This is a genomic window from Nostoc foliaceum FACHB-393 (assembly GCF_014698505.1).
Taxonomy (GTDB): domain Bacteria; phylum Cyanobacteriota; class Cyanobacteriia; order Cyanobacteriales; family Nostocaceae; genus Nostoc; species Nostoc foliaceum_A.
Window position 1 is genome coordinate 115,343 of the sequence record NZ_JACJTD010000012.1, and the last position, 56,091, is coordinate 171,433.

Here is a 56,091-nt window from a genome sequence, read left to right on the forward strand (position 1 = left end):
TTTGTGTATTTTGTCAAGTCATACACTGCAAGTTTGACAAGTTAGGGCATAGGTTGAATCATTCGCTGGTGCGAATCTTAGGCATCTTGAGGATTGAGACTAATCATCTGCCAAGTGGTATAAGTACCAATGGGACTCCACAGGAAATAAGGAACTAGTAGCAATGCTGCCCAACCAGAAATGCTTAAGACTGCAAGTATTAAGAAAGCACAAATGATAAAACCTGTGCCACCAAGAATTGTTCCCACTTTCAGACTGCGAAGCCTAAACATTACAGGCGTATAGGCAATGGTAATAATTTCTAACAGCAGATATAAACCCATGATTAACCAGGTTGAGGTGCTTCCTGGATCTTTTTCCCAGATAATATAAGCCGACCAAGCACCGCAAATAAATATTACAGTCCAGATAATTGGAATCGCACCCTCAAAAGTTAGCCATCTCGGTCGTTGTAAGCGCTTGAACCATTGGCGATCGCTAGGCGTAATCACGTTAGCTGCTAAAGCAACTAAGAAAGCCACACCCCCAATCACCATCCAAGATTTAATCATGCCCGTTAGTCCTTTACAAGCGCTATCTCTCGCTTAATATCACTCTTTATAGTGTGATTTTGTCAATTTAGTTGCTAATTCCTCATCGTCCCTGAGTTTGAAAACTTTTCATCGTTTGGCAGGATTTTAAATTATGGGCATTGGGGACTAGGAACTGGGGACTGGAAAACAACTCTTATCCTAATCCCCAATGCCCATTAAGATTTTATTCCCCAACATTTTGAAGTGATTATGTCTAGGGGTGGGGGTATGAGGCGAACTGAGGAAATATTCTTGGCAATAGGGGCATAAGGCAATTAAATTTAATGGTAATTTATATGCAAACTGAATCAGAAGCGCGATCGCTAGCACCAGAAACACGAGGAATTGGTAATACTATTCGCCTTACAGGCTGGATTACTTTCTGGATACAATTGGCAATTGGAGTGGTTTCTGTTTTAGCTTTGTTATTTGCCTTGACTGGTCGTGGATTTGTTCAGCAACAGAATGCTGGTCTTGGGATTGGCATATTTTGGGCTGTATGCGGAATTGTACTATTGTTATTCAGTCTCTATTGGGATTTTCGTTACACTCGCATAGGCAAAGCTTTAGAAAATTCCAATCCAGCTTTGCATCCTAGTAAGCCAGATACAACTAGAATCCTCCGTCTGGGGATAGTTGTGGGTTTAGTGGGTATATTATTAACTCTCTTAGGTGCTAGTTCAACCGTATTAGTGCTAGTGGCAAAATCTATATCCCAACCTCCAGGAGTGGCAATCACCAACCCCTATAACATTATTCGAGCGATGGATGTTTTTGTGGCGGTGGCAGACATCACTGGGATTGCTGCTCACTTTGTGGGTACTGTTGCTTCGTTATGGTTACTGGAGCGAGTGCATCAACACTAGTGCAAGAAGGGAAGAAAGCTAAGGGACTTCCAACTAAAAAAATATCCCATCGCTTTCTTGGCTGGGGAGCAGGGAGCAGGGGGGAGCAACAGTCGTGTTGAGTCCAGAATTTTTGGAGTTCCCTAATCTCAGTAACGACTATGGTAATGGGCTATGCGTGGGTATAATCTAAGCTGCTGACACGCAAGAAATAGCGATCGCATTTAGCACTAAGGTCGCTAAACAGTTGTTTTTCTGCCGCCATTAGGTCAGTTTTAAGTATTCTAACTTTTACCTAAAGATTCAGTTTCAAGGTAGATTCTTATTACTTATGACAGTTTCTTTGAATCATCCTGGTGAGTGAAAGTATATATACTTACATAATAATTGAGGTTCAAAGCATGGACTCAACAGGTAAGGTTCAAACTGTGGACTCGTCCTGGTCTCTTCCACTGCCGTTGAAAGAGTATGCAATGAGCCGAGTAACTGTCTACTTTTATAGCGACAGATGGGTTCCAATTAAATATTGTTATTTGGAAAAGGCAATTTTGCTTTACCAAAAGGCAAACTTAGAAGGTAAGGAAATTTTATTATTTCCTGATAATCTAGACCCGAATCAATTCACAAACTCTTTTAACTAAAATGCATTGAGGTAGACTATTTTTCAAAATTCTTGGCAACAAATGAATCGGCTAGAAAGGCGTACATAAGTACGCCTTTACTTGTAAATGGGATTGAAATATTCACTCATAAATCCTACACTTTCTAAGTTTGGATACAGCAGTAATCTGACTTTTGCTGAGGTTTGTCTCTGTATTTTGCTGCATTTGTTTGCTAAACCAATCCAGAACGTAGTGCCACAACTGCTGCTTGCACGCGATCGTCTACTGCTAATTTATTCATAATCCCTCGGACGTGAGTTTTGATGGTGTTGGGACTGAGATAAAGTTTTTCGGCAATCTCTGGGTTACTCAAACCGTCTACCATGAGTTTCAGTACTTCTAACTCGCGCCCAGATAAGTTGGCGTTGTTGCTGGTGGGTGTAGGCGGTTTGAGATTGTCAATCACTCGCCGCGCAATTTGGGGATCGAGATAAGCTGCACCATCAACTGCGGCTGCGATCGCACTTAACAATCGTTCCACACTTGCACCTTTGATGCAATATGCATCTGCACCGCTAGATAGTGCCGCAATAATTTCTGTCTCTGTTTGATGAGATGTCAGCATCACCACATGAGTTGCTGGCAACGCCGCCTTAATTTGCTGTGTCGCGGCAATGCCATCTAATCGCGGCAATCCAATATCCATCACCACCAAGTCAGGTTTCAGTTGCAGTGCTGCTTGAACTCCCAAATAACCATCTTCGGCTTGTCCAACAATCTCTAATTGAGGATGAGCCATTAACGATTGCTCTAATCCTAGTTGCATCATCGGATCGTCTTCGACAATTAACACGCGCAACGGCGGAGCATTGGCTGGTAAATTTAAGGGATAGCGAATATCTAAAGACATTTTTATTATTTAGGAGTTAAGAGTCATTCAATTTTAGATTTTGAATTTTGAATTTTGGATTATAGCGGTTCTCATTTAGGTGAGGTGCACCCGTAGGGGCACGGCAGTGCCGTGCCCCTACACCTGGCGATATAATGTTGTACCGCATCTGAGTGGGAACCGTTATAAAGGAAAAATCTAAAATTGCCCTAGTTAAGAGTTAAAAGTTATCATAAGTTTTTAGTTTAAAACTACTAACTTTCAACTCCTAACTTTTCTATTCTTCCACGCGATAGCCTAACTCTGCTAAACTGATCCGCGACTGTCGCCATTTTGGCTGGACTTTGACAAACAATTCGAGGTAAACTTTACCAGAAATTAACTTTTGGATTTGTTCGCGGGCTTCGCTACCAATCGCTTTGAGCATTGCTCCGCCTTTGCCAATAAGTATGCCTTTTTGGGAATCGCGCTCAACATTGATGGTAGCAAGTACACGAGTAATGCTGGGAGTTTCTTCTACTAAATCAATAGCGATCGCTACTGAATGGGGTACTTCTTCACGAGTCAATAATAAAATTTGTTCTCGGATTAATTCACCCATAATAAAGCGTTCTGGCTGGTCAGTTACCAAGTCTGGCGGATAGTATAACGGCCCAATTTCTAAATGTTCAATTAATAATTCTTGAAGTTGCGGTAATCCTGCACTAGTCTTAGCAGAAAATTTCACGATTTCCCATTCATGTGACTGGGCCATCTGAGCGTAACTATCATCTAGAAACTGAGAATCAGCCGGTTGTTGGTCGGTTTTATTCACGCCCAGAATCACCGGGGTTTTACTGCGACTGAGCAATTCGGCAATATAGCGATCACCTGAACCACAAGCCACGGCTCCATCTACCACAAATAGGACTACATCTACCGATTCAATGGCAATTTTGGCATTTTGCACCAGTACTTCACCCAATTGATGATGGGGCTTATGAATTCCTGGTGTATCTACAAATATTAACTGCGCCTCTGGTGTAGTCAAAATGCCGCGCAAACGGTTACGTGTTGTTTGTGCTACTGGTGATGTAATGGCAATTTTCTGTCCTACCAATTGATTCATCAAAGTAGATTTACCGACATTTGGACGACCAACAATGCCGATGAAACCTGATTTAAATTCAGGAGGAGCTTGTGGGATGCTTACTTCTCCTGAAAAAGAGAAGTTGTAATTTTCAATACTAGTCACCTTTGGCTCCACCCTCATATTTTACAGCTGGGATAACTTGGTTTTTTCTTAGACACAAAACAAGCATAAAATTACCCTGGCATTTTTAGGGATTGCTTTTGCCGAGGTTTAATCTACTACTGGCTCTACACCTATATTTTACAGCTGAGATAACTTTGTTTTGTTTTTAGATACAAAACAAACATAAAATTACTTTGGCATTTATAAGGAGTGCATTTGCTTAGATTTAATTTGCTGCTAACTTTGGCTTAAGTTTCATCGACTACTCAATATATTTGAATCAAAATGTCAATAAAAGAGATGGGAGAACGCAAACGCATAGGAATTCTTACCAGTGGAGGTGATTGTTCTGGTTTAAATGCTGTGATTAGGGCTGTAGTAAATTGTGCTGTGGATACTTACGGCTGGGAGGTTTTAGGAATTCGTCAAGCGACTTTAGGATTAATGGCGCGTCCGCCACAATTCACAAAGTTGGAAGTTGATCAAGTTGACTCGCTGTTAACTGCGGGTGGCACAATGTTAGGGACAACCAATAAAGGCGACCCTTTCGCTTTTCCAATGGCGGATGGAAGTTTATGCGATCGCTCCGAAGAAATCATTGCAGGTTATCATGAGCTAGGTTTAGATGCTTTGATTGGTATCGGCGGTGATGGTAGCTTGGCAATTCTCCGTCGCCTCGCCCAACAAGGCGGAATTAACCTAGTTGGTATTCCCAAAACAATTGATAACGATATCGGCGTTACTGAACACGCCATCGGTTTTGATACAGCAGTAAATATTGCCACAGAAGCACTAGATCGATTACATTTTACTGCTGCAAGTCATAGCCGAGTCATGATTTTGGAAGTAATGGGGCGTGACGCAGGACACATAGCAATAGCTGCGGGGATTGCGGGGGGAGCAAATGTAATTTTAATTCCCGAAATTCCTTACACAGTTGAGCACATTTGCCACAAAATCAAAGAACGCCAAGAGAAAGGCAAAAACTATTGTTTGATTATTGTTTCCGAAGCGGTTCGTACCCACGATGGGGAGAATGTGACGGTTACAAATCGCTTAGGTCAATCTCGATACGGTGGAATTGGCGAATATTTAGCAGATAAAATTATTGAGCACATTGGTGTAGAAACGCGAGTCACTGTTTTAGGACACATTCAACGGGGTGGAACTGCTTCACCACTAGATAGATTAGTTGCAACAGCCTTTGGCGTAGCGGCGGTTAATCTAATTGCCGAAGGTAAATACGATCGCATGGTGACATGGCAAAATCGCCAAGTTTTAAGTGTACCAATTACCGAAGCGATCGCTCAATATAGTGCCGTCGATCCGAATGGTACTTTAGTTAAAACCGCTCGTGGTATGGGTATTTATTTAGGCGACTAAACTCAATACTGTTCGGTTAAAGCAAGAGACGCGATGAATCGCCGTCTCTACAATAATTAGTCTTTTGTAGAGACGGCGATTTATTGCGTCTTTGTGATGACAATTACATGAATATCTATGCCCAATGCCCCATGCTCTAACTCACAATTCCCAATACAAATTCGCCTTCATTCACAGCTTGATTGGTTGCGACATCATAAACCAATCCATCATGTTGAGCGCAGACATCAATTACAGTAGGTAGTTGACCTTCTTTATTAAAACTGAGAATTTGATACAGCTTTTCTCCAGTTTTGACTTTGCTACCTAATTCAATTCTCGATTGAATCATACCACCTGCGATCGCATAATATTTTTTCCGGTTGCTACTAGATGCGAAAGTCATGTCATGGGTTTTTGTGTCATCCAATAAATCAGGAATTTGCAGTACACCTTTTTGTACTAAATAATTTTTTACACCCCGTACACCTTTAGCGACTGACTCAGGGTTCATTTGCATTCCTGTTCCTAATTCCAGTGTCCAAGCTTCCACATCAAACTTTATTTCTCTACCCAAATCTTTAAAACAAGCTTCCAGTGCTAACCAAGGTTTGATAAAAGCTTCATCAAAAGCATCACCATCGTATTTATCAAGTAAAACTCCGAAATCAAACCCGAAGTATTTTGCACTGTCTTCTCGATTTTGGAAGTAATAAACGTAGTCTAAAGCTTGATTTGTAGAACTATGTAAATCAATTAAGTAGTCTGCATCTAAACTGATATTTTGTAGTTTGCTGCTAAAAACTTCAGTGTAAGGAACACCACTAGGAGAATTAATTTTTTCTAAAATTTTCGCAAATTTTTGCCTAATTATAGTTAAATAATTTTGTCGAACGACCTCTAGATCAATATGAAGTTGAGATTTAGTAAAAGCTACTAAATCATCAGCTTCTTTCTCGTAATCCCAAAAGATGCGATTCCAGTCTTTAGCTTCATAAATACAGTAACGCCCAGGAGAAAAATGATGAGCGCGTTCATTCATTCCCATTGGATTACAAATGGGAACCAGCCAAATTTCTCCAGTTAAATCTGTATCATTTACTGTTAATAAAAACTCAATTAGCTGGTGAATAACGGCATTACCAGCAATTTCTGCACCGTGAAGATTAGATTGAATATAAACCTTTTTACCAGGTTGAGCGCCGATGAATTTGTATAGTTGTAAATAGAGGCGATCGCCTGAAGCCATTTGACGTAATACAATGCTTTCAATAAATGGCAGCATGAAATAACTCGGTGATGATTTGAGTAAATTATCGCTGTATCTGTACTGTATTAAAAGCTTAGTTCAATAGAATTTGCTGATTAACCAGAGTTTTACCCCACCCAACCCTCCCCTTGGAAAGGGGAGGGAACTAGATTTTCCGGTTTCCCCCCTTTATAAGGGGGGATTAAGGGGGGTACTTCGACACACGGCTTGCGTGGCGAATTAGTCAGGGGAGAGTGTATTGCCACAGCAGTTGCAGCTGGGCGTAAGTCCATGTCTATTGACAAAATGCGCCCCAGTCCCAAAGGAAATTTACCTTTACAAGATTGGCTTGTGCCGGTGTTGTATCAGCAGGAACCCTATACGCCTTTTGTTCCTCAAAAGACAGCACCCAGTTTTGCTGATTTGATGGCGCAAGCAGACAACACCCCATAAAACAGTAAAGCTGTAGGTTTACCTGATGAAAGCGCTTATGGTTTTATTGGGCGAGATTATGAGATTTTGCGTTTAGAAAGAGCATTTCGGCAAAATCATCTGGTTTTGGTGCAGGGAATGGGCGGTGCGGGTGGTGTTGCCGCATTTAAAGATGCAGTCACCTGTGCAGTTAATTGAGGCGTTGCGGCGGGGGTTAGATACTTTTAAGGGACAAGAGGAAGAAGGGAGAGAAAAATCTCTTACTGTATCGTTGGATTATTCTTTTGCCAAGCTGTCGGAACGAACACGGCAGCATTTACCATTTTTAGCGCTGTTTTCGGAACGGGTGGATGCACATTGGCTGCATAATTTTTCAGAAAGTCTTGATGATAGCTATGGACAAGCTTATCAAGCAGTATTTGGAGAGAACTTGCAAAAACCAGATTGGTTGCAGATTCTCAATGAAGCCGCCGCCGCAGGTATTGTGAAATATTTATTGGGTGATAGTATCTACAAAATTCACCCAGCACTACCTTGGTATTTGCGCCAGCAGTTAAACACAATTACTTCCCAGGAGGTGATTAACGAACTCGAAAAAAAGTTGCTGATTTTCTACGCAGCGTTGGCGGCTAAATACGATAGAGAACTCATCATTAACGCAGAACTAGCAACTTTTGTGCTGCAAGTCGAAGAACCAAATTTGTTGCAAAATCTGCGCCTTGCTGAACATCAGCAGGAATGGGCTTATGCACAATGCATTCTGCAAGCCTTGGGAAAAGTGTATGAGCGGATAGGGCGTAAACTTGAATTTAAGTCACTGCGACAACGGACGCTAAAGCACATTGGTATTCATTTGGCAGATGCCAAAGCAAAGGGTAAAGATGCTCAGGATTTCTGGATGTATCTGCGGGGTGTAGATGCCAATGAAGCCGCTCAAAATGCTGACTTGGAAGGTGCAAGGAAAGTCCATCAAGAAATTCTGGATGAACTGATAGCTGTAAATGACTCCTCAGTGAATGACAAAATTGCCGGTGCTAATCATAATCTAGGCTATATTGCCCAAGAGCAACGGCAGTCTGATGTGGCTGTTGATTACTACAACAAGGCGCTGAAGATATATGAAGATGCCGGGGATTTGTACAATGCTGCTACTGACTATCACCAACTGGGCATGGTAGCCGAAGAGCAACGGCAGTTTGATGTGGCTGTTGATTACTATCAAAAAACCTATAAAGTTTGTGAACAATTCCGCGATTGGCGTAAGGCTTCAGCAACATTGGGTAAGTGGGGAAGGGTTTTAGAAGCTCAATAAAATTACGCTGAGGCTTTGCAAGTTCACATTCATGTTTTAGCTATTGACCAACACATTGCTACCGCTTGTGCTATTAATTTAACCCGGTTTTTTGCTTGGTCAAATTATATTCCTAAAGCTCGAACTCGTACTAGTCATTTTGCTAAATTAAATGTTCATTTTGCTTGAATTTTAAAGCGGTTTTCCAGCAACAGTTTTGTCCAGGTAGACTTATTTGTGCTTTGGTCTTTAATTTTCATGCTCAAAAAGGAGCGCTATAATAGCGCTCCTTTTTAGGTTTGTTAACTTATTGCTCTGTTATTCTCAAACTGCATTGCTTTTGAGGGGTAAGACCCCCTATTTGCCAACAGCATCCGTAAAAGTTGTCGGGGATCTGGGCACCAACTTTATATAACTTCTAACTTCTCAAATTGACGCCGAATTTTTCCACCAAAGCTTCGCGGACTTTATTGTGTACTGGTTCAACTTCAGCCTCAGTCAAAGTGCGATCGCTAGCCCGATAAATTAAGCGGAATGCTAAACTCCGCTGTCCTTCGGGGACATTTTCGCCCCGATATTCATCAAATAATTCCACAGATTCGAGCAAATCTTTGCCCGCTTTGGTAATTACTTTTTCAATTTCGGAAACTGAGATTTTCACGGGTGCGAAAAAGGCGATATCGCGATCGCTAGCTGGATAGGTAGAATATGGCTGGAATGTAGGAACGAGAATTTCGTCTTGTCCTAGAGATTCTAAAAGCACATCTAGATCCAACTGGAAAACATAAACGGAATCTGGTAAACCCTTTTCTCGTCGCAGTTGGGGATGGAGTTGTCCAAAAATACCCAGTCTGTTACCCCGAATCCATAGGGAAGCGGTGCGTCCTGGATGTAAGCGCTCGTCGCGGCGATCGGGTTGGAATTCTACCTGCAAGGCAAGTTGCCGAAATACACTTTCTAAAATGCCTTTGGCTTCAAACCAGGTGATGGGTTGTTCGCGTCCACTTTTTGACCATTTACCAACGGTGCGATCGCCTCCCATAATCCCCGCAAGGGCTTCTGTTTCTTGCAAACCGTCTTCTCCTTGCCAGAAAATTTGCCCGATTTCAAAGCCGTTGAGGGCACCATTACCTTGCTCTAAATTGTATTGAAAGGCATCAATCAACCCAGCAATCAAATCGTTTCGCAGCGCTGAATATTCGGCAAATAAGGGATTTGACAGTACTATCTCTCTGTCTTCTCCTGGTTTGACTAAAGAATAGTGAATTAATTCTGTTAACCCTTCAGCCCGCAGGAAAGCTCGTAATTTGCGAATCAATTCCTCGTCTAAAGGCAGATAGCCAGCTTCCGCTTTTTCTGGTAAGGTATCGCAGAATTTGTTGTAGCCATAGAGACGGGCAATTTCTTCAATTAAATCAATTTCTCGCTCTAAGTCACGGTAACGATAGGGTGGGACAGAAACTGACCATGTAGGTTGATGGTTAGTATCTTTTTCTGAAGAAGTCAATTGACATCCCAATGCAGTCAGGATGCGTTCAACATCTTGTTCTTGGAGTTCACCTGTATCCTCTCCCAAATCGATTGGCCCTAATATTTGATTAACTCGGTCTAAACGCAGTGCGATAGAACGACTCCAGGTAGATGGGTCGGGGCGAGTGTCGGCAACTTCCTGCTGGACAAGAATTCCACTAGCTAATTCGCTAATTAAGGATAAGGCACGGCGATTAGCTATTTCCAACTCAGCCCGGTTAACTCCCCGTTCATATCTCCCAGAAGCCTCACTTCTTAAACCTGCACTCCGGGAAGAACGGCGAATTGCTACGGAATCAAATAAAGCTGCTTCTAAAACTAAGCTTTGAGTCCCTTCATGGACTTCTGTTTCTTCTCCACCCATGACTCCCGCCAGTGCAACGGGTCTGTCGTTAGCGGTGATTAACAAATTTTGGGATGCTAGGGTGCGAGTTTGTCCATCAAGAGTTTTGAGGGATTCTCCATTATTGGCGAAACGAACGCCGATGGTTAAATTTTCACTACTTGCAACTGATTTTAAGCGATCGCGGTCAAAGGCGTGCAGTGGTTGTCCCCATTCCAACAAAACGTAGTTAGTAATATCAACAACATTACTTATAGGACGTACCCCAGCAGCGCGCAAACGCTGTTGCAGCCATTCAGGAGATGGAGCAATTTTTACCTGTTCAATTACCGTACCGATGTATGCAGGACAAGCTTGGGTATCGGCAATTTTTAAAGCTAAATTTCCGGCATTTTTGGGAATAGAAACTTCACCAGGTTCAGGAATGCTCAACTTTCCACCAGTTAAAGCTGCTACTTCCCGTGCTACGCCTACCATACTCAGAGCATCAGCGCGATTAGCAGTTGCGGTGAGGTCTAAAATTACATCATCTAGACCCAACAACGGCCGCACATCACTACCCAATGGTAAATTTTCCTGAGAGAAAATATGAATTCCGTCTACATCGGTGGGCAAACCGAGTTCCTTTAAAGAACAAATCATGCCCTGAGATGGGACACCACGCAGTTTTGCAGGTTTAATTTTTAAATCGATGTTGGGTAAGTAAGTACCCGTAGTTGCTACAGGCACATATATATCTGCCTTCACATTGGCAGCGCCACAGACAATATTTAAAGTCTCACCTGCACCAATATCTACTTGGCAAACACTCAATTTATCGGCGTTGGGGTGGGGTTGACGCTCAAGCACTTTCCCTACAACCACGCCATTTGCCCAAGTGCGGCGGTCTTCAATATCTTCTACCTCAAACCCCGCCATTGTCAGGGTTTCGGCTAACTCTTCTGGACTAAGTTTTATCTCTACTAGTTCGCGCAGCCAATTTAGAGAAATACGCATGGAGTGTGCTTGTTTTAGGAATCGTCTTTTGCTCTTATTTTAGGGTGCCTACTAGCGATCGATGGCTACTCGTCCCGCAAGGCGTACCCTTTCACTTGAACAATCCTACTACGTTAGACTGGCAGAACAATATCGGTTTTTTACTTTATCTTTACATTTTTTGCGATCGCCCCTAGTAAGCCGATGTACGTCTAGGCAATCTTAGAAGTTTAAGCGATCTAGATATTTGTGATTGTTGGAAACTTAAAGAACTACCAGAAACTATCGCCAAGTTGAAATATCTTAAAAAACTACAAATTCAGGGTTGTATAAGTAGTCTTGGTTCTTTTGATAAACTTCCTGATACTATTGGACAACTTAAATCTTTGACCACTGGACCATCAGTAATTAATTCTCGCAACACTACAACATGGGATGAGTCGTCAACTTTATAATTATTGCGTCTGAGAGCTAAAGACCAGACTGAAGTATCAACAATGACTTTCATCCACTGCGGCGCTGTTACTTGTAGTCATAATCATCCTCGTATTCAATCGTACCAAATAGCTCCAGAATTTTCAGTTGCTTTCGACGCTGTACATACTCTCGTAATGCCTCTTCAACAACAGCATCCTTGGATGGATGACCACCAAGTTCGAGTAGCTCTTCTTAATTAGGTTGTCGTCAATTTTTAGATTAGTAGTCATGTGTAGATTATTGCATAAAGTAATGTACAGAAAAAACTCATTGGAGTGGTTAATTTAAGTCAAATGCATGAAGACTATTTTCAATAATTCGGCGCGGGTAAACGGTTTAGTGAGATATCCAGATGCCCCAACTAATTTTGCTTTTACTTTGTCTACAATCCCTTTATTACCAGTGACAAAGATGATAGGAGTCTTCTGAAATATAGAATTATTTCGTATAATCCGACACAACTCATAACCATCAATTCCTAGCATGTTTAAATCCAACAAAATTAAGTCTGGTTTGTGCCTTATAATTGACAAAACGGCTTTGACTGGATCGTTAATAGTCACTACAGAAAAATTTTCATTTTCTAAGAAATGGCTAATTTCTTTGAGAATTGTGGGGCTATCATCCACAGAAACGATTTTGTGGACTTTTTGTGGCGTTACAGTAGCAGCCGTTACTTTTTGGGAAGCAGGATTTATGTTATTTGATATTGTTGGTTCCTGAAAGTTCTCTTTTGGAGGAGCAGAAATCTGTGGTAATCGCTGAACAGGAGCTATATTCTCTTCAGAAATATTTGGGTAAGAGTTGACGCTGGTACTTAATTTTTCTTTGGTGTCAACTAACCCCAGAACCAATTTTGAGAAAAGTGTAGGCGTAGCCGGTCGTAGACATCGCTCTTCAAATATCTTTGGTAATCTATCAAATGGTGGATCAGGTTCATGCAAGATAATCGCACCCTTAAGTATGTAAGGGTATAAATTGCGAGCCAGTTGGATTTCATCTTGATTCAAAATGGTAGCCAGATGACACAGGCTGAAACCCTTCATCCAATTAGTTAAATCTGGTTGAAGTTTTGGTAAATCTTCTTCCTCAATTTTGCTGTTAATCAACAGATATGGACGTTGATATTGAGAAGAAATTTGGGGAACAAAAGCCTGCCAATTTTGTAATCTTACTTGGCATCGTTCTAGAATTTTTTCTACATCTAACCGACAAATTTTTGGCATTCTATTAACTGGTTCTGTTAATTCATAAGTACCTTCTCTAATTAGCAAAAATGATTCAATTACCTCTTTAACTAATTCTTGAATCAGCACTGCTGCTTGGGTAGAATGTAGATGTTTTTGGCTAATAAGCCAGGATATAGCCTGATACTCAGGAGGGTGGCTTCTCGAATTGCTGTCATGTTCGATTAATTGACTGTGTGAGTCGGGTTCAAACATCAGACGTACTTGAGCACGAACATCATTGGTAAGCAGCGGTATTTGATGGCTGAGACGACGCAAATGGCGTTCTAATCGATCAAAGGGTTCCACTGAATGGGTAGCGTAAGTTATTTTGCCCTGTTCTAAGTAAATCGACCAAGAAACTGAGTTACTCAATGCTTCTAAACAAGTACTGTCGGAACAATTGGATAACTGTCTTAACAAACTTAGAGGACGTAGTTTTGTGAATGCACCTGAGTTATTCATATTTTTCAAGTTTTTTACGGAATCAACAACCGAACATTTGTAGATTGAAAATATCAGCTATGAGTATTCTTTTTTTTGTAATATTTCTCTACGTACAAATTATTTATTTTAAAATATGTATTTTTATAAAAAATTATAAGTTTTACAAATAATTTGTTACATTTGGCACATTCTACTTAATTTATCTCAAACAAAAAGCAGTTGAGTATGAATAAAGGCAAACACTTATCATAGCTAGATTATCACTAGATGTTGGTTAATTCTGGATTTTACCCACTACTGACAACTATTGGCTAATGACGTTTATTTATGCCCACTCACTTAAAAAGGCAAATTTGATTCTAAGTTCGCGCAATTACACTGGTATACTTCTAGAGCCAATGAGCTTAATTATGGTTAATAACTTTTCTGTAAAGGAACGATTCTCCTACATAAAATCTTTAAAAACTTATCTAGGAAAGTTTACGTATTTATTGTACTGTAGGTTTAATGGATATAAATTTTTGGTAGATACATTACAACAGGTAATACTGGGTTTTGATAAACTCTTTTTTGCTAAACTAAGCTGTACTCAAGTTTTTCTTAAATATATAGAGAACTTCATGAAAATAATTTGTTTAATAAAGATTAGAGCATCTACCAATAGATACTATATTCTATAGTCGTCTCGGCGACTGGAATTATATACTCTGAGAAAAGGGAAATAAAGCTTTGGACTTTAACATAACACAAAAAGTTATGCATGATACATTAAGACTTGATGAAGTAGTAGAATTTGCTGAGAATCCAGAACCACGTTGTCCTTGTGTACTCTTACTAGACACATCTGGCTCGATGCAAGGAGACCCAATTGAGGCTTTAAATCAGGGTTTACTAAGTTTAAAGGATGAATTAGTCAAAAATTCCTTAGCTGCAAGACGAGTGGAAGTGGCGATCGTCACTTTTGATAGTAATATCAATGTAGTGCAAGACTTTGTAACTGCCGATCAATTCAATCCGCCAATTTTGACAGCCCAGGGTTTAACTACAATGGGTGCAGGAATTCATAAAGCTTTAGACATAATTCAAGAGCGGAAATCTCAGTATCGTGCCAATGGGATTGCTTACTATCGTCCTTGGGTATTCATGATTACCGATGGAGAACCGCAAGGCGAGTTAGAACATGTAGTAGAGCAAGCATCCCAGCGCCTACAGGGAGATGAAGCCAATAAGCGGGTAGCATTTTTTACAGTAGGTGTAGAAAATGCGAACATGACGCGTTTAAATCAAATAACTGTGCGTACCCCTCTGAAGCTCAAAGGATTAAATTTTATCGAGATGTTTGTCTGGCTATCAACTAGTATGTCAGCTGTTTCCCATTCGCAGGTGGACGAACAGGTAGCACTACCGCCAATTGGTTGGGGGACTGTTTAATTAAAAATCGCAGCTTGATGTCTACGCAGCTAGCTGCTGGAAAAAAATCTATGAACATATCAAAACAGATTGCTCAATGGCGGATTGTGGCTGCGTCTGTGTGTGGTACAAGTCACTTAAAAAACAATCAATTATGTCAGGATGCTCATCACTGGCAGATATTATCAGATAATGTTTTAGTGGCAGCCGCAGCAGATGGCGCGGGTTCTGCTAGCCTTGGGAAAGTGGGAGCGATGGTTGCTGTAGAGACAGCAATAGAAAACATTTCCACCAAAGGACTTAGCCGAAAAACTTTGACTGATGATGCCTATGTGCGATCGCTCTTAAATGATGCCATACTAGCTGCCAAAAAAGCTGTGGAGGAGGAGGCGGCTACTTGTGACAAACAGCCTCAAGATTTAGCAACTACCTTAATCATGATGGTCGCCACACCAGAAGTTGTAGCTGTGGTGCAAATAGGTGATGGTTTGGCAGTGGCAAAAGATGGCATGGGCAATCTCCTCGCACTTACTATACCTGACAGCGGCGAATACATCAACGAAACCACTTTTTTAACTTCTCCTACTGCCTTAGATACAGCGCAGATGAGAATCTGGCGCACAGACATAGTAAACGTTGGCATCATTACTGACGGATTACAAATGCTGGCTTTGAATATGGTTGTTGGCGAACCTCATAAACCCTTCTTTTTTCCGCTGTTTGAATTTGTAGCTAATGCCGAGGATAAAACAGAAGCAAAGGATCAGTTGGTAAAATTTTTACGCTCAGAGCGGATTACACAACGCACTGATGATGATTTGACACTCATTATAGCTGCATTCAACAACTCATAAGCAAAGAATCTACAGGTTTCACATCTTAAATAACTCCCGTTAGCGGTAATTTCATTATGCAGGTACTACGTTGTTCCCCCAGAAAAGAAATCCTCAGCCTCAATGTCAGTTTGGGGCGTGGCGGTGAAGCTTGTGTTTATGCAGTGCCATCCGATAACAACTTGGTGGCAAAGATTTACCACAAGCCAACCACTGCCCATGCTGATAAACTCCAGGCGATGCTTGCCAACCCGCCAGAAAACCCGACGGCGAGTTTAGGGCATATCTCTATCGCTTGGCCAGAGGATTTATTACGGGCGGCAGATGGCAAAAATAGCATCCTGGGCTTTTTGATGCCACGCATTGAGGGGATGCGTCCAATCATCGACTTTTACAACCCCAGAACCCGTCGCCAACACTGCCCCCTATTCAACTATCAGTACCTGCTCCGCACCGCTCGTAACTTGGCGGCGGCTTTTGCTGCTTTACACACTAGTGGATATTGCATTGGTGATGTGAACGAGTCAAATATCCTCGTCAGTGACACAGCACTGGTGACTTTGATAGACACAGACTCTTTCCAAGTACTTGACCCCAACAGCAATGTTGTTTACCGCTGCCCAGTGGGTAAACCAGAGTTTACTCCACCAGAACTACAGAATAAAACTTTTGCCCAGCACGATCGCGAAATTTCTCACGACTTATTTGGGTTAGCGGTGCTGGTATTTCAACTCCTAATGGAAGGCACTCACCCATTTTCGGGGATTTTTCAAGGCGCTATTGAGCCACCGCCTTATGAAGCCCGCATTGCATCGGGTCATTTCACTTACAGCCAAAAGCGTTACGTACCCTACCTTCCTACACCCATTGCACCCCCTTGGGAAATTCTTCATCCCAGCCTCCAAGAACTATTTGTCCGTTGTTTTGAAGAGGGTCACAACAACCCACAGCTGCGCCCCAGTGCTCAGACTTGGCTCTCAGCAATCGCTGAAGCCGAAGATTCCCTGATTACCTGCACGACAAATCCCCAACATCGCTACAACAACCACATGCGTAGCTGTCCGTGGTGTGAACGGACTGTGCGATTAGGCGGACGCGACCCCTTCCCATCACATCGGGCTATAGAAGCTAGAGAACATCTCCAACCACGAGTCAAAGCGAAAAAGCGCTACAACCAGACACCGCATTTTCCACAGCGAACCATGTCACCGCACTTAACTAATTATTGGCAGCCAACAATTACCCCAAGCGGTGCATCTTATAAACCTTCCAAAAAGTCAAAGTTGTACCCGATTATTTGTTGTTTGTTGGGTTTTGGTTTGTTGGGATATGCGGACGTAATGATTAAATTTACTCAGCCGTTGGTTTCCCAAAATGCTTACACTCAACAAACGCTGAAGTCTCGCCAGACAAATAACAAACTCAGCTTCGCTGATTACTATCAGCAAGGTTATACTGCTTACAAAGACCGAGATTATGAAAAAGCAATTGCCAGCTTTACCGGAGCAATTGAACAAGTACCGACACATGCCAGAGCGATTGTAAATCGTGGCAATGCCCGCTATAACCTCAAAGACTACGAAGGAGCAGTTGCGGATTATAGCCAAGCTCTCAAAATCAAGCCCAATCAAATTAAAGCTCTGGTGAATCGGGGTAATGCCCGCTATATGCTTGCCGAATATAGTAACGATCCCGATCTAGAGTATAACCTAGCGATCGCAGACTATAATCGGGCTATTGGTCTGGATGCTAATGAAATTGAAGCTTATATCAGACGGGGGATTGTCCGCAGCCAAATGGCTAAATATAGCGGTGAATCTCAACAAGCTTACAAAAGAGCGATCGCAGATTTTACTCAAGCCATAAAACGTAATGTATCCAAAGCAGAAGCTTACTTTCAGCGGGGTGTTGTCTATTATCAAATTGCTCAATATAGCAGCAATTATGAGCAAGAATATAAACAAGCGATCGCTGACTTTAACCAAGCATTAACTATCAGCCCTAAGCTAGCAAAAGCATATCTCAAACGAGGTATGGTTCGCTATGAATTAGCACAATATGGCGGTAGTGAATCGAACAAAAACCAGACGAAAGCTGTCGAAGATATACAGGCATCTGCCAAAATCTTTCTTGAGCAAGATGATATGGATAATTATCAGCAAGCACTCAGTAACATGTGTGTAGTAGTAGAAAACAAATGTGACCCTTTATTCCACAGTTCAAGTAATTTGGAAAAAACTAACTAAAAACAAGTAAGTTTTGTCACTTACATAATTATTGGTTTGGATTTCAAAAATCAAGCCTAGCTAGGGTTAGCTGACGCTAACCCTAGTTATTTATTAGGTAACATTTTTATTTAATACAATAATTTATTTTCCTATTTTTAGATATTCATCGAGCTTTTATATAGAAAATATTTTAATTTATATTTCCTTCATAATTTTGCCCAAAATAATAGTTAGATTATTGACGGAGAAAAAGAAAACAGAAATCAATTTTTCTCTATCTAAGTGCATCCTCTTCATGTCGATAAAGTCAAATAATAATATCCCTACAAATCTCCGAGGTAATTGCATGAAAGCGGTGATTTTGGCTGGAGGGCTTGGTACACGCCTCAGTGAAGAAACTAGTATCAGACCCAAGCCGATGGTTGAGATTGGTGGTAAGCCCATTCTCTGGCACATAATGAAAACTTACTCTGCTCACGGAATTAATGACTTCATTATTTGTTGCGGTTACAAAGGTTACATAATTAAGGAGTATTTTGCTAACTACTTCTTACACATGTCAGATGTTACCTTTGACATGCGATTTAACCAGATGAACGTGCATTCTGGTTATGCTGAACCTTGGCGTGTCACCTTAGTAAACACAGGTGATAATACCATGACAGGTGGACGCTTAAAGCGAATCAGCGAACATCTCGGTAATGAAACTTTTTGCTTTACTTATGGTGATGGTGTCAGTAATATTAATATCACCGAGCTAGTTAACTTTCATAAAGAACAAAAGACCTTAGGAACCCTCACAGCCGTTCAACCAGCCGGACGTTTTGGCGCCATTTCCTTAGGATATGAGCAAACTAAAATTACCAGCTTTCGGGAGAAACCTGAAGGTGATGGAGCTTGGATTAATGGTGGTTATTTTGTGCTAGAACCAGAAGTAATCAATTTGATTTCTGATGACTCTACTGTGTGGGAGCAAGGGCCATTAGAAAAGCTAGCTGATATGGAACAGCTATCTGCTTTTAAACATGATGGTTTTTGGCAACCGATGGATACTTTACGCGATAAAAACTACCTAGAGGGGCTATGGAAAAGCACTCAAGCCCCTTGGAAGGTATGGTAGAAAGGGAGTTATGAGTTATGAGTTATGAGTTATGAGTTGAAACTCCTCACTTCTAATTATTAACTCCTGACTTTATAGATTTACTGTAATTTCAAGTACAATAATACTAATGTATGATTTTGCGATTATAGGTGGGGGAATAGTTGGACTCTCTACAGCGTTGGCTTTAGGAAAACGCTATCCCAATGCTCGTATTTTAGTACTAGAAAAAGAGAGTCAATGGGCATTTCACCAAACCGGCAATAATAGCGGGGTGATTCATTCTGGTATTTACTACAAGCCAGGGAGTTTCAAAGCTAAATTTTGTCGTGACGGTTCTCGCTCAATGGTGGAATTCTGCCAAGAGCATGGAATTGAGCACGAAGTTTGTGGAAAAGTAATTGTTGCAACTGAAGAGCAAGAGCTACCACGCCTAGAAAATCTCTACAAACGCGGCTTAGAAAATGGCATAGAAGTTAAGAGAATCAGCCCCGAAGAAGTCAGGGAAATTGAACCTCACGTAAAATGTGTAGGTGGACTTCGGGTATTCTCAACTGGTATTGTTAATTACAAGCAAGTTTGTTTGAAATATGCCCAGCTAATTCAACAGCAGGGTGGAGATTTACACCTCAATACAAAAGTTCTGAAAATCTCTCCAAGTGGTAAAAACCAGGTACTGCAAACAAACAAGGGTAGCTTTGAAACCCGCTTTGTAATTAATTGTACGGGATTGCATAGCGATCGCACCGCCAAACTAGGTCAAGTTGAACCCCAAGCCAAAATCGTCCCATTCCGGGGAGAATACTACGAACTCACCCCAGAAAAACGTTATCTGGTCAAGACACTAATTTACCCAGTACCCAATCCAGATTTTCCCTTCCTGGGTGTTCACTTTACCCGGATGATTGATGGTAGCGTCCATGCAGGGCCAAACGCGGTTCTGTCGCTCAAACGCGAAGGTTACAAAAAAACCGACTTTGACTTACGGGATTTTCTGGAAGTCATCACCTATCCTGGTTTCTGGAAGTTAGCAGCCAAACACGCTGATGAAGGCATACAAGAAATCATTCGTTCCTTGAGTAAAGCAGCCTTCACCAGAAGTTTGCAAAAATTAATTCCCGAAGTCCAAGCAGAAGACTTAGTTCCCACTCATGCAGGAGTCCGTGCTCAAGCCTTAATGAATGATGGCAAGCTTGTAGACGACTTTTTGATCGTTTCCGGTCAAAACTCCATTCATGTTTGCAATGCTCCTTCTCCTGCTGCTACATCTTCTCTAGAAATTGGCAAAGCGCTTGTGGCAGAAATTCCCCAACTTTCGCATCTAGATAATGTAGTCACTGCATAGATATCATAGTTGTTCTTTCCGGGACTGCTGAATTAAGGCATGAATCTTGTATAGTAGGCATCTTTGTCTGCTGGAAATGCAAGGGACGGGTAAGATACCCATTCCACAAGAAAAAAGTGTAATGCATCAATTAAGAACCGCTATAGAGTGCTGCTACCCAATAGGTAAGCCTGCAAAGGTTTTAGTAACTACATAATGACTGCTAGCCAAGTTACTATATGGCGTTTCTCGGTTAAGTCAAATAGAAACCTAACCCCCAACCCCTTCCCTACAAGGGAAAGGGAGTAAGATTCAAAGCCTCTCTCCTAAGAGGAGAGAGGTTTGGAGAGAGGTCAAGTTATTGCATACAAACGAAAAATATAGCGGTTCCCTTCTAGATGCTACACGCTGTAGGGCACATATCTGTGCGCCCCAAATAAACGAAAAATTTAACTCATCAATACAAAGGCATTAACCACAATGAAAATATTAGTAACTGGTACAGAAGGCTATCTAGGTTCGTTATTACCACCTCTGTTAATTGAACGGGGACATGAAGTTATTGGTCTAGATACCGGTTTTTATAAAGTTGGTTGGCTATACAACGCTAATGGGGTGACACCAAAAACCCTCAACAAAGATATCCGCAACATCACCCCTGATGATTTGGAAGGTGTTGAAGCAATAGTTCACATGGCGGAACTCTCCAACGACCCAGCCGGACAATTAGCGCCGAATATTACCTACGAAATTAATCATGTCGGTTCAGTTCGTCTGGCTAGTCTGGCTAAGGCTATGGGTGTGCGCCGTTTTGTATATATGTCTTCGTGCAGCGTTTACGGTGTTGCTACCGCAGGTGATGTCACAGAAGAATCTCCAATTAATCCCCAAACAGCCTACGCAGAATGCAAAACTCTCGTAGAACGAGATGTCAGACCACTCGCTGATGATGACTTCTCTCCCACCTTTATGCGGAATGCCACTGCCTTTGGTGCTTCTCCTAGGATGCGCTTTGATATTGTTTTAAACAACTTAGCAGGGTTGGCATGGACTAGCAAACAAATCAAAATGACTAGTGATGGTACACCCTGGCGGCCATTAGTCCACGCACTGGATATTTGCAAAGCAATAGTCTGCGCTTTGGAAGCACCACGAGACATTGTACATAACCAAATTTTCAATGTGGGAGACACAGCAAACAACTATCGCGTCAAAGAAATCGCGGAAATTATTGCTGATATTTTCCCAGATTGCAAATTGTCCTTTGGTGACAACGGCTCAGATAACCGCAGCTATCGGGTATCCTTCGAGAAAATCAACACAATTCTACCCGGATTTAAATGTGATTGGAATGCCCGACTTGGTGCCCAGCAGTTATTTGATTTATTCAGTCAAATACAAATGGCTGAAGATACTTTCTTGTTTAGAGGATTTACCCGCTTAAAACAACTAGAGTATTTGATTCGTACCGAACAAATTGACAAAGATTTTTTCTGGAATAAAAAGTAGCTAGTTAGCCTAGCAGCAGCGGACAAATAATCTAAGCTTCCGAATCAACACTACTTGATTCGGGCTTATATCATCTCTCAAATTATTTACAATTAGTGAGTTGAAGTTTATGGCGATCGCAAAATGTCGTTTTATAAGAATTTATGCCAAACATGACCATGCTGTTAATCCCAGTATCAGCGACAAAGTTGGACATCGCAAATAAACAGAAATCGCTGCTGGACTACATCGGATAGAGACTTACATTACATTTGTAGAAAAAGTCAAATAAACAAAGCATAAGCTATTAACTTTCCTCATAAATACGAAAGTAGAAGGGAAATCAATCGTTGGTTATGGCGCACCAGCCAAAGGCAACACATTGCTCAATTACTGTGGGATTGGTAAAGATTTTATCGATTACACAGTAGATTGCAATCCCTACAAGCAAGGCTTATTTTTACCTGTGACTCATATTTTCATATTCGAACCAGATGAAATCCGCGAAACCAAACCAGATTATGTTCTAATTTTACTTTGGAATCTCAAGGAAGAAATTATGGAACAAATGGCATTTATTGGCGAGTGGGGTGGACAGTTTTGAGTGCCAATTCCTGAAGTTAAGACTTATCTATCTCCTATTCCGGATCGGGTTTTAATAGTGTCGTAATTACTAACTATAAACAAGAAGTATGCCTGTTATTACTATTTCATTTTTTCATTATAATAACGGGAAATATTGAAGTATCTTACAAATAAAAAACATCCAAAAAATAGCTTATTAATTACTAAGCTGCTGTTAGCACCCTCTTAAATACAAATTAGAACTTAATATGAATAAACTGCTGACAATTGCCATTCCTACATTTAATCGTGCCCAGCTTCTAGATAAACAACTTACTTGGTTAGCTCAAGCTATTAAAGGTTTTGAAGATGACTGTGAAATTTTAGTTTCTGATAATTGTTCAACTGATAATACTCAAGAGGTGATCCAAAAATGGCAATCAACACTTAGCAATATCACATTTAATTCTAATAAAAATCCTAAAAATTTAGGCGTTGTCAAAAATATTATGTATTGCCTAAATTCTGCAACAACAAAATATGTTTGGACAATTGGTGATGATGACCCCATTCAAGATAGAGCCATTGCTTATGTGATTAGCAAACTCAAGCAACATGAAGATTTATCATTATTGTTCCTCAATTTTTCTGGTCGGAACCAAATTACTGGTGAACCAGTTCATCCACCAAAAATTATTGGTAATCGTTGGTTTGATGTTGAAAGTGAAGATGGTAATGGTGATGGTAAAACTATATTTGAGCATTGCTTTTCAAAAAGTGTTGGTGCAGTTATTTTCCTGACTGCTACAATCTACCGCACTGATTTAGTAAAACGCGCTCTACAAAGTTGGCGAGATGCTGAAAATAACTGGATATCTTTAGCATATTTAGCCGGTTATTGTGCTGCTAATGGCAGTGTAATTGTCACTAAAGAAACTTATTTAGAATGTGTTGTTGGTGTGAGTTATTGGCAGAAAGAACCAAAATCTGCACTGTTAATGCAGTACAAACACATACCTGAAGTGATTTTGAAACTGGAAGAGAATGGATATTCTAAGCAGTTTTGTAGACGGATGCTGTTGCAGAACTGTAAAGAAGTGAACTTGAGAGTTTTCTTAGGTGCTTTAAGAAGATGGCCTATGTCTGCCATCAAGACAGTAGTTCCATTTTTGGCTTTAGTCAGCTTGTGTGCTTTTGACGTAATGGTTTCTAAAGAGTTCGGGTTAGCAGAATCAAGTGAAATATCTACTCAAGAAGTGCGGAGTTATAAGCCATAAACTACTAAATTACTGATAAATATATATCGATACTAAAAAGGATGAACAACATGTTTAATGCAGCAATTAAACGCAAAATATTTACACTGTCTTCTGACTTTGAATATTACGTAGCCCGTTGGAAACATAGCAGAAATTTGCCAGCATTGGAAGGATGCGATCGCAACATCCTTAATGCTCTCAAAAAAGACGGCGTTTACGTCACAACACTGGCAGATTTAGGGCTAAACTCTACCTCAGAACTGCTCAAAGCTGCTTACCATCAATTGTCTCAGATGGAAAATCCCAACAACGACCATCTAGATGAAAGGTTGCCACAAATTTACACAGTTACAGGTCTACCAGAATTTTATGCTTGGGGGATAGAGAAAAGGCTGGTCAACATCATCGAAAATTATATCGGTCTTCCTATAGCTTTTCATGGTGTACATTTACGCAAAGATTTCAAGAGCAAACATCAGTTTGGGACGCTACTATGGCATAGCGATGCAGAAGACCGCCGCATTATCAAAATCTTTATTTACTTGAATGATGTAGAACAAAAAACTGGGCCTTTTGAATATATCCCCCGCTCTTTAACTTCCTTATTTAGTTGGAACTATTTTCGACTCTATTACAAACTTTGGAAATCCGGGTATATGGGTATCGATGATGAACAAATAAAATCAATCATCCCGAAATCAGCTTGGAAATCTTGTCCAGGCCCAGCAGGTACAGTCATTATTGTAGATACGAAAAATGCTTTGCATCATGGCACAATCCGCACAGAAGACAGGTCAACACTATTCTTTTGTTACACCGCTAATCCCCCTGAAAGACCAGACCTTTGTACCCAATACTGGGATGATACATATCCCAGAGCAGAGTTCACTTCTTCATCAGATGCAGTTAAAATTCCGACTTAGTGCCCTTTTTTAGGTTATTAAATCTACGTTCATTACTGTTATTTTCTGACCCTAGCGACAAATAGTTAGCAAATATTTTCTTTAGTCAACATTTATCTCAAAGGAATCACATGATTTTCACCGAAACCACACTCAAAGATGCATTCATTATTGACTTGGAAGAAAAGCCCGACCACCGTGGTTTTTTTGCTCGATCTTTCTGCGCTCAAGAATTTGAGGCACACGGATTAAAGCCAACAGTCGCCCAATGTAACCTATCTTTTAACTACAAAAAAGGCACTATCCGGGGAATGCACTATCAAATTCTGCCAGCCGCAGAAACGAAATTAATTCGCTGTACTAAAGGTGCTATTTATGACGTAATTATTGATATGCGTCCTGAATCTCCTACCTTTTTATCACACATTGGTGTAGAACTAACTCCAGAAAACCGCCGTGCTTTGTATGTTCCAGAAATGTTTGCTCACGGCTATCAAGCACTCACAGATGAGACTGAAGTCGTATATCAAGTGGGTGAATTTTACACGCCAGGGTATGAAAGAGGTTTACGTTATGATGACCCATTCTTTGACATTAATTGGCCTCTAGATGTAACTGAGATTTCCGAGAAAGATTTAAATTGGCCTTTGTTGAGAATGATGACTGTTGGAGCAAAATAGCTGTTTTAAGCTGGTAAGTACTCTCTGTTTAACTTCCCAATTACAAGAGGTATCAAATGCCAAATAATACTCTAACCCATCTAAGCAATTCTATCAATTCGTTGTTCAAAAAAGTAGCAACTCGCATTGATTATATCAAAGGCTTAAAAGTTGTTTCACTCAAACCAAATCAGCCTTCTAGAGGTAATGTACTTTTTTCTTACCGGACTGAGCCATTCCTTTTAAAACCTGGTCAGTCCATACCCCATGACCACACTTCCTACTGGGAAGTTTGGCGGATGGTGCAAACATTTTTGGATCTTGGTTATAGCGTTGATGTTATTCAGTTTTACAATGATGAATTCATTCCTGAAAAAGATTATGCATTTTTCATTGATGTCCGTCATCGGATGCAAGAATTAGCACCAAAACTCAATAAAGATTGTGTGAAAATTTTTCACGTTGACATTGCTAATATGGTGTTTCGTAATGTGGCTGAATGCAATAGACATTTAGAACTACAACAACGGCGGGGTATTACTCTTTGTCCACAGCGATATGAAGTGCCTAATTTGGGAATTGAATATGCAGATTATGGCGTAGTTTTAGGCAATGAATTTACCATCAATACCTTTAAATACGCGAATAAACCAATTTATCGTGTGCCGCTTTCTAATCCTACTGTCTATCCTTGGCCAGAACGAAAGGATTTTGAAGCCGTAAGAAAGCATTACTTATGGTTTGGTAGTCACGGGTTTGTTCACAAAGGGCTTGATTTAGTTTTAGAAGCTTTTGCACAAATGCCAGATTTCCATTTAACAGTTTGCGGCCCAATTCATAAGGAACCAGAATTTGAAAAAGCTTTTCATCAAGAGCTTTATGAAACACCAAATATACATACTTATGGTTGGATTGATGTTATCAGCCCTGAGTTTATAGAAGTTACCAATAATTGTATTGGTACTGTGTTTGTTTCAGCAGCAGAAGGTGGAGCCGGCAGCGTTATCACTTGTATGCATACAGGGTTAATCCCGATAGTCAATTACGAATCTAGTGTTGATGTGCATGAGGATTTCGGTGTGCTATTAAAGAATTCTTCGATCGCAGAAATTAAATCGGCAGTGAGAAGAATTTCTAATTTGCCTCTAGAAGACCTCAACAGTATGTCTCGGAAGGCGTGGGAACATGTAAGAGCAAATCATACTAAAGAAAACTTTGCTAAAGTTTACCGAAATACTATAGAGCAAATTATCGAGAACCACAGCCAGAAAAAACAGACATCTAGCAAACAACTGGTTAGTAGCGATCCCTCCGGCGGGCTACGCCTACGCTAACACCAATTAACTATGAAAATGTACTTAATATTTAGTTGTAAAAAATTATTAAGTGCAAGTTTATAGAGGATTTGTATCACAACCAACAGTTCTAAAAAGGAGTTTAGTTCATGATTATTATCGATCGCGCCTTACGAGCTAGGTCAGCAGCAGGAAATCCTATCAAAGTAGGAATGATCGGTGCTGGTTTCATGGGTCGAGGAATTGCCAACCAAATTGTCAATTCAGTGCCAGGAATGGAGTTAGTTGCTATCTCCAATCGCAAGATTGACGCAGCCAAGCAAGCTTATTCGGAAGCAGGAATTGAAGATATTCAAGTTGTTGCAACTGTCAGCGAATTAGAAGATGCGATCGCTAACGGTAAGTATGCAGTCACAGAAGACGCTAAGTTACTGTGTCGGGCAGAGGGCATCGATGCATTAATCGAAGTCACAGGTGCAGTGGAATTTGGCGCTCAGATCGTTATGGAAGCGATCGCCCACCGCAAACATGTGATCATGATGAATGCCGAACTCGACGGCACCATTGGCCCCATCTTGAAAGTGTATGCCGACAAAGCTGGCGTTATTCTCAGCGCTTGCGATGGCGATCAGCCAGGGGTGCAAATGAACCTTTACCGCTTTGTCAAAAGCATTGGTCTAACTCCCTTATTGTGCGGTAACATTAAAGGACTCCAAGACCCCTATCGCAATCCCACCACCCAGGAAGGATTTGCTAAACGTTGGGGTCAAAAGCCCCACATGGTGGCTAGCTTCGCCGACGGAACCAAAATTTCTTTCGAGCAAGCGATCGTAGCCAATGCCACAGGGATGAAAGTCGCCAAACGGGGAATGTTGGGATATGACTTCAACGGTTCTGTCGATGAAATGACCCAGTTATATGATGTAGAACAACTCAAAGAACTGGGCGGTATTGTCGATTATGTAGTTGGAGCAAAACCAGGCCCTGGCGTATATGTATTTGCCACTCACGACGACCCCAAGCAACGCCACTATCTCAACTTATACAAATTAGGCGAAGGCCCACTTTACAGCTTCTATACTCCTTATCACCTCTGTCATTTTGAAGTTCCCCTGTCCGTAGCGCGTGCTGTCCTATTCGGTGATGCCGTTATGTCTCCACTAGCAGGCCCGCTAGTAGATGTTGTTACCACTGCCAAAATCGACCTGAAAGCAGGAGAAACCTTAGATGGCATCGGCTATTACATGACCTACGGACAATGTGAAAATTCCGATATTGTCCAACAGCAAAATCTCCTACCAATTGGTTTAGCCGAAGGATGTCGCCTGAAACGGGATATTACTAAGGATCAAGTCCTCACTTATGAGGATGTAGAATTACCTGAAGGCAGACTTTGCGACCAACTACGAACTGAGCAAAACAACTATTTCGCCTCAGAAAAAATCTTGGTAGCAGTTGGGTAATATGATATCCAGTTAATCAAGCTGAATAAAAAATGTTCGTAGTAAGGACTTTAGTCCTAGCTTTGGGGACTGAAGTCCCCACTACAAACTGTTTATTATGGGTGATTTGGCGGACATCATATAATAGCTACAAATGAATTGGCTGTAGGGGCGTACAGCTGTACGCCCCTACGTATTTGTAGCCAGAATTTCGTGAAGAGGATAAGAAGTTATACTGCTGAATACTAAAGTTGTTGATAATAATTTGCTGGGGAGCGTTGAAACAAACCTGATCGAAACCTTAGGTTAAATTCATGAAAATTGCTCTAGTCCACGATTATTTAACCCAGCGAGGTGGGGCAGAGCGTGTGTTTGAACTGCTTTGTAAGCGCTATCCCGAAGCAGATATTTTCACATCTCTGTACGATCCACAAAAAACTATCGATCTAGGCGATCGCGTAGTCAATACAACCTTTTTGCAAAAGATTCCTGGTGCAGCAAAATATTTTAGGTCAATGGCTCCTCTATATTTTCCTGCCTTTCGTGCCTTGGATCTACAAGACTACGATCTAATTATTAGTAGTAGCACCAGCTTTGCCAAAGCAGTGCGAAAAAATCCCAATGCCCGCCACATTTGCTTTTGCCATAATGTCACCCGTTTCTTATGGGATACGGCAACTTATTTAAGAGAGTACGGAGACTATAGATATTTTGCTCCTTTAATTGAACAAGTATTTCAAGTAATGAGAAAGGTAGACCTGAAATATGCACAGGAACCTGACCTTTACATTGCAAATTCTAGTGTTGTTGCCCGCCGTATTGAAAATATTTATGGCAAAAAGGCAATGATGGTGAACTATCCAATTGATACTAGTAAATTTCTTTTTTCAGATATAAAAGATGAATATTATCTGGCCTCCGCCCGGATGATCAGTTATAAGCGACTTGATATAATAATCGAAGCTTTTAATTGGTTGGGGTGGCGGTTATTAATATCTGGTGATGGGCCAGAACAAGCACGGTTAAAATCTAAAGCATTACAAAATATTGAATTCTTGGGACACGTAAGTGATAGAACCCGCAAAGACTTGTTTTCCAAAGCCAAGTCTATTATTGTCGCAGCCCTAGAAGACTACGGATTAGTTCCAGTAGAGGCTAATGCTAGCGGCACACCAGTCATCGCCTATGGAGCAGGTGGAGTATTAGATACTCAAATACCAGGTGAAACAGGAGTCTTTTTCAAAAGACAAACACCCGAATCTCTACAAATTGCATTACTAGAAGCCAATGGCATCTCTTGGGATTACGATCGCATCCGTAATCATGCAGTAGCAAACTTTTCAGAGAATGCCTTCTTTAGTAAAGTTGAGCAAATTATTAACCAAGCTTGTGGTGTGCATCAAATATTAATTTGATTTCCTAATCTTTTTTCACTATTAAGATTACCTATTTCTTTTTCTCTCTCCTCCTTGGCATCCTTCTCTTCACCCCTTTTACGTGTTCGCGTAGGTTTCGGAGGAAAGGTGGTTCGTAAAAAGAATAGGTATTATTCGGGATATCTCTTAGCGTAAGTCTTGAAGACAAGGATAATAAAAGTGGTTCAAACTAGTCTAAATCCTCATTTAACTCCAGCTTCTGAAACTGAACCAAGCTACGGACAATTGTTTGCCGTATTTGTGCGAAGATTTCCTTGGTTCCTAGCAGTATTAATTACTTCTATTGCTATTGCAGGCATGGTAACTTTTAGAACAAAGCCTACTTATAAAAGTTCGATGCAATTGCTAGTAGAACCTAACTATCAAGGTAAAAAAGAAGGCGCGGGGTTAGACAACCAGTTCACTGACTCTAATGTTGTGATAGATACTGCGACTCAGCTTAACTTGATGCAGAGTTCGGGACTCATCCAAAAAGCAGTTGATAAACTTCAGTCTGATTATCCAGATATAAGTGCAGGTGAAATTAAAGCTTCTTTGGTCTTAACTCAATTAAGGAGCAAAGAAGACAATGTTGCGACTAAAATTTTTCAAGTTGAATACACCGCTGGAGATCCAGAAAAGACACAAAAAGTTCTGGGTGCAATTCGACAAGTTTATGTGGAATATAACAAACAACAACAGAGTTCGCGGTTACAAAAAGGTCTGCAAATTATCAGGGAACAGTTAAGTAAAGCCAGTGAAGAAGTAAACGCGGCTGAGACAAATTTACAAAGGTTTCGCAGAAATCAGAACTTAATTGATCCAGAGTCACAGGCCAAAGCTATTGAGACAGCTTTGAATAATATTGCCCAAGAAAGGCAGACAACTCGTGCTCAATATGGGGAAGCCTTAGCACGCCAAAAATCTTTAGAAGAACAACTTAACCGTTCTCCCCAAAATGCTCTAGTTGCTTCTCGTCTGAGTCAATCTACTCGTTATCAAAGCTTACTGAACGAAATCCAAAAAACAGAACTGGCGCTAGCACAGGAACGCTTACGCTTTACAGATCAAACTCCGAGTGTGCAAAAGCTCAAAGAACAGCTTCAGGGCCAGAAGGAATTATTGCAACAAGAAGTAGGAAGAACTTTAGGCGGAAAGTCTGCTGGTGCATTCACTTCTAAAGATTCCCTTCTCGAACGAGGACAGCTTGGTGAAATTGATCTTAGCCTTGCTGGTCAGCTAGTGGAAACGCAGACCAATATAGTTGCTTTAACTGCTCGCGATCAAACTTTAGTGCAGAAAGAAAACGAGTTACGTTTTGAAATCAAACGCTTTCCGCCTTTGTTAGCTTATTACAATCGGATGCTACCGCAATTGCAATTTAGCCGTGAAAGGTTAGAGCAGCTTTTAAGAGCAGAACAGCAATTGCGGCAAGAACTTTCCAAGGGTGGATTTAATTGGGAAGTTGTGGAAGAACCTCAAAAAGGTGGACAATTAGGCCCCAATCTTCAACAGAACTTGCTTTTAGGTGCTGTGGTTGGGTTTATGTTAGGAGGCATTGCTGCCTTTATTCGAGAATCGGCTGATGATGCAGTTCACACCACTGCTGAGTTAGAGAAGCAAATGGCTATGCCGTTGTTAGGAACAACTCCCAAATTACCGCCAGCAAAACCCAGAGAATCAATGATCAAGTTGCCTTTTGGTAAGCCAGAAGTTCTTGCCCCTTGGACAATTCAGGTACTGCAATCTCCACCACGTTGGGAATCACTGGATCTGATTTACAAAAACATTGAACTTTTAAATACTGTTGCTAACTTGAAATCTTTGATGATCACCTCAGCTTTACCCGATGAGGGTAAGTCAGCTTTGGCGTTGGGTCTGGCAATGAGTGCTGCCCGTTTACACAAAAGAGTACTGCTGATTGATGCCAACTTACGTGATCCCAGTTTGCACGAACAGCTGAATCTTCCTAATGAACAGGGGCTTTCAACTCTATTGGCTAGTGATGCAACTCTACCGAACCAGATTAGTCTTCAATACTCAGGTTCTGCCTACATCGATATTTTAACCGCTGGTCCAAAACCTGCTGACCCAGCTAATCTGTTGAGTTCCCCTCGGATGATGCAATTAATGGCAGCATTTGAGGAAAACTATGATTTGGTACTCATAGATGCTCCCCCAGTTCTCGGCTTGGTGGATGCCATGCTCACCGCATCATCTTGTCGTAGCGTGGTTATGGTGGCAAGCATTGGTATTGTGACGCGAAGCCAGCTTAATCAAGCTACAGCCATGCTGAGTAAGTTAAATCTGATTGGGGTTGTAGCTAATGGGGTATCAAACTCTAGCAGTAATTACGTACCTTATATCAAACAACAGCAATTAGCCTTGCGACAAGCTGTAGAAAAGTAGTTCGTAATTCGTAAGGGTTTTAGATATTTCTTTCTCGTTTCTAGCCTCTGGCTGGAAATACATTCAAAGCGGCTCTGGCGCGAGTAAGGGAGGCGGAAGGCGGAGCCTCTAGGAGGCATTCCCAGTCTGAGACTGGGAACGAGGTAAAGACTGATTTAGGTAGGGGCAATTCATGAATTGCCCCTACATTTTTATGAACAAAATTTAATTTTATTGCTATCAGGAAAATTTCAGTATATTTATACTATCTTTATGGGTTGTCAGAGAAATCACTGGCTCTTTAAAGAGTAAATAAAGAATTTATTTAAGCGATCGCTATTTCTACATAGTCTTATATTCTAGAGATTAAAGCACCTTCATAAAGGCTAGAAAACAACAGTGGACTGGTTTTGTTAAATATATCGACACAATAAACACCTCAGTGCAATTAAACGTAGATATAGATTCATGGGTAATTTCCCTCTACACTTTTTTACTTTCAGTAATTACCGGAAAAATACTGATTGCCCATGAATATTGATAGTAACGTTGATTTGTACACCTCTACACCAGCAGAATTCTGGACGATGTGTGCTTGGCTGAGTGGCAAATAGCAATAACATATTTTGCCCTCAATTATCTCCAACTTTTTGGAGTGACAACAAGATTCGGATTTGGGTCTTTGGCATTGATAGCCTTTGATAACGCCTCAGCAATTCACTCCTGTATAAACCCAAAGAGATATGACAACTTCAATAATTCCAACTCTACAGAGTTTATATGATGTAACCCAGGAACACCAGGATAATCGCTGCACACTTCAGTGGCGACGGGGTAAACTGTTGGTGAAGTCGCCTGGACAAGTGAAACAACCATATCTGCCTTCATTAAATAGTAAGCGATCGCTAGTAGAATGTTTACAACATTCTCCTGTAAGTTTGGTAAGCATAGATCCAAAATTGGGTGAAGCTTTGCTTAGGTTTTGGGCAGATGCATGTGAAGAAGCAGATAAGCCTATGTTCCTAAGCATACCCGCTAGCAAGAAACTGCCTAACCAACCCTTACAGCGACTAATTGATTGGATTGCGGCTTTCGTATTAATGCTATTAGCAAGCCCAGTCATGTTGGTATTGATTGTATTAATGCAGGTTTACTCGCCAGGATCACTTTTTTGTCGTGAGTGGCGTGTTGGAGAACGGGGTAAACTCTTTCGGACAACGAGGTTTTGCACGCACAACATTACACCGCTAGGGCGTTGGATGGGTAATTACAATCTTGATAATTTGCCACAGTTATTTAACGTGCTGCGGGGTGACATGAGTTTGACCGGATCTCGTTGTTGGACTTTAGAAGATGCAGTACAGCTAAATAAACTACCAGAAATTACAGCTTCGTGGGAAGTAGAAGCAGAGCCTCATCTGTTACATCTAGATAGCCAAACACTGTAATTTATCTGTGCGGTAATTGATAATTTCATCTACCGCACTGAGACTTGGTTACGTAGCATCTATAGCGGTCTATCTACCTTGCCAAACTATTATTATAAAATCCATGCATTTCCAACTTCCTCAAAAACTCCGCAGTCTGCTTAAAGCTACCAGCTTCTGGCAGGACAACTATTTGATATTGCGAGAATTTAAACACTTTCGCAAGATTGTAATTTTAGCTCTGACATTCTCGATTCTGGCGGCAACTTTTGAAGGTGTAAGTATTGGTTTTTTACTTTCATTTTTGCAAAGCTTAACTAGTCCTAATGCTCAACCTGTTCAAACAGGAATAGAATGGTTTGATAATTTAGTATTGGGAGCTAATACATCGGCTATTAATCGTCTGTACCGAGTATCTTCGCTGATTTTATTGAGTACTTGGTTACGTGTTATCTTCAATTACTTTGGACAAGTCTATACTGAATTATCTCAACTTCATTTTGGCGATCGCTTACGTAAGCAAATTTTTGAACAGTTACAATCCTTATCGTTAAGTTACTTTGCCAAAACCCGTTCTGGGGAACTAATTAACACAATAACCACAGAAATTGAAAGGATAAGGCAGGGTTTCAGTGGCGCAGCCTTTTTAGTAACTAGGGGAATAACAACTCTTGTCTACTTAATATCAATGTTCTTGATATCATGGCAACTGACTGTGATTTCAGCATTATTATTTACCCTATTAGGTGTAGGTTTATCTAATCTGAATGCCAGAGTTAGAGAATCAAGTTTTGGCATGACAACTGCTAATGCTAATTTTACATCAACAGCCATAGAATTTATTAATGGCATTCGCACAGTTCATTCCTGTGGTACTCAAGAATTTGAGCGCCAGCGTTATTACAAAGCTAGCGATAAGGTAGTAAGTACTACAACTAAAGTTGTATTTACTTGGACGCTTGTCAAGCCAATTGCTGAAGGGGTAGCTACTACAGTGTTGGTCGGAATGATTATTTTGGCATTCACTAGCTTGGTTACTAATGGAACGCTACAAGTTGCTTCTTTGCTAACCTTTTTCTTTGTGCTATTTCGCTTCATCCCATTTGTTCAAGATATTAATGGCACGAGAGCATTTCTCAGTACTCTACATGGCTCGGCAGACAACATTAAAAACTTGCTAAAAACTGATGATAAAAATTATTTTCAGAATGGCAAACTTGAGTTTAAAGCTTTAGAAAGAGCAATAAATTTAGTATCTGTAGATTTTGGCTACGATGACAAAAATATAGTGTTGCACAATATTACCCTAACCATTGAAAAGGGAAAAATGACTGCATTAGTCGGAGCCTCTGGTGCTGGTAAAACAACTCTTGCTGATTTAATCCCCCGATTTTACAATGCTACAGAGGGAAATATTTATATTGATGAAATTGATATCCGGCTGTTTGAAATCAACTCTCTACGTCGTCAAATAGCTGTCGTCAGCCAAGATACTTTTATCTTCAACACTGATGTTTGGCAAAATATTGCTTATGGCACTCCACAAGCCACTAATGAGCAAATTCAAGAAGCTGCTAAACTAGCGAATGCGCTGGAGTTTATTTTAGAAATGCCCGAAGGTTTTAATACCCAATTGGGAGATCGGGGTGTTAGATTATCTGGAGGACAAAGACAGCGAATTGCGATCGCACGAGCGCTACTACGAAACCCAGAAATTCTGATTTTGGATGAAGCAACTAGCGCCTTAGATTCTGTATCCGAACGCTTAATTCAAGATTCATTAGAAAAGCTATCTGTTGGTAGAACAGTAATTGCGATCGCTCACCGTCTTTCTACTATTGCTAAAGCCGATAAAGTCGTAGTTCTGGAAGCAGGGCGAATAGTAGAACAGGGCAAATATCAAGAATTGCTCGGACGACAAGGCAAGCTTTGGGAATATCACCAGATGCAATACTATAATTCGTAGTTCGTAATGACGCTCCTGCGGACGCTCGAGTACTCGCTACCGCTTCGCTAACGCTAACGTAATTCGTAATTTATATTTCGTAAATTACGAATTTATTTCTCTACTAAATTATTTATAGTTTTAATCAGGAAAAATAAATGGTAAATCTAGGCTACCACACTGCTAAAACTCAGGGTAAATTTAATCGCTCCCTATATAAAGCAGCCCTTTCTCATATTGTCAGCATCCCCATTAAACAAACTCGACAAGTGCCAGTCAGTGTCTATGCCTTCTCATGTGAACGCGATCTGCCAGAACAAGTAGCAAGTATTCGCTCATTCATTCGTTATGTCGGCATTCCAGATACATTCACTGTAATTTCTGATGGCAGTTACACTGATTCTAGTTGTAATTTGCTCCACCGCGTCCATCCTTGCGTTAAGGTAATACTTTTACAAAACTTCCTGAGAACGGATTTACCTCAATGTGTTACTGATTATGCCCAACTGCATCCACTGGGTAAAAAGTTGTCGGCATTAATGTCAATTCCTATTAATGGAACTACGATTTACACAGATTCAGATATTTTATTTTTCCCCGCTGGGATTGACTTAATTCATTTGAGTAATTCGGACGATAAATACTCTCTTTATCTACCTGATTGTTCCATATCACTAGATGAGCGACTTATTTATGATGATTCTGAAAAGTCAAATCCAGTAAATGGTGGATTTATTTTATTTAAGCATGAATTTGACTGGAGTTTTGCTATAGAACGTTTAGCAAATCTTCAAGAAGCTCCTAATTATTTTACTGAACAAACAATTGTACATTTGTCAATGCACTACAATAATGGTAAACCTATATGCTCAAAAAAATATGTTCTTAATGTAGAAGATCAGTTCATCTATCCAGATAAATCTGCAAGTAAAGAAATTGCTCTTAGGCATTATGTAAGTGATATTAGACACAAGTTTTGGTTTAATTCCGGCATATAAAATGATAAAAGTCAGATTGGAACTATCTGAGAGATTCAATTAACAATAACGTGAAAATAAGTAGTGATCAATGCCTAACTCAATCAATGATGCCAAGCCAAATAATGAACAATTACACAGAGGTATTTTTGAAAAAAACCTGATTTATCAATGCTCCAATTTTGATGTAGGTGAGGGCGGAGGTGTTGAAACTTATTTAGCTTCTCTATTTGAACATCGACCACATGATGTTAGCGATCGCGTGATAAAATCGCTTAAGAATGTTGACCAAAGCCAATTCAAATTGCTGCACCTCCACAGCCCAGATTTACTCTTGCAACTTACAGGTGAGTGCCCCACAGTTTTCACTGTTCATAATCATTCATTGTACTGTCCTAGTGGCACAAAGTATTTAGCAGGTCAGCGGACAATCTGCGATCGCAACGTATCTTACTTAGGTTGTACCTGGGGTAAATTAGTAGATAAATGTGGTAGTCGTAGACCGTTAAGAACTCTTAAAGAACTTCAAATTACTCATCAGTTATTAGATGCCTTAAAAAAGGTAAAAATTACCTTTGTCGCTAATAGCGAATACGTGCGTCAAGAGTTGATTAAAAGCGGTGTACCCCCTGAGCAAACTGTAACGTTACGCTGTGGTATAACTATACCAAAAATAACAACCACACCCCTGAGTTTAGATATCCACCAAAATCATAGAATTTTGTTTGCTGGACGCATTGTTTCTGATAAAGGTTTAGAATGGTTACTCAAAACCTTAATACATACAGACCCTAAAATTCAACTTGATATTGCAGGTGAAGGCTGGGAACGACCACGGTTAGAAAAATTAGCAAATACACTAGGATTAAGTAACCGAATCACTTGGCATGGTTGGTGCGATCGCAACAGATTAAATAACCTTTATCAACAGTGTTTTGCAGTCATCTTTCCTAGTGTCTGGCCTGAACCTGCGGGTCTTGTAACCCTAGAAGCCTATGCTCGTTATCGACCTGTAATTGGTAGTGCAGTCGGAGGTATTCCAGAGCACTTACAAGATGGAGAAACGGGTATTCTTGTTCCAGGTAATGATATCAAGAAGCTGGCTGATGCTATCCATGATTTATATGGAGATTATCAAAAAACCCGACACATGGGCGAACAAGGTCATGCTTTATTGATGAAGGAATTTACTATGGATGCTCATATAAATAATCTGGGAACAATTTATGCAAAAACAATAGCAGAATTCCCTTCTAGAACGAAAAAATTATATAGCATTCCTCAAGCTAAATAAGCTTAGTTTGGTCAAAACATCAAATGTGCATCTTTTACCTATGAAATATAAAGGAAAAAAATATGTCATTGTCTCAAGAATGCCAACAGCCTTTAGTTAGTGTTATTATCCCCACCTATAATCGACCAGAGTATCTCAAGCAAGCGATCGCTAGTGCTATTAAACAAACTTATCAAAATATCGAAATTATTGTTTCTGATAATTGTAGTCCAGAAAATCCTCAAGAACTTGTCGCATCTTTTGGTGATTCACGCATCAGATTTTGGCGGCATCAGCAAAATGTGGGTATGATTGCTAATCAGCAGCATGGCTTCAAAATGGCGCGAGGTAAATACGTTGCTAGTCTCCATGATGATGATATCTGGAATGAAGATTTTTTAGCAAAGCTAGTACCACCTCTAGAAGCAAATTCTCAGTTAATTCTCGCTTTTTGCGATCAATATATCATAGATGCAGATGGCATAATTAATAATGCTGGAACTGAAGAAAATACTCGCGGTTATAAACGAGACAAACTAGCACAAGGAATTCATCAACCTTTCTCTAAAATTGGCTTAATTGATAAAAGCATACCCACTGCTGCATCTTGTGTGATTCGCAATAATCTTATCGATTGGGATAGTATTCCCTCTGAAGTTGGCGGGATGTGGGATTTATATTTAACTTATCTCTGTTGTATATCTGGTTACGGTGCTTACTACTATCGAGAAAGGCTAACGCGATATCGTGCCCATGAGCAAACTGACACTATGCTCAGTGGCAGTCGAGATGTGCAAGCAAAAATCCGCAAAGCTAAAAGCGAAATGTTTTGTTATCAAGTCTTTATGGAAGACGCTCGTTTACAGCAATTTAAGACTTATTTTCAACAGAAATGGTTAGAAGCTAATACCACTTTGGGAATTGGTTTGCTACGAAGTGAACAGATAGCAGTAGCACGTCCTTATTTTTGGCAAGCGCTGAATAAACAAAAATTTAATGTGCGAACTCTAGCTGCACTAAGTCTTAGTTTTACTCCACAACTTTTAGCAAGTAAGTTAATGAAAATCTCGAAATAATTATCCTCCCTAACTCTCTTTTTTAAGGAGGGAGTTAGAGCAAGGCTTAAAAAGGGGGTTGGGGGATTTTCCAGGGCGAAACCTTAATAACACCAAGCCTATTGAGTCTTGCTTGAGTTGGGAAAATTACTTTTTTTAACGAACCTCCTAGGTCGAAGCAAGCTACATGTAAGCATCCCGCAGGGAACTTAGAGAAGGACGCGAAGAGAGTAAGAACAAGATTCTACTCTGCGTCTCTGCGTGAGGCAAGAAAATATTTATGCAATAGGTCTATTTTTAAGGAAGGTAGAGTGTGAAACTTTGTATTGTTACTCATAAAATCAAAAAAGGTGATGGTCAGGGGCGGGTAAACTACGAAGTTGCTCAAGAGGCAATTCGTCGTGGTCATCAACTGACATTATTAGCTAGTGAAGTTGCACCAGAACTAGAAGAAAATAGCCAAGTTAATTGGATTAAAATCCCAGTCAAAGGCTATCCCACAGAATTTATTCGTAATTTCATATTTGCCCAAAAAAGTGCAGATTGGTTGCAGAAACATCGCTCTGGGATTGATTTAGTAAAAGTCAATGGAGCAATTAATCTGGCTGCGGCTGATGTGAATGCTGTACATTTTGTCCACAGTTCATGGTTGCGATCGCCTGTTCATATTTCCCGCAATCGCCGAGATTTATATGGTTTCTATCAATGGCTGTTTACGGCTTTTAATGCCCGTTGGGAAAAACAGGCTTTCCAAAAAGCCCAGGTTGTCGTAGCTGTATCAGAAAAAGTAGCGCAGGAATTAGTTAATATTGGTGTGCCGCGTTCTCGCATTCGCGTAATAATCAATGGCGTTGACTTAGAAGAATTTGCCCCTGGCCCAAGCAATCGCCAAAAGTTAGGTTTACCGGAGAATGTCACCCTAGCGCTGTTCGCTGGAGATATCCGCACACCTAGAAAGAATTTAGATACAGTGCTGCACGCCTTGGCGAAAGTTCCTGATTTACATTTGGTGGTGGTGGGACACACCCAAGGTAGCCCCTTCCCAGAATTAGCAGCATCTTTAGGGTTAAGCGATCGCGTGCATTTTGTGGGATTTCGCCGTGATATCCCCGAAATTATGCAAGCAGTAGATTTATTTGTTTTTCCTTCCCGATATGAAGCTTGCAGCCTCGTATTGTTAGAAGCACTTTCTTCAGGACTACCAGTAATTACTGCCACAGCAACCGGGGGCGGTGAGTTGGTGACACCAGAATGTGGCATCGTCTTACCCGACTCAGATGATATTGATGCTTTAGCTGTGGCGCTGATGTCATTGGTGAGCGATCGCACCCTCACACAGCAAATGGGCAAAGCCGCTCGCTTTGTAGCAGAACAACATAGCTGGACTACTATGGCACAAACTTATGTGGATCTATTCGAGGAGTTAAGCAAGAATGCGGAACACGGTTCTCATACCAACTTATCGCCGTCCACAAGACCTATCACGCTGCCTTTTGGCGCTACAGGAGCAAACTAAACCCGTTGATCAGGTGATAGTTGTTGTCCGCGATACGGATGCAGAAACTTGGCAATTCTTGGCGCAATTGAACGCGCACAACTTGCCACTGCATACTGTGAAAGTGACGCAACCGGGGGTAGTAGCAGCCCTCAACGCCGGATTGGCAGCAGTGGAAGGCGATATTGTTTCCATTACTGATGATGATGCTGCACCCCACCCAGACTGGTTAGAGCGTATCGCCGCTTACTTTACCTGTGATAGTCGCCTCGGTGGCCTTGGCGGGCGTGATTGGATATACCACGGCAGCAAATTAGAAGACGAATCCCGCCCAGTAGTGGGACAGTTGCAATGGTTTGGGCGAGTGATTGGCAACCATCACCTGGGAGTGGGAGAACCCCGTGAAGTTGATATTCTCAAGGGCGTAAACATGAGTTTTCGTACCCAAGCAATCGGGCAATTGCGCTTTGACGAGCGGATGCGTGGTACTGGAGCGCAGGTACATTTTGAAATGGCATTCACTCTGACATTAAAACGGGCTGGTTGGAAGATAATTTATGATCCTAACGTTGCTGTAGATCACTATCCAGCACAACGTTTTGATGAAGATCAGCGAAATAACTTTAATGAAATTGCCTTTATTAATTTAGTCCATAACGAAACCTTAGTTTTACTAGAGCATCTGCCATTTATCCGCCGAATTGTATTTTTACTCTGGGCAGTATTCGTGGGTACATGCGATAGTTTGGGTTTCGTACAATGGCTGAGATTTTTACCTAGCCAAGGACAGTTGGCAGGGAAAAAATTGCTGGCATCCTGGCGGGGGCGTTGGCAAGGATATAAAGAATTCGTAATGGGCTACGCCCCGCTGCGCTAACGTAATTCGTAATTAAAAATGAATTCAATTTCTTCTTAGCTCTATTTGTCTGTCAAGTTGAAATTGATGGGGAAACAAGTTCGTGGTAAGGACTTTAGTCCTTATTTTCTAAGCACTAAAGTGCTTACTACAAACCTTTGGTAAATCCAAAATTTAAAATTGAATGAATTCTAGACAGATACTTTTCAATAGTTTTTTAGAAGAAAACTATTCTCCTGAGGAGCGATCGCCACAGGGTTGGATGGCGATCGCAGGCTTTGTATTACTGACTGTAGTTTGCTATTTTGCTGGTGCTACTGCCGCATTGCGCCTAATTTATCCGGTAATAGCTTTAGTAGTAGCCATATTTTTATACTTGCGTCATCCCATTCTCTACATCAGCTTTACCTGGTGGATCTGGTTTCTCACGCCCTTAGCTACCCGCCTGGTTGACTATCGGGTGGGCTGGGACCCTACCCGTCAGATGCTCATAGCACCATACTTGGTGGTGTTTGTAACCATTGCAACTTTCTTACGACATTTTCCCCGCGCCTCTCGTCAAGGGGGCTTGCCGTTTGTTTTGGCTTTTATTGGAGTGTTCTATGGGTTTCTAATCGGTCTGATTTATAACCCACCGATCCCTGTAGCCCGCGGACTGCTGGATTGGCTCAGTCCGATTATCTTCGCTTTTCACTTATTTATAAACTGGCGAGATTATCCCAGCTATCGCCAGAACATTCAGCGAACATTTCTCTGGTGTGTGTTAATTTTAGGAGCTTATGGCGTATATCAATTCGTCGTGGCTCCTGAATGGGATAGATATTGGCTCATAGAATCAAAACTATTCATGAGTTCTGGAAACCCTGTACCTTTCGGGATGCGCGTCTGGAGTACATTGCACTCAGTTGGCCCCTTTGGTTCAGTTATGCAAGCTGGGTTGTTGTTGTTATTTACTAGTTCAGGAAACTTAATTTTTCCTGCCTCAGCTGTTGGCTACTTGTCCTTTCTGCTAACACAAGCACGGACTAATTGGGGGGGCTGGGTATTAGGAATAATTATGATTATGGGTTCAGTCAAAACCCGAATTCAAATGCGGTTAATCACGATAATTGTAGTGATGGCAATTTGTGTTGTACCATTGACAACCATCGAGCCAATTGCTGGGGTTGTAGCAGCGCGTTTGGAAACATTTTCTAATCTTGAAGATGATAACAGTTTTAAAGATAGATCGGGAAGCTATGACAAAAACCTTGGTTTAGCCCTTTCTAATGCTTTAGGCAACGGGTTAGGAAATATTTGGAAAGTCAACGAAAAAACTGGTCAAATTGAAGTAGTGGTGATTGATAGTGGCATTTTAGATATGTTTTTCACCCTTGGTTGGTTTGGAGCCATCTTTTATATGGGTGGATTAATTTTTTTAATTATTAGTGTCAGTAGTTATGGTGAAGGTCGTTTCGATAGTTTTATCAGTGCTGCCCGCGCTATTGGTATCAGTTCTGCCGCACAGTTAATTATCGGTAGTGGCATGTTAAGTGTGGCAGGGATGATCCTTTGGGGATTTTTAGCTATGGCTATGGCAGGGCATAAGTATTATCAACATCAAAAAAATTATGAATTATGAATTAATACCAAAATATTTGACTGGATGCAAAGTATTTTTTGTGGTTAGTTAAAAAGTAAAATTTTACGACTTAAATAGGACTGATATAGATTATGAAAGCAATTATTGTAATGCCACTAGCCGAACAACGAGGTGGCGGTGAAATGATGCTTTGGGATTTGGTGCAACAGGGACGTAATGCTGGTGTTGAGTGGCTGGTGATATTTTTAGAAGACGGCCCGATGGTCGAACAAGTAAAGTCCCTTGGTATTGATGCGCGAGTTGTGGAAAGTGGACGTTTACGCCAAATGCACCGTTTTATTGGCGCCGTTTTTCGGATAGCTGCGATCGCACGCCGCGAACGTGCAGATATAATTGTCAATTGGATGTGGATCACGCATATATCTGGAGGTTTGGCAGCAATGCTGGCGGGGTTACCTGCTGTGTGGTATCAGCTAGAAGTGCCTAGCGATAAGACTTGGTTGGTGCGAATCGCTACTTTAATCCCAGCCCGTGCAATTATCACTCTCTCCCAAGATGGCAAGCAAGCACAGGCAGAAATTTGGCCCCACAGACCAACACCTTTGGTTTATCCTGGTGTTGCATTAGACCGATTTGAGCCTAATGCTTTACCAACTCCTGAAGAAGCACGACGAAAACTGGGCTTACCTTTACACGGGCCGTTGATTGGAATTGTTGGACGATTGCAACGATGGAAGGGAATGCATGTATTGGTGCAAGCGATGCCCAAAATTTTACAGAAGTATCCTGATGCTCATTGTGTGGTGGTTGGCGGTAAGCACGATTTAGAACCGGATTATGAGGACTTCTTAAAAGCGGAAATTGCAGCCTTGGGCTTGAAAGAGCAAGTAATTATGGCTGGGCTACAGCGTAATATCCCAGAATGGGTGCAGGCAATGGATGTATTCGTTCATGCCTCAGATAAAGAGCCGTTTGGAATTGTGATTATTGAGGCGATGGCGCTGGGTAAACCTGTGATTGCTGGTGATGCAGGGGGCCCGACAGAGATTATTACCGATGGGATGAATGGATTATTAACACCTTACGGTGATGCAGAGAAATTAGCGATCGCAATTCTCCGTTATCTTGACGAGCAAGAATTTGCTCAGAGTGCCGGAGTAGCTGCCAGACAACGCGCCCTCGATTTTTCAACGCAGAATTATGCCCAAAACTTTATTAGTGTACTTCGTTCTGCTAAGGCTTGATCCTCCCTAACCCTCCTTTTTAAGGAGGGAATTAGAGAAAGCCTTTGTAAGGGGATCTGCTGCATTTATCCTGGCTCTTTCAATACTTGAACTGCTAGCAATGCTAATGCTGCTGCACCAGCGATCGCACCCCACTGAAGAACCTGATTTTTTTCTAGCCAGTCGGAAACACTAGGTATAACCAAGTTACCGTAGTCTCCATTAACTCTGTCGTCTTCAGTAACTGGTTGGTAAAAATTGTTTGATGCATCTTTAGACTTCGGCTCGGAACTATGCTGTAACTTGAAGCCGATGAGCAGTAACAGTGAATCTACTAAGGGTGGTGAGATGCGCTGTACCAAATCTAATATTTTAGCTACATCCCCAACCAAGTAGTCACGAGTTGGATGTTCGGCTACGTAGAGGATAGCATCAGCTACAAGTTTAGGCTCGTAGTAAGGTGGTATCCCAGAAGGCTTTACGCCTAATTTCGTCAGGCCATTGTTCCAGAAGGGAGTGTTGATCACTGCTGGCTTCACACTTGTGACACTGATAGGCCATTTTTCATGTTTCAACTCAACGCGCATCGCTTCGATAAAGCCCTCAACTCCGTGCTTGGCTGCCGAGTAAGCACTTTGGTAGGGGAGCGATCGCGTACCTTCCATTGAAGAGACATGGATAAGTGCCCCCCGTCCCTCACGCTTCAAATGGGGTAGGGCCGCCATTGCACCATACACCTGTCCCATTAGATCGACATCAATAACATGCTTAAACTCTTCTGGTGTTGTATTGTCGAAAGTGGCAAAGATGCCGATAGCGGGGACATGTACCCATGTATCGAGTCGCCCGTAGACTTCCACAGTTTTATCTGCGATCGCCTTAACTTGGTCAAATACTTCCACATCAGCTACGCAATAAGTTGCCTCGCCGCCAAAGCTGCGAATCTCCTCCACTAAAGACTTTAGCTTCGATTCACCACGAGCGGAGACTACCACTTTTGCCCCGCGTCTAGCAAACTCAAGAGCTGTAATCCGTCCGATACCACTGGAGGCTCCAACGACGGAAACGACTTGCTGATTGATTGGCTTTAATTTCATTAGTGTTACTCCTTAAAAGGTATTGGGTACTGGGGATTGGGTATTAGGGAAGAGGTGATAGGGAATAATCTGTCCCCTCTAACCTGTACTCTTTTCCCTTCTTCTGTTCCCAGTCCCTAGTCAAAGGTGATAAGCAAGAAACTGGTTCAATGCGTCGGTAAATAATTCGGGACGCTCGACTTGGGGTAAGTGGCCACAATTGGGTATCAAAGCTAGGTGTCCTTGCTTTAGACGGCTGACTGCATCTTGAGCTTGGTAATTTGGCAAAACTAAGTCATTAATACCCCATACAACCAGGGTCGGCATTTCTACCTTTAGTAGGTAGTCGAGTATTATCTGCTTTTGTCCTAATACAGATATTTGAGAACGCAGTATAGATAAATTCGCTTCTAGGAAGCCTGGAACAAGCCCCAGCCTCTCCAGTGCGATCGCAGTACCGCCACCAGTCCCGTGACAAACTGCTGCTAATCCAAACTGCCCATTTTGCTGCTGCAAAGCGTTGAGTAGTGTTACTAAGATTCGCGCTCCTGAAGCCCCAATGGGATGTCCTAAAGCGATCGCCCCGCCATACACATTTAATTTTTCATAAGGAACGCCCAACTCCCGATTGAACAATACATTGCTCAAAGCAAATGCTTCGTTGTTTTCAAACAAATCAAAATCGTAAATTTTCATTTTGAGTTTGTCTAAAAGCTTGTTCACTGCCAAGATGGGAACTTCAGGGAATCGCCAAGCTTCTCCTCCTGTCCATACTCCACCAATCAGGCGTGCTAGAGGATTGAGTTGGTAGCGTTCTACTGCTGTTTTACTTGCCAAAACTAGAGCTGCCGCTCCATCGGATATTTGACTGCTGTTACCAGCCGTGAACACACCATATTTACTGCATATCCGTTCACCTTTTGCGGAATCCCAGTTTTGAAAGCTGCTTGACGAGGCAATGACTGTCCATGTCCGGTGCTAAGTACATTATTACCAAAAATATACAAGTCTAAAGCTTCTCCTGATACTCCGGCTCGTTCTAAGGCTGCACGCATGGCGATCGCACCTAAGTCTACTGGAGACAAATCTGCTAAGACACCTCCAAATCTACCAAGCGGTGTGCGTACTGCTGAGACAATATAAGCTTCTTCCATATTTCTCATTACTTTGGGGAATTCAAAATTGAAAATAATGAAATAAATGTAGGTAAGTTTTGAAATCAAATCCTATCTTAATATTTTTTAAATCGCTTTTCATTGAATGATTTATGTTGTAAAAACTAGTGTATTTAAAAAACAAATTTATCCTCCTTAACATTAATTTACAATAGTTTTTTTACCAATAAATCAATCTTTAGTAGTAAATAATGGTATAGTCGTCTACCTAAATAAAGGATGTTATATTAAACAGTTTTGTATTCTAGAGTACAACCTTTTTGAAAAAGCCAATATTTTATTCTCGTGCCTTCAGCCAATTAGCAATTGTTGGCGGTAGGTCTTTTTGGACTTTGCTGCTCACATACATACCAATATGTCCAACTGAAAACGATCGCACTGTATAATCAACACTGCCAACATATTTCTCCAGAGCTAAAGATGATGCTGGTAAAACTAAATGATCCTGTTCTGCGTAAATATTTAAAATTGGGATGCGAATATTTCCCAAATCTACTCGCTTCTTGCCAATCTCAATCTGACCTTTAATTAATTTGTTTTCTTGATAGAAGTCCTTAATAAACTGTCTAAAAGTCTCTCCAGCTTGATCTGGACTGTCGAAAATCCACTTTTCCATGCGGATAAAATTAAGCAGCTTGTCCTTATACTCAAAAATTTCTAGTAGATCAATATACTTTTTGACACCCAACTGAAAAGGCTTCAGCATTACGAAGGCAAAGTTGAGAAAGTTGCCAGGAATGTTACCTAAAGTGTCAACTAGAAGATCGACATCTAATGCTTGTGGACCTAAACTGCTTCCACTCCAAACATTGAGAAGCCCTTCATTGATGTGAAAATCAACGGGGGTAACCATAGTAATTAGGTTTTTTACCTTTTCTGGGTAAAGGGAACTGTAGCAAAGACTGAAGGTTCCCCCCTGGCAAATTCCCAATAAGTTAATCTGCTTTAAATTGTGGCGATCGCGGATCACATCTACACAGTTATTGATATACCCATTCATGTATTTATCAATAGTAAGCCAGCGATCGTCTTGATCAGGATATCCCCAATCAATTAAATAAACATCTAGACCCAGGTTGAGTAAATTTGCAACAAGCGATCGCCTTTCTAATAACAGGACGCTGTAACCAGCTTTCAGTAGGTACCCTGCACAAACTAAACCATTATGACCAGCGCCAATAATTACAACGTCATACGCTTCCATGACTGCACTGTGGGGATTAAAGTATATTCCCTGATATTAGAAAGTGCTGAAGATATCTAAATCTTTCGTGGGTTATAAAATATTTAACAAGATCCCAACAAACTATAGAGTCGTTGAGCATCACGAATAGCGTGTCCATCGGGGTCGTTGTTGAAATACATGTAAACGTCAATCTCCTGCGTCAGAAATGAACGGATACGTTCAACCCATGTACATAACTCTTCATCGCTATAGCCAATATCCCATTGCCCGCTATGCATACGGATGTATGTCCAAGGGGCAGTCAAACAGACATCAAGAGGAACTGTTGGGCTTACAGGTAAGCAAAGGGCTACACCTGCACTTTCCAATAGTTTGTAAACTTGGGGTATCAGCCAGCTTGTGTGACGGAATTCAACTGTAAATCGTTGTTGTGGGTAGGTTTGCAGTAATTCCAAAAATGGCTGAAGACGCTCAATATTTCTGTGCCAAGTATGAGGAAATTGAAATAAAATAGGGCCGAGCTTTTCTTGCAATCCAGATGCCCGTTCCATCAGGCGAGATAGTGGTTCTATCGGGTCTTTTAACTTTTTCATGTGGGTGAGATAACGGCTACCTTTGACGGAAAAAACAAAGTTAGATGGTGTTTGTTTGTGCCAAGCTTCAAACACAGACCGTTCTGGTAGACGATAAAAGGAAAAGTTAATTTCTACAGTAGAAAAGTGTTGAGTGTAAAATGATAGGTGCTCGCCGCTAGGTATATGTGGTGGATAGAAAATGTCCATCCAATGTTTATAAACCCAACCACTAGTACCAATTTGTAACTCACTCATTCTGCTGCCTCAGGTACGCTATTCTCTTATCAACTACTAAGCCAAAGCGACTAACATAGCCTGAAACAGTTTTGACCATTTTTTAAGATGCTATCATTCCTTTTAAAGCTAGTATTTTATGACTGAAGTTGTGGAGTTGTAATTGAATCCAATTACCGCCTTTAGCTATACATTGATAGCATATATCTCCATAACCTTCGCCTTGGTCATTACATATAATTAATCTGGCTTCATGCGTCTGAAAGTTTTGCTGGCAAATTAAACATACTTGCCTACTTTTGCCAGTATTGCATTCTATCTGATATTTCATGCTTCTTATCCTTATTGGATCAATTTAAATTAAGCGATAATTAAGATATATATTCTTATATCTAAAATTTTTGAAAGTATACATCTATAAAATGAAGTGTATATTAATTTTAGATTATTAAGTTTAAATGTGATATACAATACAATTTACTCTCTGAGAATAAAAATACTTATAATTCTTATTGTTTACTTATTTTTTAAAGTAAAAAAATGATCACAATCTCAGAGGATGTTTAAAAAGTCCTGTTGTTGGTAGCAAAAAGTTTTAGATCCCCCTAAATCCCCCTTAAAAAGGAGGACTTTGAGAGGTTTTTGCCCTCCTTTTTAAGGGGGTTGGGGGAGCTGAGTACGTAAATCCTTTATGCTTGAGTGCTGGTTCATTTGAGTAATTTATCAATAGCTGTGGCATAGCACAGCCTCAGCTATTGGTAAATTGAACCATCAGGCATAATTGCCCCTGCTAAGTTAGTACCAACTAGTTTAACCAGAAGGCGCTCACCAGAGCGAATCCGCGCTCCCGTTAAGTCGGCTCCTCGCAAGTCAGCCCCACTGAGATCCGCTCCAATCAAATTAGCAGCGCGTAAATTTGCCTCCCTGAGATCCGCTAAAAGTAGGTTTGCTCGAAATAAATTTGCTTCAGACAAATTCGCACCTCTGAGGTTGACTTTGTGCATAAAAGTATCGCTGAGATTAGCACCGCTCAAATTGGCATAACTCAGATTTCTCCCAGATAAGTCTTTATTGCTCAAATTTGCCCGACTGTAGTCTTTGCCACTCAAGTCTGAGTTTTGCTTTGGTGGTTTCTGGGTTGTTTGAGATGGTTTTTCCTGTTGAGGTGGCGGTGAGTGATATGTGGTTTGATGTTTGGTTTTTAGAGAGCGCAATTTTTCACGAGCTTCATTTATGGCTTTCAGCTTGTCTTGTGCTTTCTGCTGTAAACGGAGATTGTCTTTGGGAATGCGATCGGGATGCCAAACAAAGACTAAATCTTTGTAAGCCTGGTTCACTTCGTCAAGTGTTGCCCCAGGCTCTAATTCCAAAACTCTATAGTACTGCTCCAGATCGCTCATACGATATTTTGGTGGACAATCAAGTTAATTATGAGTGATGGAGCCATCTATTCGCTGCATCATTATGTCATTGATCATGTGGCATTGGGCATGGGGCATTGGGAAGAGGAGGCAGAAGTTCTTTAATTTTGAATTTTGAATTGATTGCTCCCTCATCTCCCCATCTCCCCATTTCTCCATCGCGCGATCGCTCTCAAATATGCTGAAACTGGAATCTGATAAATTTCAATCACAATCCAAACAATAATTGATAAATGTGATAAGAAAGTTAATATAGTCCAAATATATGGCATCCAGGTAATGGGTTCTTTGAGATTAGCAGGAAAATAGTAAGCTACTATGCCAATTAGAGTAGTGGGAAGAATTACAAAAACTGCTGCTGCTAGTCCATAACCCCAACCTAATTCCACACCTTCCAACTGGCCTTCTGTCCAACTAAACCCATTCCACCGCCAAATTAAGGGTGGTTGCCTAGAAGGCATCTTGATTTGCTGTAGTTCTAAGTTGACTGTAAAAATCTCTTGGCAAAAGTCACAAGCCATAGCTTCCATCAATGGCATGTGAGAAATCTTACCTATCCGACAGACTGGGCAGGGGTAAACTCCATAATAGTCGAAAGATTGGGCTAAGATTTTGGAACTGGGCATAATGAAACTGAATGATCCTAAAAAGTTGATCTGGTCAATGAGGACTTGGGCAAGAATAATGTATGGCGATCATCAATTGTCTGCAATAAGCTTTCGCAAGATGAGATGACAAGTCAGGAGAATTATATATTTTAACTTCTCAATTCTGGTTACTGGTCTTGACTCCCACAGTTGTACTGAGTCTATCGCTTTTTTATGTTTTGTGGGGGTCTTGACACCGCCTACTCTTCCTGTTAATGTTACCTTACATAGGTATAGTTTTTACGTTTTCCAGCAAAAGCCCCGCAAATGCTTAAGACAAACTCCTACTTTTATTTTTGGTTTAGGGTGGTTCACCGGGAGTGAATTGAGTTTCCTAATGGAAACCGCCCGGTGAACCGCAGAGTCCCCTCTGCGGTTTTTGTTTTTTTAAGGAGAATTTCATCGTCATGACTTATTTCAGTAACTGGTTTTATAGCTTTTACTTTTGGCCCAGAGTAAGTTCCGGGTAAATAGCGTCATGCCGATGAATCAGAACGCGCCCGGAACTTATCAAAGGTTCCGGGCTTTTTTGTTATCGCAAAATAGTACCCAATACTTAATTTTTAGGAGAATAGAACCATGATTAATGCCAAACTTGCCGCACAATCCCATCGGAATCACCAGACAATTGTTAAAATCTCAAAAAAAGTCGCTTTCGGGGGCGAAGAACTGGTAATTATCGGCGGCCCCTGCACTGTTGAAAGCCTAGAACAAATGGAGATAGTCGCCCAAAAGTTATCTACTGCATCCGTGCAAGGGTTGCGTGGCGGTGTCTACAAACCCCGCACATCTCCCTACGCTTTCCAGGGTATGGGAGAGTCAGGATTGGAGATTTTGGCAAGGGTGCGATCGCATTACAATATGCCAGTTGTCACCGAGGTAATGTCAATTTCCCAAATTGAAGTAGTCGCCGCCCACGCTGATATGCTTCAAGTTGGTAGTCGCAATATGCAAAACTTCGACTTGCTCAAAGCTTTGGGACAAGCTGGTAAACCGATACTACTCAAACGTGGTTTAGCAGCGACAATTGAAGAATTCGTTATGGCTGCTGAATATATCCTTAGCCACGGCAATCCTGATGTGGTGTTGTGCGAAAGAGGTATCCGCAGCTTCGATGATTACACTCGCAATGTCCTAGATTTAGGAGCAGTGGCAGCACTCAAGCAAATAACCCACTTGCCTGTGATTGTAGATCCTTCCCATGCTGTCGGGAAACGAGAACTAGTAGCACCTGTGGCTAAGGCTGCGATCGCTTGCGGTGCAGATGGATTAATTATTGAATGTCATCCAGAACCAGAAAAATCTGTTTCTGATGCCCGTCAAGCACTTTCTTTAGAAGATATGGTGCATTTAGTTGATAGTTTAAAGCCTGTAGCAACAGCCGTTGGGCGCAGTATATCAGATGTCGGGGCGGGTGTGGAACCTGCCCCGATTTTTTGGGCTGCTTAAATTTAGTCATTTTAGTCATTAGTCATTAATGACTAATGACTTCGATTTTCGCACGGCTTTTTATAAAAACGAGCGATCGCAGGAGCTTGCCGGAAAGACAAGCCTTTTAGGAGAGAGGTTTGGAGAGGTCAAAGTATATTGCTTCCATTCGAGAAGTGCTATATTTTGGAGGGCTGGAACAGATTTTGGCAAGCTCACTGCAAATGGAAATTTCTTTAGATGAGATTGCCAACCAAATTGTAAATGATGAGGAAATCGCGCGATCAATCAAGGCTTTGGCTCGATTGTTGAATATCATCGAGCAAAAGAGAACTTACAGGTATCTCAATACGGTTCGGTTAAGGAAAGAGACGCGATTTATCGCCGTCTCTACAAAGGACTGATTATTGTAAAGACGGCGATTTATCGCCTCTTTGTGATCTATAACTTTCATCAAAAAACCTTATCCGAACTGTATTGACAGGTATCTATCATAAAGCTATGGCTATGCCCGCCAAAGGCATCACAGAACTTTTCGGTCTACTGAATTGAGTTAAAGCTTTCTTGCTTACTGGCTTCTGCCTTGTTGCATCCAAATATGTCAAACGTATTGTTCGAGTCCAGCTAAACTAGCAACCGTAGAAGCTAAATCGTCTAAATCTATCGGTTTACATCGGTATATATCATAACCTGCTAATAATGCACGATTACGGTCTTCGTCCAAAGCAGATGCCGTCAGAGCAATAGCTGGAATCTTTCTCCCTCGCTTTTCTTCCAGATTTCTGAGCTTCATGAGCAGTGAGCAGCCGTTTTCATCTGGTAAATAAATGTCACTAATCAGAATGTCTGGTTTAAACAATAACATTATTTCTAGAGCCTCGCCTGCTGAAGCAGCGGTGATAACCTCTGCTCCGTCTAATTCAAATAGGAAGCTAAGTAACGTTCTCGTATCAGGGTCATCATCAACAACGAGCAATCGCAGACCTTGAAAAGACATCGATTGATTAGACATTATTCTCACCGCCGTCTAGCTCGAACACTTGGACTAGTAATTGCATCAAAAGGCACGTGTTTGTAAATGCCATTTGATGCATACTTTACTAAATCTTAATGGAATTAATTAGCAAGCGTCTGTCCGGTTTCGGACATAGTAAGGTAAAATCATTAACTAGCCATCGCGCCTTACCTGATTCCCCAGCAACCGAGCAAATTCTTTTTGGATGACTTGATAACACTCACAGGAAGTTGCTTCCAAATCCCCTCGGTTCAGGATGTTAATTTGACCACGCTGATAGCGAATCATTCCGGCTCGGCTCAGGGTGCTAGCTGCTACTGTTACACCGGAGCGCCGTACACCCAGCATCTGGGCAATAAATTCTTGGGTCAACAGAAATTCTTCTGATTCCAAACGGTCAGATACTGTTAACAGCCAACGAGCCAGCCTTTCTTCTAGTGTATGAAGACGGTTGCAGGCACATGATTGTGTAAGTTCGGTATATATAGCTCGTACATAGCGCAGTAGAAGCTTTTGAAGCGCTCCGCCCCGTTTGAACTCGTTTCGAAGTACATCTGCATCCATCTGCATTCCAGCGCCCGAAATTTGCACAAATGCTTTTGTAGTTGTTGTATTGCCTCCTAAAATTACTGGGATACCCACCATGCCTTCATTGCTCACAATCCCAACTTCCACTGTCGAACCATCTTCCATAATAGTGACTATAGAAACCACTGCATTTTGGGGAAAATAGACCTGTGTGATGGGTTCTCCTGGTTCGTAAATGACTTGCCGGGTGGGAAACGAAACTAACTTCAGGTGCGGAACAAGGCGCTCATAATCACTGGTTGGCAAAGCCGCGAGTAACTTATTTACTTGCGGCTTAAGAGTGTTTTCGCTCACTGAACATTAAAAGAAAAATTTGCTGAGAATACTTTAAATTAAGTTACTTTTGCGGGTCTGTTCGGTTTCGCACACATAACTCAAAAAAATTTTCTGGCTCGGTTACTGGGCTTCATGCCCAGTAACCGAGCAAATTCCTTTTGGATGACTTGATGACATTCGCAGGAAGTTGCTTCTAAATCCTCTCGGTTCAGGATGCTAATATGACCGCGTTGGTAGCTGATCATTCCGGCTCGGCTCAGGGTGCTAGCCGCTACTGTGACACCGGAACGACGTACACCTAGCATCTGGGAGATAAATTCTTGCGTGAGTGGAAAATCTTCTGATTCCAGACGGTCAGAGACTGTAAGAAGCCAGCGAGCCAGCCGTTCTTCCAGTGTATGGAGACGGTTGCAGGCAGCTCCTTGCGCCAGTTCAGAGTATACAGCTTGTACATAGCATAGCAGCAAGGTTTGAAGCGCTCCGCCCAGATTGAACTCGGCTCTCAATACATTTGCATTGATTTGCATCGCAGCACCCGAAATCTGCACAAATGCTGTTGTGGTTGTGGTGTTGTCTCCTAAAATTACCGGGATACCCACCATGCCTTCATTACTTACTATCCCAACTTCCGCCGTTGAGCCATCTTCCATAGTGGTGACTATAGAAACCACTGCCTTATCAGGAAAATAGACTTGTGTAATGGGTTCGGCTGCTGCGTAAAGGATTTGCTGAACTTGGAGCGGAACTAGTTTTAGATGAGGGACAAGGCGTTCATAATCACTGGCTGGCAAAGCTGCCAGCAGCTTATTTGGTCGTTGCTGAAAGAGGCTTTTATCTAATGACATTAGAAGTCACTCTCCTTAAGGTAGGTGACTTTAGAAAAGCCAACTCAGGGCACAAGGAAAGAATTTCAGAATTTGATCCTAATGTCGAAAGGTGTATTCTCTAAAGGAACACGGGAAAAATCTAAAAAATCTTAAATGAACACACTTCTTAGAGTCTGTACGAAACCGTACATAGCAGCTCAAAAAAAATTATTTTCGCCGTTTATTGGGCTTATTGCCCAATAAACGGACATATTCATCTTCTATAATCTGATAACATTCGCAGGAGGTTTTTTCTAAAGCCTCTCGATTCAGGATGTTAATCTGACCTCGGTGGTAGGTGATCATTCCGGCTTGGCTCAGGATGTTAGCTGCTTCAGTAACACCAGCACGACGTACACCCAGCATCTGCGAGATAAATTCTTGCGTGAGTGGAAATTCTTCTGATTCCAAACGGTCAGAAACTGTTAACAGCCACCGAGCCAACCGCGCCTCTAGTTTATGAAGACGATTACATGCAGATCCTTGTGCTATTTGAGTGTATGTACCTTGCACGTAGCGCAGTAACAGGCTCTGAAGGGCTGTACCGCGGTTGAACTCGCTTCTGAGTATATCCGCATCCATCTGCATAGCACTGTCTGGAATCTGCACTAATGCTGTTGTGGTTGTGATGTTGTCTCCTAAAATTACTGGGATACCCACCATGCCTTCATTGCTTACTAAACCAGCTTCCACAGTCGAGCCATCTTCCATAGTGGTGATTATAGAAACCACTGCCTTATTAGGAAAATAGACCTGTGCGATGGGTTCGCCTGCTTCGTGGAGTACTTGCCGATTTGAGAGGGAAACTAGCTTTAGATGGGGGACAAGCCGTTCATAATCACTGGTTGGCAAGGCTGCCAGTAGCTGATTTGCTGGTCGCTCAAGGATATTTTTGTCTAATGACATTGGGATTCTCCTGAATGTAGCAGTCTCTAGAAAAGGCAACTTGCGGCATAAGGAGAAAATCAAGAGTATAACCCTAATGTCAAAAGGTGTATTTTCTAAAAAAGTTATAATAAAAATTTCATCTTTTTATACTCATATTCATAATATAACATAACCAAATTATTTATTCATAGTAATAAAAAATCCAAATTCTAGACTAACAAACTTGGTATAAATGTCTAAAGTATCTATCTAAAGGCTAAATAAAATTAATACAAATTAAGAGGCGCTCATTAAGTACATACTACAGTAAATAAGCATATTGACGTTGTTAAATCCTGGCTTTAGCAAAGTTAATACAGAGTATAAAAAATCTGTGCTCTCGGTTTAAAGGTAAGGAAACTCAACAATTTAAATTGCTAATTTTCACTGTAATTGCGCTTGCGATCGCATAATTAACTATAGTTATGTTCACTTCCTTATTTTTCAGTATTTCTTTACTTTTGGTATCTAAATCTAAGCAAAATCTACTAACAGTAATAGCTGATTTAATGCAAAATTAAGTATTAATATGGCGCGTTAAAGTTCTATATTAATGCATCAAAAATATCATCATTGACTCAGCAAATATTTTGATTATTAGTATAACTTTTCACTTAGACTACTAAAAATACATGCTTATAGACATGAGCAGCATTAGTAGCGATCGCCCCTTTCTGTTGCGATCGCTAATTTTATGCAATGTCATCACCAAAGCTAATGTTAATAGATTTTCTTAGAAATAAGTTAAGGCAATAGCAATAAAATCTGCCGATTAACTGATATCGGGGTGATGGCAATCGCAAAGAAAGATAGAGTGCTAAATCAAAGGCACATGACTTGCTAAATTATCTTAATTATTTAAAATACGACAGTTGGTGAGAATACTTATTTTAATTTTACTGTCTTTAATATGCTTTTCACATTCTATTTATAATTACTGACTTGAAAATCAAACTTCGGCTTAAATCCAACAAGGATATGTGGCTGAAGTCATTGAATGGCGACACAGCCGAAACAAAATATTGATTACAGGTTTAAATTGCGACCGGAACAGGTTCAACACT

Annotated in this window: 46 protein-coding genes and 3 pseudogenes; 29 read left to right on the top strand and 20 right to left on the bottom strand. The window is 41.1% G+C overall.

The features are described 5' to 3' along the window. Positions 1–77: 77 nt before the first annotated feature. The gene (locus H6G92_RS12745) at positions 78–551 is read right to left on the bottom strand and encodes a TspO/MBR family protein (protein ID WP_190894043.1); all 474 of its coding nucleotides are present in this window, start codon (positions 549–551) and stop codon (positions 78–80) included. Positions 552–868: 317 nt separating this feature from the next. Here H6G92_RS12745 and H6G92_RS12750 point away from each other — a divergent pair, with 317 nt between their 5' ends. Continuing rightward, positions 869–1,438 carry a DUF3611 family protein gene (locus tag H6G92_RS12750; protein ID WP_190894044.1) on the top strand — a complete coding sequence of 190 codons (570 nt, stop codon included), beginning with the start codon at positions 869–871 and terminating at the stop codon, positions 1,436–1,438. Positions 1,439–2,251: 813 nt separating this feature from the next. On the opposite strand, the gene H6G92_RS12755 is transcribed toward H6G92_RS12750, so the two are convergent. Further along, positions 2,252–2,929, bottom strand: a complete 678-nt coding sequence (locus tag H6G92_RS12755) for a response regulator (protein ID WP_174710379.1) — start codon at positions 2,927–2,929, stop codon at positions 2,252–2,254. Positions 2,930–3,185: 256 nt separating this feature from the next. Continuing rightward, the gene (gene era, locus H6G92_RS12760; protein WP_190894045.1) at positions 3,186–4,160 is read right to left on the bottom strand and encodes a GTPase Era; all 975 of its coding nucleotides are present in this window, start codon (positions 4,158–4,160) and stop codon (positions 3,186–3,188) included. A 282-nt stretch (positions 4,161–4,442) separates the two neighbouring features. Here era and H6G92_RS12765 point away from each other — a divergent pair, with 282 nt between their 5' ends. Then, positions 4,443–5,525, top strand: a complete 1,083-nt coding sequence (locus H6G92_RS12765) for an ATP-dependent 6-phosphofructokinase (RefSeq protein WP_190894093.1) — start codon at positions 4,443–4,445, stop codon at positions 5,523–5,525. A 136-nt stretch (positions 5,526–5,661) separates the two neighbouring features. On the opposite strand, the gene H6G92_RS12770 is transcribed toward H6G92_RS12765, so the two are convergent. After that, complete coding sequence (locus H6G92_RS12770; protein WP_190894046.1) at positions 5,662–6,789, bottom strand: succinylglutamate desuccinylase/aspartoacylase family protein; 1,128 nt, start codon at positions 6,787–6,789, stop codon at positions 5,662–5,664. A 255-nt stretch (positions 6,790–7,044) separates the two neighbouring features. Here H6G92_RS12770 and H6G92_RS39370 point away from each other — a divergent pair, with 255 nt between their 5' ends. Beyond that, positions 7,045–7,206 carry a hypothetical protein gene (locus H6G92_RS39370; RefSeq protein WP_242059108.1) on the top strand — a complete coding sequence of 54 codons (162 nt, stop codon included), beginning with the start codon at positions 7,045–7,047 and terminating at the stop codon, positions 7,204–7,206. A 151-nt stretch (positions 7,207–7,357) separates the two neighbouring features. Next, positions 7,358–8,497 carry a tetratricopeptide repeat protein gene (locus H6G92_RS12775; protein ID WP_242059109.1) on the top strand — a complete coding sequence of 380 codons (1,140 nt, stop codon included), beginning with the start codon at positions 7,358–7,360 and terminating at the stop codon, positions 8,495–8,497. 397 nt (positions 8,498–8,894) lie between these two features. Here the strand turns inward: H6G92_RS12775 and pheT are convergent, their stop codons facing one another. The 4 genes and pseudogenes from pheT to H6G92_RS12795 form a co-directional block, all read right to left on the bottom strand. Beyond that, positions 8,895–11,345, bottom strand: coding sequence for a phenylalanine--tRNA ligase subunit beta (gene pheT, locus H6G92_RS12780; protein WP_190894047.1), 2,451 nt, complete (start codon positions 11,343–11,345; stop codon positions 8,895–8,897). 298 nt (positions 11,346–11,643) lie between these two features. Then, positions 11,644–11,832 (bottom strand): hypothetical protein, encoded by a 189-nt coding sequence (locus H6G92_RS12785; protein ID WP_190894048.1) that lies wholly within the window; start codon positions 11,830–11,832, stop codon positions 11,644–11,646. Between the two features lie 14 nt (positions 11,833–11,846). Continuing rightward, positions 11,847–11,939: pseudogene (locus tag H6G92_RS41315) on the bottom strand (type II toxin-antitoxin system VapB family antitoxin); the annotation flags it as partial. Positions 11,940–12,085: 146 nt separating this feature from the next. Next, complete coding sequence (locus tag H6G92_RS12795) at positions 12,086–13,492, bottom strand: response regulator (protein WP_190894049.1); 1,407 nt, start codon at positions 13,490–13,492, stop codon at positions 12,086–12,088. A 738-nt stretch (positions 13,493–14,230) separates the two neighbouring features. Here H6G92_RS12795 and H6G92_RS12800 point away from each other — a divergent pair. The 23 genes and pseudogenes from H6G92_RS12800 (at position 14,231) to H6G92_RS12910 (ending at position 43,634) form a co-directional block, all read left to right on the top strand. Then, on the top strand, positions 14,231–14,905 hold the full coding sequence (locus H6G92_RS12800) for a vWA domain-containing protein (protein ID WP_190894050.1): 675 nt from the start codon (positions 14,231–14,233) through the stop codon (positions 14,903–14,905). Positions 14,906–14,955: 50 nt separating this feature from the next. Then, positions 14,956–15,738 carry a PP2C family serine/threonine-protein phosphatase gene (locus H6G92_RS12805; RefSeq protein ID WP_190894051.1) on the top strand — a complete coding sequence of 261 codons (783 nt, stop codon included), beginning with the start codon at positions 14,956–14,958 and terminating at the stop codon, positions 15,736–15,738. A gap of 56 nt (positions 15,739–15,794) precedes the next feature. Next, positions 15,795–17,963 carry a tetratricopeptide repeat protein gene (locus tag H6G92_RS12810; protein ID WP_190894052.1) on the top strand — a complete coding sequence of 723 codons (2,169 nt, stop codon included), beginning with the start codon at positions 15,795–15,797 and terminating at the stop codon, positions 17,961–17,963. Positions 17,964–18,291: 328 nt separating this feature from the next. Then, positions 18,292–19,065, top strand: coding sequence for a glucose-1-phosphate cytidylyltransferase (gene rfbF / locus H6G92_RS12815; protein ID WP_190894053.1), 774 nt, complete (start codon positions 18,292–18,294; stop codon positions 19,063–19,065). A gap of 109 nt (positions 19,066–19,174) precedes the next feature. Continuing rightward, positions 19,175–20,389: an L-2-hydroxyglutarate oxidase gene (gene lhgO, locus H6G92_RS12820; protein ID WP_190894054.1), complete on the top strand. Its 1,215-nt coding sequence runs from the start codon at positions 19,175–19,177 to the stop codon at positions 20,387–20,389. A 459-nt stretch (positions 20,390–20,848) separates the two neighbouring features. Then, the gene (locus H6G92_RS12825; protein ID WP_190894055.1) at positions 20,849–21,877 is read left to right on the top strand and encodes an NAD-dependent epimerase/dehydratase family protein; all 1,029 of its coding nucleotides are present in this window, start codon (positions 20,849–20,851) and stop codon (positions 21,875–21,877) included. A 283-nt stretch (positions 21,878–22,160) separates the two neighbouring features. After that, positions 22,161–22,460, top strand: a pseudogene (locus H6G92_RS39375) (methyltransferase C-terminal domain-containing protein); the annotation flags it as partial. A gap of 229 nt (positions 22,461–22,689) precedes the next feature. Then, positions 22,690–23,697: a glycosyltransferase family 2 protein gene (locus H6G92_RS12835; protein WP_190894056.1), complete on the top strand. Its 1,008-nt coding sequence runs from the start codon at positions 22,690–22,692 to the stop codon at positions 23,695–23,697. A 50-nt stretch (positions 23,698–23,747) separates the two neighbouring features. Continuing rightward, positions 23,748–24,602, top strand: coding sequence for a phytanoyl-CoA dioxygenase (locus tag H6G92_RS12840; protein WP_190894057.1), 855 nt, complete (start codon positions 23,748–23,750; stop codon positions 24,600–24,602). A gap of 110 nt (positions 24,603–24,712) precedes the next feature. Then, positions 24,713–25,261, top strand: coding sequence for a dTDP-4-dehydrorhamnose 3,5-epimerase (rfbC, locus tag H6G92_RS12845; RefSeq protein WP_190894058.1), 549 nt, complete (start codon positions 24,713–24,715; stop codon positions 25,259–25,261). A 56-nt stretch (positions 25,262–25,317) separates the two neighbouring features. Then, a complete protein-coding gene (locus H6G92_RS12850) occupies positions 25,318–26,574 on the top strand; it encodes a glycosyltransferase (protein ID WP_190894059.1) in 1,257 nt (418 codons plus the stop codon). A gap of 110 nt (positions 26,575–26,684) precedes the next feature. Then, positions 26,685–27,998, top strand: a complete 1,314-nt coding sequence (locus H6G92_RS12855) for an NAD(P)H-dependent oxidoreductase (protein ID WP_190894060.1) — start codon at positions 26,685–26,687, stop codon at positions 27,996–27,998. Between the two features lie 293 nt (positions 27,999–28,291). Continuing rightward, complete coding sequence (locus tag H6G92_RS12860; RefSeq protein WP_190894061.1) at positions 28,292–29,392, top strand: glycosyltransferase; 1,101 nt, start codon at positions 28,292–28,294, stop codon at positions 29,390–29,392. Positions 29,393–29,572: 180 nt separating this feature from the next. Further along, positions 29,573–31,801, top strand: a complete 2,229-nt coding sequence (locus tag H6G92_RS12865) for a GumC family protein (RefSeq protein ID WP_190894062.1) — start codon at positions 29,573–29,575, stop codon at positions 31,799–31,801. 722 nt (positions 31,802–32,523) lie between these two features. Next, on the top strand, positions 32,524–33,228 hold the full coding sequence (hepC, locus tag H6G92_RS12870) for a heterocyst development glycosyltransferase HepC (RefSeq protein WP_190894063.1): 705 nt from the start codon (positions 32,524–32,526) through the stop codon (positions 33,226–33,228). Positions 33,229–33,331: 103 nt separating this feature from the next. Further along, a complete protein-coding gene (gene hepA / locus H6G92_RS12875; RefSeq protein WP_190894064.1) occupies positions 33,332–35,173 on the top strand; it encodes a heterocyst formation ABC transporter subunit HepA in 1,842 nt (613 codons plus the stop codon). Positions 35,174–35,310: 137 nt separating this feature from the next. Then, entirely contained in the window at positions 35,311–36,150 is an 840-nt protein-coding gene (locus H6G92_RS12880; protein WP_190894065.1) for a hypothetical protein, read from the top strand. 70 nt (positions 36,151–36,220) lie between these two features. Then, complete coding sequence (locus H6G92_RS12885) at positions 36,221–37,423, top strand: glycosyltransferase family 4 protein (protein WP_190894066.1); 1,203 nt, start codon at positions 36,221–36,223, stop codon at positions 37,421–37,423. 62 nt (positions 37,424–37,485) lie between these two features. Next, positions 37,486–38,478 carry a glycosyltransferase family 2 protein gene (locus tag H6G92_RS12890; protein ID WP_190894067.1) on the top strand — a complete coding sequence of 331 codons (993 nt, stop codon included), beginning with the start codon at positions 37,486–37,488 and terminating at the stop codon, positions 38,476–38,478. Between the two features lie 292 nt (positions 38,479–38,770). After that, entirely contained in the window at positions 38,771–39,973 is a 1,203-nt protein-coding gene (locus H6G92_RS12895; RefSeq protein WP_190894068.1) for a glycosyltransferase family 4 protein, read from the top strand. Further along, positions 39,891–40,829, top strand: a complete 939-nt coding sequence (locus H6G92_RS12900) for a glycosyltransferase family 2 protein (RefSeq protein WP_190894069.1) — start codon at positions 39,891–39,893, stop codon at positions 40,827–40,829. Before H6G92_RS12895 ends, H6G92_RS12900 begins: the two co-directional genes overlap by 83 nt. 163 nt (positions 40,830–40,992) lie before the next feature. Further along, on the top strand, positions 40,993–42,429 hold the full coding sequence (locus tag H6G92_RS12905) for an O-antigen ligase domain-containing protein (RefSeq protein ID WP_190894070.1): 1,437 nt from the start codon (positions 40,993–40,995) through the stop codon (positions 42,427–42,429). Between the two features lie 92 nt (positions 42,430–42,521). Continuing rightward, positions 42,522–43,634, top strand: coding sequence for a glycosyltransferase family 4 protein (locus H6G92_RS12910; protein WP_190894071.1), 1,113 nt, complete (start codon positions 42,522–42,524; stop codon positions 43,632–43,634). A 65-nt stretch (positions 43,635–43,699) separates the two neighbouring features. Here H6G92_RS12910 and H6G92_RS12915 read toward each other — a convergent pair whose 3' ends face one another. The 8 genes and pseudogenes from H6G92_RS12915 to H6G92_RS12940 form a co-directional block, all read right to left on the bottom strand. Next, the gene (locus H6G92_RS12915) at positions 43,700–44,710 is read right to left on the bottom strand and encodes an SDR family oxidoreductase (protein WP_190894072.1); all 1,011 of its coding nucleotides are present in this window, start codon (positions 44,708–44,710) and stop codon (positions 43,700–43,702) included. Between the two features lie 120 nt (positions 44,711–44,830). Beyond that, on the bottom strand, positions 44,831–45,526 hold the full coding sequence (locus tag H6G92_RS39380; protein WP_242059110.1) for a hypothetical protein: 696 nt from the start codon (positions 45,524–45,526) through the stop codon (positions 44,831–44,833). A gap of 2 nt (positions 45,527–45,528) precedes the next feature. Beyond that, positions 45,529–45,852, bottom strand: coding sequence for a thiolase family protein (locus H6G92_RS39385; RefSeq protein ID WP_242059111.1), 324 nt, complete (start codon positions 45,850–45,852; stop codon positions 45,529–45,531). Positions 45,853–46,141: 289 nt separating this feature from the next. Continuing rightward, positions 46,142–46,981 carry a class III poly(R)-hydroxyalkanoic acid synthase subunit PhaC gene (gene phaC / locus H6G92_RS12925; RefSeq protein ID WP_242059116.1) on the bottom strand — a complete coding sequence of 280 codons (840 nt, stop codon included), beginning with the start codon at positions 46,979–46,981 and terminating at the stop codon, positions 46,142–46,144. After that, positions 46,958–47,068: pseudogene (locus H6G92_RS41110) on the bottom strand (FAD-dependent oxidoreductase); the annotation flags it as partial. The pseudogene H6G92_RS41110 and the gene phaC, both read right to left, overlap by 24 nt. Positions 47,069–47,151: 83 nt before the next feature. Continuing rightward, entirely contained in the window at positions 47,152–47,880 is a 729-nt protein-coding gene (locus tag H6G92_RS12930; protein ID WP_190894074.1) for a DUF72 domain-containing protein, read from the bottom strand. A 731-nt stretch (positions 47,881–48,611) separates the two neighbouring features. Then, positions 48,612–49,259, bottom strand: coding sequence for a pentapeptide repeat-containing protein (locus H6G92_RS12935; protein WP_190894075.1), 648 nt, complete (start codon positions 49,257–49,259; stop codon positions 48,612–48,614). Positions 49,260–49,411: 152 nt separating this feature from the next. After that, positions 49,412–49,906 (bottom strand): hypothetical protein, encoded by a 495-nt coding sequence (locus H6G92_RS12940; protein ID WP_190894076.1) that lies wholly within the window; start codon positions 49,904–49,906, stop codon positions 49,412–49,414. Between the two features lie 600 nt (positions 49,907–50,506). Here H6G92_RS12940 and aroF point away from each other — a divergent pair. Beyond that, complete coding sequence (gene aroF, locus H6G92_RS12945; protein WP_190894077.1) at positions 50,507–51,376, top strand: 3-deoxy-7-phosphoheptulonate synthase; 870 nt, start codon at positions 50,507–50,509, stop codon at positions 51,374–51,376. Positions 51,377–51,495: 119 nt separating this feature from the next. Next, the gene (locus H6G92_RS12950; protein WP_190894078.1) at positions 51,496–51,759 is read left to right on the top strand and encodes a hypothetical protein; all 264 of its coding nucleotides are present in this window, start codon (positions 51,496–51,498) and stop codon (positions 51,757–51,759) included. Between the two features lie 197 nt (positions 51,760–51,956). On the opposite strand, the gene H6G92_RS12955 is transcribed toward H6G92_RS12950, so the two are convergent. From H6G92_RS12955 to H6G92_RS12970, 4 genes are all read right to left on the bottom strand, one after another. Then, entirely contained in the window at positions 51,957–52,367 is a 411-nt protein-coding gene (locus tag H6G92_RS12955) for a response regulator (RefSeq protein ID WP_190894094.1), read from the bottom strand. A gap of 156 nt (positions 52,368–52,523) precedes the next feature. Beyond that, a complete protein-coding gene (locus tag H6G92_RS12960; RefSeq protein WP_190894079.1) occupies positions 52,524–53,252 on the bottom strand; it encodes a Crp/Fnr family transcriptional regulator in 729 nt (242 codons plus the stop codon). Between the two features lie 80 nt (positions 53,253–53,332). Beyond that, the gene (locus tag H6G92_RS12965) at positions 53,333–54,079 is read right to left on the bottom strand and encodes a Crp/Fnr family transcriptional regulator (RefSeq protein ID WP_190894080.1); all 747 of its coding nucleotides are present in this window, start codon (positions 54,077–54,079) and stop codon (positions 53,333–53,335) included. 189 nt (positions 54,080–54,268) lie between these two features. Beyond that, on the bottom strand, positions 54,269–55,006 hold the full coding sequence (locus tag H6G92_RS12970; RefSeq protein WP_190894081.1) for a Crp/Fnr family transcriptional regulator: 738 nt from the start codon (positions 55,004–55,006) through the stop codon (positions 54,269–54,271). Between the last annotated feature and the right edge of the window lie 1,085 nt (positions 55,007–56,091).

Coding starts and splice junctions, on each gene's coding strand:
- H6G92_RS12745 (WP_190894043.1), bottom strand. CDS start 551: ATGATTAAATCTTGGATGGTGATTGGGGGTGTGGCTTTCTTAGTTGCT.
- H6G92_RS12750 (WP_190894044.1), top strand. CDS start 869: ATGCAAACTGAATCAGAAGCGCGATCGCTAGCACCAGAAACACGAGGA.
- H6G92_RS12755 (WP_174710379.1), bottom strand. CDS start 2,929: ATGTCTTTAGATATTCGCTATCCCTTAAATTTACCAGCCAATGCTCCG.
- era (WP_190894045.1), bottom strand. CDS start 4,160: ATGAGGGTGGAGCCAAAGGTGACTAGTATTGAAAATTACAACTTCTCT.
- H6G92_RS12765 (WP_190894093.1), top strand. CDS start 4,443: ATGGGAGAACGCAAACGCATAGGAATTCTTACCAGTGGAGGTGATTGT.
- H6G92_RS12770 (WP_190894046.1), bottom strand. CDS start 6,789: ATGCTGCCATTTATTGAAAGCATTGTATTACGTCAAATGGCTTCAGGC.
- H6G92_RS39370 (WP_242059108.1), top strand. CDS start 7,045: ATGTCTATTGACAAAATGCGCCCCAGTCCCAAAGGAAATTTACCTTTA.
- H6G92_RS12775 (WP_242059109.1), top strand. CDS start 7,358: ATGCAGTCACCTGTGCAGTTAATTGAGGCGTTGCGGCGGGGGTTAGAT.
- pheT (WP_190894047.1), bottom strand. CDS start 11,345: ATGCGTATTTCTCTAAATTGGCTGCGCGAACTAGTAGAGATAAAACTT.
- H6G92_RS12785 (WP_190894048.1), bottom strand. CDS start 11,832: ATGAAAGTCATTGTTGATACTTCAGTCTGGTCTTTAGCTCTCAGACGC.
- H6G92_RS12795 (WP_190894049.1), bottom strand. CDS start 13,492: ATGAATAACTCAGGTGCATTCACAAAACTACGTCCTCTAAGTTTGTTA.
- H6G92_RS12800 (WP_190894050.1), top strand. CDS start 14,231: ATGCATGATACATTAAGACTTGATGAAGTAGTAGAATTTGCTGAGAAT.
- H6G92_RS12805 (WP_190894051.1), top strand. CDS start 14,956: ATGAACATATCAAAACAGATTGCTCAATGGCGGATTGTGGCTGCGTCT.
- H6G92_RS12810 (WP_190894052.1), top strand. CDS start 15,795: ATGCAGGTACTACGTTGTTCCCCCAGAAAAGAAATCCTCAGCCTCAAT.
- rfbF (WP_190894053.1), top strand. CDS start 18,292: ATGAAAGCGGTGATTTTGGCTGGAGGGCTTGGTACACGCCTCAGTGAA.
- lhgO (WP_190894054.1), top strand. CDS start 19,175: ATGTATGATTTTGCGATTATAGGTGGGGGAATAGTTGGACTCTCTACA.
- H6G92_RS12825 (WP_190894055.1), top strand. CDS start 20,849: ATGAAAATATTAGTAACTGGTACAGAAGGCTATCTAGGTTCGTTATTA.
- H6G92_RS12835 (WP_190894056.1), top strand. CDS start 22,690: ATGAATAAACTGCTGACAATTGCCATTCCTACATTTAATCGTGCCCAG.
- H6G92_RS12840 (WP_190894057.1), top strand. CDS start 23,748: ATGTTTAATGCAGCAATTAAACGCAAAATATTTACACTGTCTTCTGAC.
- rfbC (WP_190894058.1), top strand. CDS start 24,713: ATGATTTTCACCGAAACCACACTCAAAGATGCATTCATTATTGACTTG.
- H6G92_RS12850 (WP_190894059.1), top strand. CDS start 25,318: ATGCCAAATAATACTCTAACCCATCTAAGCAATTCTATCAATTCGTTG.
- H6G92_RS12855 (WP_190894060.1), top strand. CDS start 26,685: ATGATTATTATCGATCGCGCCTTACGAGCTAGGTCAGCAGCAGGAAAT.
- H6G92_RS12860 (WP_190894061.1), top strand. CDS start 28,292: ATGAAAATTGCTCTAGTCCACGATTATTTAACCCAGCGAGGTGGGGCA.
- hepC (WP_190894063.1), top strand. CDS start 32,524: ATGACAACTTCAATAATTCCAACTCTACAGAGTTTATATGATGTAACC.
- hepA (WP_190894064.1), top strand. CDS start 33,332: ATGCATTTCCAACTTCCTCAAAAACTCCGCAGTCTGCTTAAAGCTACC.
- H6G92_RS12880 (WP_190894065.1), top strand. CDS start 35,311: ATGGTAAATCTAGGCTACCACACTGCTAAAACTCAGGGTAAATTTAAT.
- H6G92_RS12885 (WP_190894066.1), top strand. CDS start 36,221: ATGCCTAACTCAATCAATGATGCCAAGCCAAATAATGAACAATTACAC.
- H6G92_RS12890 (WP_190894067.1), top strand. CDS start 37,486: ATGTCATTGTCTCAAGAATGCCAACAGCCTTTAGTTAGTGTTATTATC.
- H6G92_RS12900 (WP_190894069.1), top strand. CDS start 39,891: ATGCGGAACACGGTTCTCATACCAACTTATCGCCGTCCACAAGACCTA.
- H6G92_RS12905 (WP_190894070.1), top strand. CDS start 40,993: ATGAATTCTAGACAGATACTTTTCAATAGTTTTTTAGAAGAAAACTAT.
- H6G92_RS12910 (WP_190894071.1), top strand. CDS start 42,522: ATGAAAGCAATTATTGTAATGCCACTAGCCGAACAACGAGGTGGCGGT.
- H6G92_RS12915 (WP_190894072.1), bottom strand. CDS start 44,710: ATGAAATTAAAGCCAATCAATCAGCAAGTCGTTTCCGTCGTTGGAGCC.
- H6G92_RS39385 (WP_242059111.1), bottom strand. CDS start 45,852: ATGAGAAATATGGAAGAAGCTTATATTGTCTCAGCAGTACGCACACCG.
- H6G92_RS12930 (WP_190894074.1), bottom strand. CDS start 47,880: ATGAGTGAGTTACAAATTGGTACTAGTGGTTGGGTTTATAAACATTGG.
- H6G92_RS12935 (WP_190894075.1), bottom strand. CDS start 49,259: ATGAGCGATCTGGAGCAGTACTATAGAGTTTTGGAATTAGAGCCTGGG.
- H6G92_RS12940 (WP_190894076.1), bottom strand. CDS start 49,906: ATGCCCAGTTCCAAAATCTTAGCCCAATCTTTCGACTATTATGGAGTT.
- aroF (WP_190894077.1), top strand. CDS start 50,507: ATGATTAATGCCAAACTTGCCGCACAATCCCATCGGAATCACCAGACA.
- H6G92_RS12955 (WP_190894094.1), bottom strand. CDS start 52,367: ATGTCTAATCAATCGATGTCTTTTCAAGGTCTGCGATTGCTCGTTGTT.
- H6G92_RS12965 (WP_190894080.1), bottom strand. CDS start 54,079: ATGTCATTAGATAAAAGCCTCTTTCAGCAACGACCAAATAAGCTGCTG.
- H6G92_RS12970 (WP_190894081.1), bottom strand. CDS start 55,006: ATGTCATTAGACAAAAATATCCTTGAGCGACCAGCAAATCAGCTACTG.